This window comes from Streptomyces sp. AC550_RSS872 (assembly GCF_019049285.1).
In the GTDB taxonomy this organism is placed as follows: Bacteria; Actinomycetota; Actinomycetes; order Streptomycetales; family Streptomycetaceae; genus Streptomyces.
Genome location: NZ_JAGMUL010000008.1, coordinates 1 through 56817 on the forward strand (window position 1 = coordinate 1; position 56817 = coordinate 56817).

General features: G+C 70.6%; 51 protein-coding genes and 1 tRNA gene (1 of these 52 only partly in view). 26 read left to right on the forward strand and 26 right to left on the reverse strand.

The window, feature by feature from the left end:
- Nucleotides 1–316: peptidoglycan-binding protein (locus tag KUM44_RS03155; protein WP_254388977.1), on the forward strand; the 316-nt coding region annotated here is incomplete at its 5' end.
- A gap of 198 nt (nt 317–514) precedes the next feature.
- Here the strand turns inward: KUM44_RS03155 and KUM44_RS03160 are convergent.
- Together KUM44_RS03160 and KUM44_RS03165 are read right to left on the reverse strand one after the other, a co-directional pair.
- Nucleotides 515–1177, reverse strand: a complete 663-nt coding sequence (locus tag KUM44_RS03160) for an HAD family hydrolase (RefSeq protein WP_217206078.1) — start codon at nt 1175–1177, stop codon at nt 515–517.
- Nucleotides 1178–1369: 192 nt separating this feature from the next.
- Entirely contained in the window at nt 1370–1951 is a 582-nt protein-coding gene (locus tag KUM44_RS03165; RefSeq protein ID WP_217206080.1) for a TMEM165/GDT1 family protein, read from the reverse strand.
- A gap of 408 nt (nt 1952–2359) precedes the next feature.
- On the opposite strand from KUM44_RS03165, the gene KUM44_RS03170 reads away from it, so the two are divergent.
- The 5 genes from KUM44_RS03170 (at nt 2360) to KUM44_RS03190 (ending at nt 8475) form a co-directional block, all read left to right on the forward strand.
- A complete protein-coding gene (locus KUM44_RS03170; protein WP_217206083.1) occupies nt 2360–3004 on the forward strand; it encodes an HNH endonuclease family protein in 645 nt (214 codons plus the stop codon).
- 106 nt (nt 3005–3110) lie between these two features.
- On the forward strand, nt 3111–4751 hold the full coding sequence (locus KUM44_RS03175; RefSeq protein ID WP_217206084.1) for an alkaline phosphatase D family protein: 1641 nt from the start codon (nt 3111–3113) through the stop codon (nt 4749–4751).
- Between the two features lie 340 nt (nt 4752–5091).
- The gene (locus tag KUM44_RS03180) at nt 5092–7050 is read left to right on the forward strand and encodes an FAD/NAD(P)-binding protein (RefSeq protein WP_217206086.1); all 1959 of its coding nucleotides are present in this window, start codon (nt 5092–5094) and stop codon (nt 7048–7050) included.
- A gap of 92 nt (nt 7051–7142) precedes the next feature.
- Nucleotides 7143–7580 carry a DoxX family protein gene (locus tag KUM44_RS03185; protein ID WP_217206088.1) on the forward strand — a complete coding sequence of 146 codons (438 nt, stop codon included), beginning with the start codon at nt 7143–7145 and terminating at the stop codon, nt 7578–7580.
- Between the two features lie 295 nt (nt 7581–7875).
- Nucleotides 7876–8475 carry a VTT domain-containing protein gene (locus tag KUM44_RS03190; protein WP_217206213.1) on the forward strand — a complete coding sequence of 200 codons (600 nt, stop codon included), beginning with the start codon at nt 7876–7878 and terminating at the stop codon, nt 8473–8475.
- A gap of 563 nt (nt 8476–9038) precedes the next feature.
- On the opposite strand, the gene KUM44_RS03195 is transcribed toward KUM44_RS03190, so the two are convergent.
- Entirely contained in the window at nt 9039–9275 is a 237-nt protein-coding gene (locus KUM44_RS03195; RefSeq protein ID WP_217206089.1) for a DUF2277 domain-containing protein, read from the reverse strand.
- A 91-nt stretch (nt 9276–9366) separates the two neighbouring features.
- On the opposite strand from KUM44_RS03195, the gene KUM44_RS03200 reads away from it, so the two are divergent.
- Both KUM44_RS03200 and KUM44_RS03205 read left to right on the forward strand, forming a co-directional pair.
- A complete protein-coding gene (locus tag KUM44_RS03200) occupies nt 9367–10305 on the forward strand; it encodes a ketopantoate reductase family protein (protein WP_254388978.1) in 939 nt (312 codons plus the stop codon).
- Nucleotides 10306–10420: 115 nt separating this feature from the next.
- Nucleotides 10421–10765 (forward strand): hypothetical protein, encoded by a 345-nt coding sequence (locus tag KUM44_RS03205; RefSeq protein ID WP_217206091.1) that lies wholly within the window; start codon nt 10421–10423, stop codon nt 10763–10765.
- A gap of 46 nt (nt 10766–10811) precedes the next feature.
- On the opposite strand, the gene KUM44_RS03210 is transcribed toward KUM44_RS03205, so the two are convergent.
- A tRNA-Val gene (locus tag KUM44_RS03210) sits at nt 10812–10883 on the reverse strand.
- Nucleotides 10884–11079: 196 nt separating this feature from the next.
- On the opposite strand from KUM44_RS03210, the gene KUM44_RS03215 reads away from it, so the two are divergent.
- Nucleotides 11080–11853 (forward strand): DUF4097 family beta strand repeat-containing protein, encoded by a 774-nt coding sequence (locus KUM44_RS03215; protein WP_217206093.1) that lies wholly within the window; start codon nt 11080–11082, stop codon nt 11851–11853.
- A 73-nt stretch (nt 11854–11926) separates the two neighbouring features.
- Nucleotides 11927–13354, forward strand: coding sequence for a hypothetical protein (locus KUM44_RS03220; RefSeq protein ID WP_217206094.1), 1428 nt, complete (start codon nt 11927–11929; stop codon nt 13352–13354).
- A gap of 34 nt (nt 13355–13388) precedes the next feature.
- Here the strand turns inward: KUM44_RS03220 and KUM44_RS03225 are convergent, their stop codons facing one another.
- From KUM44_RS03225 to KUM44_RS45000, 4 genes are all read right to left on the reverse strand, one after another.
- Nucleotides 13389–14564 (reverse strand): amidase domain-containing protein, encoded by a 1176-nt coding sequence (locus KUM44_RS03225; protein ID WP_217206095.1) that lies wholly within the window; start codon nt 14562–14564, stop codon nt 13389–13391.
- Nucleotides 14565–14671: 107 nt separating this feature from the next.
- Nucleotides 14672–15898, reverse strand: a complete 1227-nt coding sequence (locus tag KUM44_RS03230) for a hypothetical protein (RefSeq protein WP_374202004.1) — start codon at nt 15896–15898, stop codon at nt 14672–14674.
- A gap of 140 nt (nt 15899–16038) precedes the next feature.
- On the reverse strand, nt 16039–17988 hold the full coding sequence (locus tag KUM44_RS03235) for a transglycosylase domain-containing protein (protein ID WP_308402473.1): 1950 nt from the start codon (nt 17986–17988) through the stop codon (nt 16039–16041).
- Between the two features lie 2 nt (nt 17989–17990).
- Nucleotides 17991–18143: a hypothetical protein gene (locus KUM44_RS45000; RefSeq protein ID WP_254389005.1), complete on the reverse strand. Its 153-nt coding sequence runs from the start codon at nt 18141–18143 to the stop codon at nt 17991–17993.
- 345 nt (nt 18144–18488) lie between these two features.
- On the opposite strand from KUM44_RS45000, the gene KUM44_RS03240 reads away from it, so the two are divergent.
- Nucleotides 18489–18710, forward strand: a complete 222-nt coding sequence (locus KUM44_RS03240; protein WP_217206097.1) for a zinc ribbon domain-containing protein — start codon at nt 18489–18491, stop codon at nt 18708–18710.
- Nucleotides 18711–18772: 62 nt separating this feature from the next.
- Here the strand turns inward: KUM44_RS03240 and KUM44_RS03245 are convergent, their stop codons facing one another.
- From KUM44_RS03245 to KUM44_RS03255, 3 genes are read right to left on the reverse strand one after another with little or no spacing between them, the layout of a single operon-like run.
- On the reverse strand, nt 18773–19591 hold the full coding sequence (locus tag KUM44_RS03245; RefSeq protein WP_217206098.1) for an HAD family hydrolase: 819 nt from the start codon (nt 19589–19591) through the stop codon (nt 18773–18775).
- Nucleotides 19591–22206 carry a phosphoribosyltransferase gene (locus KUM44_RS03250; RefSeq protein WP_217206100.1) on the reverse strand — a complete coding sequence of 872 codons (2616 nt, stop codon included), beginning with the start codon at nt 22204–22206 and terminating at the stop codon, nt 19591–19593. The genes KUM44_RS03245 and KUM44_RS03250 overlap by 1 nt, the downstream gene beginning before the upstream one ends.
- A gap of 33 nt (nt 22207–22239) precedes the next feature.
- The gene (locus KUM44_RS03255; protein ID WP_217206102.1) at nt 22240–23427 is read right to left on the reverse strand and encodes an HpcH/HpaI aldolase/citrate lyase family protein; all 1188 of its coding nucleotides are present in this window, start codon (nt 23425–23427) and stop codon (nt 22240–22242) included.
- Between the two features lie 188 nt (nt 23428–23615).
- On the opposite strand from KUM44_RS03255, the gene KUM44_RS03260 reads away from it, so the two are divergent.
- The gene (locus KUM44_RS03260) at nt 23616–24425 is read left to right on the forward strand and encodes a TerD family protein (RefSeq protein WP_217206103.1); all 810 of its coding nucleotides are present in this window, start codon (nt 23616–23618) and stop codon (nt 24423–24425) included.
- Between the two features lie 117 nt (nt 24426–24542).
- Here KUM44_RS03260 and KUM44_RS03265 read toward each other — a convergent pair whose 3' ends face one another.
- The 6 genes from KUM44_RS03265 to KUM44_RS03290 form a co-directional block, all read right to left on the reverse strand.
- Nucleotides 24543–25280 (reverse strand): Tellurium resistance, encoded by a 738-nt coding sequence (locus KUM44_RS03265; RefSeq protein ID WP_217206104.1) that lies wholly within the window; start codon nt 25278–25280, stop codon nt 24543–24545.
- 105 nt (nt 25281–25385) lie between these two features.
- Nucleotides 25386–26534, reverse strand: a complete 1149-nt coding sequence (locus KUM44_RS03270) for a DUF475 domain-containing protein (protein ID WP_217206105.1) — start codon at nt 26532–26534, stop codon at nt 25386–25388.
- A 126-nt stretch (nt 26535–26660) separates the two neighbouring features.
- On the reverse strand, nt 26661–27236 hold the full coding sequence (locus KUM44_RS03275) for a TerD family protein (protein ID WP_217206106.1): 576 nt from the start codon (nt 27234–27236) through the stop codon (nt 26661–26663).
- 120 nt (nt 27237–27356) lie between these two features.
- Entirely contained in the window at nt 27357–27932 is a 576-nt protein-coding gene (locus KUM44_RS03280; protein ID WP_030054588.1) for a TerD family protein, read from the reverse strand.
- A 113-nt stretch (nt 27933–28045) separates the two neighbouring features.
- The gene (locus KUM44_RS03285) at nt 28046–28504 is read right to left on the reverse strand and encodes a peroxiredoxin (protein WP_048582333.1); all 459 of its coding nucleotides are present in this window, start codon (nt 28502–28504) and stop codon (nt 28046–28048) included.
- Between the two features lie 130 nt (nt 28505–28634).
- Nucleotides 28635–29069, reverse strand: coding sequence for a DUF3052 domain-containing protein (locus KUM44_RS03290; RefSeq protein ID WP_030054586.1), 435 nt, complete (start codon nt 29067–29069; stop codon nt 28635–28637).
- Nucleotides 29070–29433: 364 nt separating this feature from the next.
- Between KUM44_RS03290 and aceE the strand changes: the two genes are divergently transcribed.
- Both aceE and KUM44_RS03300 read left to right on the forward strand, forming a co-directional pair.
- Nucleotides 29434–32181, forward strand: a complete 2748-nt coding sequence (gene aceE / locus KUM44_RS03295; RefSeq protein ID WP_217206107.1) for a pyruvate dehydrogenase (acetyl-transferring), homodimeric type — start codon at nt 29434–29436, stop codon at nt 32179–32181.
- Nucleotides 32182–32274: 93 nt separating this feature from the next.
- The gene (locus KUM44_RS03300; RefSeq protein WP_217206108.1) at nt 32275–33036 is read left to right on the forward strand and encodes a potassium channel family protein; all 762 of its coding nucleotides are present in this window, start codon (nt 32275–32277) and stop codon (nt 33034–33036) included.
- A 386-nt stretch (nt 33037–33422) separates the two neighbouring features.
- On the opposite strand, the gene KUM44_RS03305 is transcribed toward KUM44_RS03300, so the two are convergent.
- On the reverse strand, nt 33423–33728 hold the full coding sequence (locus tag KUM44_RS03305; RefSeq protein ID WP_217206110.1) for a small hydrophobic protein: 306 nt from the start codon (nt 33726–33728) through the stop codon (nt 33423–33425).
- A gap of 213 nt (nt 33729–33941) precedes the next feature.
- Nucleotides 33942–35561, reverse strand: coding sequence for an MFS transporter (locus tag KUM44_RS03310; RefSeq protein WP_217206112.1), 1620 nt, complete (start codon nt 35559–35561; stop codon nt 33942–33944).
- A 66-nt stretch (nt 35562–35627) separates the two neighbouring features.
- On the opposite strand from KUM44_RS03310, the gene KUM44_RS03315 reads away from it, so the two are divergent.
- The 3 genes from KUM44_RS03315 to KUM44_RS03325 all read left to right on the forward strand — a co-directional run bounded on the left by KUM44_RS03315 (nt 35628) and on the right by KUM44_RS03325 (nt 38496).
- On the forward strand, nt 35628–36254 hold the full coding sequence (locus tag KUM44_RS03315) for a TetR family transcriptional regulator (RefSeq protein WP_217206114.1): 627 nt from the start codon (nt 35628–35630) through the stop codon (nt 36252–36254).
- 94 nt (nt 36255–36348) lie between these two features.
- A complete protein-coding gene (locus tag KUM44_RS03320; protein WP_217206116.1) occupies nt 36349–37566 on the forward strand; it encodes an alpha/beta hydrolase in 1218 nt (405 codons plus the stop codon).
- A 57-nt stretch (nt 37567–37623) separates the two neighbouring features.
- Nucleotides 37624–38496 (forward strand): DUF4429 domain-containing protein, encoded by an 873-nt coding sequence (locus KUM44_RS03325; protein ID WP_217206220.1) that lies wholly within the window; start codon nt 37624–37626, stop codon nt 38494–38496.
- 134 nt (nt 38497–38630) lie between these two features.
- On the opposite strand, the gene KUM44_RS03330 is transcribed toward KUM44_RS03325, so the two are convergent.
- Complete coding sequence (locus KUM44_RS03330; protein WP_217206118.1) at nt 38631–39644, reverse strand: aldo/keto reductase; 1014 nt, start codon at nt 39642–39644, stop codon at nt 38631–38633.
- Nucleotides 39641–40138 carry a MerR family transcriptional regulator gene (locus KUM44_RS03335; RefSeq protein ID WP_217206120.1) on the reverse strand — a complete coding sequence of 166 codons (498 nt, stop codon included), beginning with the start codon at nt 40136–40138 and terminating at the stop codon, nt 39641–39643. The genes KUM44_RS03330 and KUM44_RS03335 overlap by 4 nt, the downstream gene beginning before the upstream one ends.
- Nucleotides 40139–40213: 75 nt before the next feature.
- On the opposite strand from KUM44_RS03335, the gene KUM44_RS03340 reads away from it, so the two are divergent.
- Entirely contained in the window at nt 40214–41029 is an 816-nt protein-coding gene (locus KUM44_RS03340) for a serine hydrolase (RefSeq protein WP_217206122.1), read from the forward strand.
- On the opposite strand, the gene KUM44_RS03345 is transcribed toward KUM44_RS03340, so the two are convergent.
- A complete protein-coding gene (locus KUM44_RS03345; protein WP_217206124.1) occupies nt 41001–43277 on the reverse strand; it encodes an MMPL family transporter in 2277 nt (758 codons plus the stop codon). The two genes, KUM44_RS03340 and KUM44_RS03345, sit on opposite strands and share 29 nt — an antisense overlap.
- 102 nt (nt 43278–43379) lie before the next feature.
- Complete coding sequence (locus tag KUM44_RS03350) at nt 43380–44033, reverse strand: pirin family protein (protein WP_217206222.1); 654 nt, start codon at nt 44031–44033, stop codon at nt 43380–43382.
- Between the two features lie 164 nt (nt 44034–44197).
- On the opposite strand from KUM44_RS03350, the gene KUM44_RS03355 reads away from it, so the two are divergent.
- From KUM44_RS03355 to fabF, 5 genes are all read left to right on the forward strand, one after another.
- Nucleotides 44198–45403 carry a CdaR family transcriptional regulator gene (locus KUM44_RS03355; RefSeq protein ID WP_217206126.1) on the forward strand — a complete coding sequence of 402 codons (1206 nt, stop codon included), beginning with the start codon at nt 44198–44200 and terminating at the stop codon, nt 45401–45403.
- A gap of 89 nt (nt 45404–45492) precedes the next feature.
- Nucleotides 45493–46428 (forward strand): ACP S-malonyltransferase, encoded by a 936-nt coding sequence (locus KUM44_RS03360; RefSeq protein WP_217206128.1) that lies wholly within the window; start codon nt 45493–45495, stop codon nt 46426–46428.
- 14 nt (nt 46429–46442) lie between these two features.
- Nucleotides 46443–47474, forward strand: coding sequence for a ketoacyl-ACP synthase III (locus KUM44_RS03365; protein WP_217206129.1), 1032 nt, complete (start codon nt 46443–46445; stop codon nt 47472–47474).
- A gap of 111 nt (nt 47475–47585) precedes the next feature.
- Complete coding sequence (locus KUM44_RS03370; protein ID WP_004001566.1) at nt 47586–47834, forward strand: acyl carrier protein; 249 nt, start codon at nt 47586–47588, stop codon at nt 47832–47834.
- Between the two features lie 84 nt (nt 47835–47918).
- Entirely contained in the window at nt 47919–49190 is a 1272-nt protein-coding gene (fabF, locus tag KUM44_RS03375) for a beta-ketoacyl-ACP synthase II (protein ID WP_217206130.1), read from the forward strand.
- Nucleotides 49191–49366: 176 nt separating this feature from the next.
- Here the strand turns inward: fabF and KUM44_RS03380 are convergent, their stop codons facing one another.
- Complete coding sequence (locus KUM44_RS03380) at nt 49367–49861, reverse strand: DUF3145 domain-containing protein (RefSeq protein ID WP_217206131.1); 495 nt, start codon at nt 49859–49861, stop codon at nt 49367–49369.
- A 255-nt stretch (nt 49862–50116) separates the two neighbouring features.
- Here KUM44_RS03380 and KUM44_RS03385 point away from each other — a divergent pair, with 255 nt between their 5' ends.
- Both KUM44_RS03385 and KUM44_RS03390 read left to right on the forward strand, forming a co-directional pair.
- The gene (locus tag KUM44_RS03385; protein WP_217206132.1) at nt 50117–50998 is read left to right on the forward strand and encodes an SGNH/GDSL hydrolase family protein; all 882 of its coding nucleotides are present in this window, start codon (nt 50117–50119) and stop codon (nt 50996–50998) included.
- Nucleotides 50999–51008: 10 nt separating this feature from the next.
- Nucleotides 51009–51986 (forward strand): aldose epimerase family protein, encoded by a 978-nt coding sequence (locus KUM44_RS03390; RefSeq protein WP_217206133.1) that lies wholly within the window; start codon nt 51009–51011, stop codon nt 51984–51986.
- Between the two features lie 80 nt (nt 51987–52066).
- Here KUM44_RS03390 and KUM44_RS03395 read toward each other — a convergent pair whose 3' ends face one another.
- A complete protein-coding gene (locus tag KUM44_RS03395; RefSeq protein ID WP_217206134.1) occupies nt 52067–54514 on the reverse strand; it encodes a glycoside hydrolase family 3 protein in 2448 nt (815 codons plus the stop codon).
- Between the two features lie 201 nt (nt 54515–54715).
- On the opposite strand from KUM44_RS03395, the gene KUM44_RS03400 reads away from it, so the two are divergent.
- On the forward strand, nt 54716–56020 hold the full coding sequence (locus KUM44_RS03400) for a pyroglutamyl peptidase (RefSeq protein WP_217206135.1): 1305 nt from the start codon (nt 54716–54718) through the stop codon (nt 56018–56020).
- A gap of 147 nt (nt 56021–56167) precedes the next feature.
- Here KUM44_RS03400 and KUM44_RS03405 read toward each other — a convergent pair whose 3' ends face one another.
- On the reverse strand, nt 56168–56817 hold the 3' portion of the coding sequence (locus KUM44_RS03405; RefSeq protein ID WP_217206136.1) for an EI24 domain-containing protein. It continues 166 nt past the right edge of the window; 650 of the gene's 816 nt are visible here — the last part of the coding sequence; its start codon lies beyond the right edge, outside the window; it ends in the stop codon at nt 56168–56170.

A 56817-nucleotide genomic window follows, 5' to 3' on the forward strand; every position in this document is an offset into this window, starting at 1 on the left:
CTCCCCCTCCACGCAGCCGACGACCGCCGCCCCCTTACCCACGGAGGCCGCCGGCGCCCAGGAGGAGTCCGCCGCGGCCCGAGACCCCGCCCCGCCGACACTGCGCCGCGGCGACCGGGGCTCCGAGGTGGTCGAGCTGGAACTGCGCCTGACCCAACTCGGCGTCTACACGAGGGAGGCCGGGGGCAGCTACGACGAGGGCGTCGAGGACGCGGTGAACAGGTACCAGTGGGCGCGGGGAGTGCAGCCGGAGGAGTACGGGGTGTACGACCTGGTGACGCGGGAGAGGCTGGAGTCGGAGACGACCGAACCGTGACGCCGCGCTGGGCTGAACCCGCTCGCCCAAGAGCTCGGGGCTTTGGGTTCGATGGCGGCTGCGGGTCGCCTGTGGCTGGTCGCGCAGTTCCCCGCGCCCCTGAGGTCGGCCTCGCGGCCGCCAACCCAGGGGCGCGGGGAACTGCGCGAGCAACCCGATACGACCCGCAGCCGCCATCGAACCCGCACCCCCGAGCTCTCAGGCGATGACCAACCGAACCCCGCCATCCCCCGCCGCCTCGACCCGAACCTGCCGCAAGTCCCTCACCAGCACATCCGGCCCATGCGTCCCGGCCCTCGCCCCGACCCCCACGACCCGCATCCCCGCGGAGCGCCCCGCCTGAATCCCCGCCGCCGAGTCCTCGAACACCACACAGTCCTCCGGCGCGACCCCCAACTCGGCCGCCCCCTTCAGAAAGCCCTCCGGGTCCGGCTTGCTCGCGCCCACCGACTCCGCGGTGACCCGCACATCCGGCAGCTCCAGCCCGGCGGCAGCCATCCGCGCCGTGGACAGCGGAACATCGGCCGACGTCACCAGCGCATGCGCCAGCCCCCGCTCCCGCAGCGAGGCCAGGAACTCCGGCGCCCCCGGAATCGGCACCACGCCCGCCACGTCCGCCGTCTCCTCGGCGAGCATGCGGGCGTTGTCCGCGTGGTTCTGCTCCATCGGCCGGTCGGGCAGCAGCAGGGCCATCGAGGCGTACCCCTGCCGTCCGTGTACGACCTTCATCACCTCGTCGCCGTCCAGCCCGTGCCGTTCGGACCAGCGTCGCCAGATCCGTTCCACGGCGGCGTCCGAGTTGACGAGGGTGCCGTCCATGTCGAGCAGCAGGGCACGAGCGGTGAGGACGGTGGCCGGCATCAGCAGCTCCAGGGCGAGGGGCGCGGGGGTACAGGGGTGCCCCCGGGAGGAACAAGGTGGTCCCGCCCGCCGGTCAGGGAAAACGGGCGGGAGCCACTTTGTTCCTCCACGGTACAAAACCGATCCCGATCGCGCCACCACCTCCAGAAACCGTTCACCGACAGTTCAGCTCGCAGCCGGTCCGCCCCGCCCTCACCCGGCGACCGCCTCCCACAGGCTCCACACCCCGAGCCCGAGCATCAGCAACGCCGCCACCTTGGTGATCAGCCGCAACGGCACCCGCCGCATCAGCGCCTTCCCGCCGACGATCCCGAGCCCCGCCACGGCCCACAGCGCCAGCACCGCGCCGATGCCGACCGACAGCGGATCGTCGTAGCGGGCCGCGAGGTTCGCCGTCATGATCTGCGTCAGATCCCCGAACTCGGCGACGAGGATGAGCATGAACCCGGCCCCGGACACCTTCCAGAAGGACTGGTTCTCCGGCTTGCGGATCTCCTCCTCGCCCTCGCCCTTCTTCATGAGGAGCACCGCCGCGCCCCCCAGGAAGAGCACGCCGGTCACGGCGTGCACGATCTGCTGCGGCAGCAGCGTGAGCACGCTGCCGGCGGCCACGGCGAGGGCGACATGCAGCGCGAACGCGGCGGCGACGCCGGCGAAGACGTAGGAGGCGCGATAGCGCGTGCCGAGGACGAGCCCGGCGAGTGCGGTCTTGTCGGGCAGTTCGGCGAGGAAGACGACGCCGAAGACGACGGCCGTCACGGTGAAGCTGATCAAGGTTCCTCAATCGGTCGGGGCTGCCCCACCGAGAGCGATGCTGCACTGCGACTGCGCTGCGACACCTCGGCACGGCAGCACACGTGGGCACCCGCGCCATGCGGCACGGGCGTGCACTGCTTGCCGAAGGTCTCGCTGGCCGACCTCGTGAACGAGGTCCGCCTCCGGGCGCCGGCTCAGACGAGCTGAGCAGTATGTCGACGGTCCGGCGAAGAGCTACTCCCCTTCTGCACGGCCCATCGTACGGGACGCCCTCGGCCGACTCACAGGAAGAAAGTCCCGCACTCAACCTTGTCGTGTCATGCACGCGTCATTAGTTTCTTACCCGACGCACACCTCCCCGCAACGCGGCGCGGCGAGCATTCCATCGCTCGCACGCCAACACCCCCACCTCCCAAGGGAGTTCGCATGTCGAAGTTCTACGCGCGTCGACGGGTCAGCATACTCGCGGCCCTCAGCGGCCTCATAGCCTCCGTCGCCCTTTTCAACGCCCCGACCGCCTCCGCCGCGCTCCCCACCCCCGTCAGCGGCGCCACCGCCCGCGGCTATCTGGCCGAGCTCACCGTGGCCACCGAGGACCGCACCGGCTACGACCGCGACCTCTTCCCGCACTGGATCACCCAGTCCGGCGCCTGCAACACCCGCGAGACGGTCCTCAAGCGCGACGGCTCGGGCGTCGTGACCGACTCGTCCTGCGCCGCCACCAGCGGCAGCTGGTACTCCCCGTACGACGGCGCCACCTGGACCGCCGCCTCCGACGTCGACATCGACCACCTGGTCCCGCTGGCCGAGGCCTGGGACTCCGGTGCCGACAGCTGGACCACCTCCCGGCGCCAGTCGTTCGCCAACGACCTGACCCGCCCGCAGCTGATCGCGGTCACCGACAACGTCAACCAGGCCAAGGGCGACCAGGACCCGGCCACCTGGATGCCGTCGCGCTCGGACTACCGCTGCACGTACGTCCGCGCCTGGGTCCAGGTGAAGTACTACTACGACCTCTCGGTCGACTCGGCGGAGAAGTCCGCCCTCACGAACTACCTCGCGAGCTGCTGACCGCACCGGCCGGGACCGCCGGAGTTCGGCAAACCGTGACCTGCGGAACCTCCCCGCCCACCTCCGTCGTTCCGTACCGTACGGGGCGACGGAGGAGGGCGATCACGTGGCCGAACTGCGCCTTGGACCACTGCTGAGGTATGCCGACGGCTCGTCCGCGACCGTGTGGGTCGAGGCGAGCCGTCCGTGCACCGCCGAGGTGCGAGGCGCGGACGGCGCCCGCGGTACCTCCCGCACCTTCCAGATCGCGGGCCACCACTACGCCCTGATCCCGGTGAGCGGCCTGGCTCCGGGATCCTCGGAGGCCTACGAGGTCCTCCTCGACGGCACACGCGTGTGGCCGCTGCCCGACAGCCCGTTCCCGCCCTCCGTCATCCGCACCCCCGCCGAGGGCGACACGGTCCGGCTCGCCTTCGGCTCCTGCCGCTGGGCCGCGCCGCCGGCCGACGAGGAGGATCCGGTCGGCCCGGACGCCCTGGACACCCTGGCCGCCCGGATCGCGGCCGACCCGGCTGGCGAGCGGCCGGACGTGCTGGTCCTGCTGGGCGACCAGGTGTACGCCGACGAGACCTCCAAGGCGACCAGACGCTGGCTGGCCGCCCGGCGCGACCTGCGCGAGCCGCCGGGCGACGAGGTCGCGGACTACGAGGAGTACACCCGGCTCTACTACGAGTCCTGGCTCGACCCGGAGGTGCGCTGGCTGCTCTCCACCGTGCCCAGCTGCATGATCTTCGATGATCATGATGTCGCCGACGACTGGAACACCTCCGCCGCCTGGCTCGCCGACATGCGGGCCACGCCGTGGTGGCGGGAGCGGCTGCTGAGCGGGCTGATGTCGTACTGGGTGCACCAGCACCTGGGCAACCTCCCCCCGGGCGAGCTGGCCGCGGACCCGCTCTACGCCGCCGTACGCGAAACGCCCGACGGCACCGACCTGTTGCGCTCCTTCGCCTGCGCGGCGGACGCCGACCCCGCCTCCGTCCGCTGGAGCTACCGGCGCGACTTCGGCCGCGTACGGCTGCTGATGGTGGACACGAGGGCGGCCCGGGTCCTGGACGAGGGCGCGCGCTCGATGCTCAACCCGGGCGAGGCCCGCTGGCTGCGCGAGCAGGCCCTGGACGCCCCCGGCTCCTACGACCACCTCCTCATCGGTACGTCCCTCCCCTGGCTGCTGCCGCACCTGGTGCACGACGCCGAGGCGTGGAACGCGGCCCTGTGCCGGGGCGAGCGCGGGGAGCGGTGGGCGCGGTTCGGGGAGAACCTGCGGCGGCGGGCTGACCTGGAGCACTGGGCGGCGTTCCCGTCGTCGTTCGACGCCCTGGCAGCGCTGATCGCCGAGGCCGGGTCGGGCGCGCAGGCTCCGGCGACGGTGTGTGTGCTGTCGGGCGACGTCCACCACGCCTACGTGGCCGAACCGACCTGGCCGACCGGCACGGGCCCAGCCGCCCGCGTCTTCCAACTGACCTGCTCCCCCGTCCACAACGCCATCCCCCTGGCCATCCGGCTCGGCTTCCGCTTCGGCTGGAGCGGGCTCGCCCGGGGGCTGGGGCGCCGGTTTGCCGGGCACGGGGGCTGTCCACGTCCGCCGATCGACTGGCGCCGCACGGGCGGGCCCTGGTTCGGCAACCAGCTGATGACCCTGACGCTGAGGGGCCGTTCGGCGCGGCTGCGGCTGGAGCAGGCGCGGGGCGCTGCGCGGGGCGCTGCGCGGCTTCGGGCGGTGGCGGAGGTGGAGCTTTCGTCGTGAGGGTGCGGTGCGGGCCGGTCGCCTGAGAGCTCGGGGGTGGCGGTGCGTTGGCGGGTGCGGGCTGTGTGTGGCTGGTCGCGCAGTTCCCCGCGCCCCTGGGTGGGCGCCCGCGAGGCCGACCTTTTAGGGGCGCGGGGCTGTATCAATGTGCGGCTCCGCCGCGTGGGCGCGACCAGCCACACACGACCCGCAGCCGCCGAACCCAAATCCCCCCGAACCCACCGAGGAGTCTGTGATGCTCGTGATGCATCCCACACTCACACACCCCAGGGCTCGGCCAGCCCCACTCCCGACGGCATGATGAGCCGGACCGTCCGCTTCCGTCCGACGGTTCGCTCCGATGCGCCCCATACGCCCGGGAGTCACCCTCTTGACCGCACCGACCTCCGTACCGACCCCGGAGCCCCCCACGGTCTCCCTCGCCGTGGTCGGCGCCGGCCCCCGGGGCACCAGCGCCCTGGAACGTCTCTGCGCCTCGGCTCCCGAACTCCTCCCGCCCGGGACGCGTCTCACGGTTCACGTCGTCGACCCGGCCCCACCCGGGCCCGGGCGCGTGTGGCGGACGGCGCAGTCGCCCGAGTTGCTGATGAACACGGTGGCGTCGCAGGTCACGCTGTTCACCGACGACAGCGTGGACTGCTCGGGCCCGATCCGGCCCGGCCCCAGCCTGTACGACTGGGCGGCGGGCGACCTGGGTCCGGACGAGTATCCGACGCGCGCCCACTACGGCCGGTACCTGGAGTGGGTGTTCGCGCGGGTCGTGCGCGAGGCGCCCCCCGCGCTCCGCGTGGAGACGTACGCCGCACGCGCGGTACGGCTCGACGACGCACCCGACGGCAGCCAGGTCCTCACCCTCGACGACGGCCGTGTCCTGCCCGGCCTGGCGGCCGTGGTGCTGGCCCAGGGGCATCTGCCGACGGCCGCCGACGCGACACAGCGCCGCCTCGCGTCCTACGCCGAACGCCACGGTCTGTGCTACGTGGCCCCCGCGAACCCGGCCGACGTCGACCTGTCCTGCGTGCCCCCCGGCGAACCGGTGCTGTTGCGCGGCCTCGGCCTCAACTTCTTCGACCACATGGCCCTGTTGACGACGGGCCGCGGCGGACGCTTCGTACCGGACGCCCGGGGGCTGCGCTATCTCCCCTCCGGCAACGAGCCGCTCCTGTACGCCGGTTCGCGGCGCGGCATCCCGTACCAGGCGCGCGGCGACAACGCGAAGGGGCCCTACGGTCGCCATCTCCCGCTCGTCCTGACGCCCGAGGTGATCGCCGGTTTCCGCAAGCGGACGGACTCGGGTGAGGCGCCGGACTTCCTGGCGGAGATATGGCCGTTGGTGGCGAAGGAGGTGGAGGCGGTGTACTACGCGGCGCTGATACCGCTGCCCGCGCGTCCACCGGGGACCCGGCGCCCCGGGTTCATCGAGCGCTTTCTCGCCGTCCCGCACGGCGCCCCCCAAGAGGCCGACCTGCTCGCGGAGTTCGGTGTAGCGGAGCACGAGCGCTTCTGCTGGGACCGGATCTCCCGGCCGTACGCGGGACGCGACTTCGCTGATCCCGGGCAGTGGCGCGACTGGCTGCTGGCGTATCTGCGCGAGGACGCCGCGCAGGCCGCCCGGGGCAATGTGCACGGTCCGCTGAAGGCGGCCCTCGACGTGCTGCGCGACCTGCGCAACGAACTCCGTCTGATCGTCGACCACGGCGGCCTCACCGGCGCCTCCCGCCGCGACCACCTGGACCGCTGGTACACCCCGCTCAACGCCTTCCTGTCCATCGGGCCGCCCCGGCGCCGGGTGGAGGAGCTGGTGGCCCTGGTGGAGGCGGGGGTCGTGGAGGTGCTCGGACCTCGGCTGGAGGTGCGGGAGGAGGACGGGGCGTGGGTGGCGTGCTCGCCGGAGGTGCCGGGTTCGGCGGTGCGGGCGACGACTCTCGTCGAGGCTCGGCTGCCGGAACCCGACGTACGCCGGAGCGCCGACGACCTGCTGGCCCGGCTGCTGAAGAGAGGGCAGTGCCGCCCGCACACCGTCGACGGTCATGAAACGGGCGGGGTGGACGTGACACAGCGCCCGTACCGTCTGATCGACCGCCAGGGGCGGGCGCACGCAAGGCGGTTCGCGTTCGGTGTGCCTACGGAGGGTGTGCACTGGGTGACGGCGGCGGGGGCGCGGCCGGGTGTGGATTCGGTCACGCTTTCGGACGCCGACGCGGTGGCGAGAGCGGCGCTACGTGCGGTTGCTTCCGGGGCGGACGGGAATGCCGATGCCGAAACCTGGCCAAATGTTGAACTTGCAAGTGTTGATTAGCGCTACCTAACGTGGGGCTTACCGATCAGTACACGTCCCCACACCGTTCCTCACAGGGACCGGTAAACCTCAGACCGAGGGAGTCCCCCCAAATGACCGGACGCCTCAACAGCGCCCAGCCGTATGCCATCGGCCTGTTCCGCATAGTCGTCGGCCTGCTCTTCGCCTGCCACGGCGCCAGCAAGCTCTTCGGCACCTTCGGAGGCGAGACCGTCGAGGCCGGCACCTGGCCCGGTTGGTACGCCGCCGTGATCGAGCTCGTCGGCGGCAGTCTGGTCCTGCTCGGCCTCGGCACCCGCGCCGCGGCGTTCATCTCCTCCGGCGCCATGGCGTACGCGTACTTCAAGGTCCACCAGCCGCAGGCCCTGTGGCCCATCGAGAACAGCGGCGAAGGTGCCGCCATGTACTGCTGGGCCATGTTCCTGCTGATCTTCACGGGCTCCGGCGCGTTCGGGCTGGACCGCCTGTTCGCCAAGCGCTCCGAGGCGCAGAGCCGGACGGCGGCCGACAAGACGCCGGTGGCGGCCTGACGCCCGGTGCTGCCTGACGGCGGTGTCGCCCTGACGGGGCTCCGCCCTTGAACGACGGCGCCCGCACCCGCGCGGCTCACGCGGGTGCGGGCGCCGCTCTTCGCCCGGCCCACGGGCAGCCGGGTGAAGATGCTGTGCCGAACACACGAGCCCCCGATGAATCTCCTGTCCCACCCCCCGCGTACGCTGTATGGCTGTCATAGGCCGCACCCTGCCGCTCCCCCGCGACGTCGCGGCACGGCACGGACTGGCCACGGGGGAACGGGGAGTTGCGGTGCTCGAGGGTCTCGAGGACATGGGTTCGCTGACGGCGGCCCCGTGGATCTACGTGGTCGTAGGACTGTCGGTCCTGCTGGACGTGTTCGTCCCCGTCCTGCCCAGCGGTGTCCTGGTGATCACGGCCGCGACGGCGGCGGCCGCGGGGACGGGTGCCGCGACCGGTCAGGTCCCCGGCGAGGTCCCCGACATCCTGGCCCTGACCCTCTGCGCGGCGACCGCCTCCGTCCTGGGTGACCTGGTCGCCTACCGCCTCGCCTGGCGCGGCGGCGCCCGCCTGGACCGCGCGATTGCCCGCTCCCGCCGCCTCACATCAGCGCAGGAACGTCTCGGCACGGCCCTCGCCCGAGGCGGCGGCGCCCTGGTCGTCCTGGCCCGCTTCGCCCCCGCGGGCCGCTCGGTGGTCTCCCTCAGCGCCGGTGCCAGCCGCCGCAGCCCCCGCGACTTCCTCCCCTGGTCGGCCCTGGCCGGCCTGACCTGGGCCACCTACAGCGTGGCCCTCGGCTACTTCGGCGCCCAATGGCTGGGCGCGACCTGGCTGGCCACGGCCGTCTCGGTCGCGGCACTGTTCGCGGCGGGGGCGGGGGCCACGTACCTGATGCGCCGGACACCGGCGTAGCCGCTCCGCTCAGGGCGCGGGCCTGGGCGGGCGTCCGCTTCGGCGGCGGGAACGGCCGGCGCGGTGGCGCCGCTTGCCCGGGCCGGCCTACGTGACCGCCCTGCTGTAGTGACCGGGGCCGGCGCGGGTCTCCTGCTCGTGCTCCCTGCTCCTGCTTCTGCTTCTGCTTCTGCTTCTGCTTCTGCTGCGATGACGGCCGGAAGCCTGAGCGCGCGGTCGTACCCTGTGGTGCCCATACGCCGGTCCAGCCGCCCAATGCGGTGGTCCAGGCGGGCCGGGCCGTCGACCGAGAACGCGGGAAGCCGACGCGGACGCCCGTCGTGACTACGGGCCGCAAGCCCGCGGTTGCCCGGAGCGGGTGCCCTGGTCCGCTTCGACCGTGGTGGTCGCGCATCGGACCCGACGCACCCGTCCTGCGCGGCCGGGCAGGGCGGCCCAGCGGGGCGGCCGTACACGCCGGTCCTCCCGGTGGGCGGCCTCCCTCGCCGGTAAAGCCGCACGGCAGGACCACGCACCCCGGCGACGCGCCCGCCGACGTACGGCCCCGCATCCCTCCCGTTGCCCTACCCGGCCTTGCGCGCCACCGCGGCGGACCCCCGCACCTCCAGCCCATCGAGCAGGTCGGCCGTGGCGGCCGCGATCACGTCGACGGCGCGGTCGAAGACCTCCCGGTTGTGTGCGGCCGGGGCGCGGAAGCCGGAGACCTTGCGGACGTACTGGAGGGCGGCGGCTCGGATCTCTTCCTCTGTCGCCTCTTCGGGCAGTACGGGCGGACGAAGTGTCTTGATACTGCGGCACATGGTGAACAGTCTCCCTCGGGGAGGGCCTCGTCTGCCATGATCACGCCGAGGCGGCCACCGCAGACGGGGCCGACCGACGAGAGGAATCGCAATGACGGCGCAACGCATGACGGCGCGAGAGACCACCGCGAACGACCGGCTCACCGTGGCGGTGCTGGGCCCGGGCGGCATCGGCGGCCTGCTCGCCGCGCTGCTGTCCAGGTCCGGCCACCGCGTCGTGTGCCTGGGCGGTGACGAGACGGCCGAGGCCCTGCGGACGAACGGAATCCAGGTCCGCAGCGCCCACTTCGGGGACTTCACCGCCCAGGTCGAGGCGGACACCGAGCTCCGTGAACCGGTCGACGCCTGCCTGATCGCGGTGAAGGCCACCGCCCTGGACGCGGCCCTGACCCGTGTCCCGCCCACCGCACTCGGCGACGACGCCCTGATCGTCCCGTTCCTGAACGGCGTGGAACACCCGGCGGCCCTCCGCACCCGCTACCGCCCGGACCGTGTCGCCCCCGCCGTCATCCGCGCCGAGTCGACCCGGGTCGCCCCGGGGCATATCGAACACGCCAGCCCCTTCGCCGAGATCGACCTCACCGGCGACACGGTCCCCCGCGACCGCCTCGACGCCCTGGCGCAAGCCCTCGACACGGCCGGCCCCACCACCCGCGTCCTCCCCGACGAGACGGCGGCTCTCTGGGCGAAGATGTCCTTCCTGGCCCCCTTCGCCCTGCTGACCACCCGCCATGCCCTCCCCCTCGGCGACGTACGCACCCACCACCGCGAGCAGTTGACGTCCCTGGTCGAGGAGACGGCCGCCGTCAGCCGCGCCTGCGGCGGCCCCGCGGACCCGGCCCAGGCCCTCGCCCGCTACGACGCCTTCCCCCCGGGCACGAAGTCGTCGATGCAGCGCGACGCCGAGGCAGGCCGACCCCTCGAACTGGACGCCATCGGCGGCGCGTTGCTGCGCGCGGCGGAGCACCATGGGATTCCCACGCCCGTGACGACCGGCCTGGTGCGTGAGTTGAGGGAAGCCGGCCACTAGGCCCTGTCGTCGGCTGGGCTCGGGTGAGCCTCCCGTTCACCCGCCCACACACCCGTTCGCATGAACCACCCCAACAAGCTCGCCACCCAAAATCGAACAGGCGTAGCATTGGCTCGTGGCTACGCCCTATGACTTTCCGAGTGACCTGCTCGCCGGTCAGGAGGAGCTGCATCAGGTCCGGGCCGAGCTGTCGGCCCTGCTGAAGCGGCTCCCCTGGTCGGTCGTACCCCTGGACGCCTTCAGCGACGACAACGGCTGGCGCAAGGTCGAGCGCCCCGCCTCCCCCGGCTGGACGGAGGACGAACAGGCCCAGGTGGAGAAGCTCCGCCGCCGCGAACACGAACTCGCGATCTTCATCAGCGGCCACCGCTACTGGTCGGAACTGGCCGGAGCCGAACGCGTGGACGCCCGCTCACAGCTGAAGCACGCCCATGGGGCGTCGGCGCCGCGGGAGAGCTGAGAACGCGAAGGACCCCGGCCGCGAGCGGCGGGGTCCTCTACCGCGGTGGGCGCGGACGGTTTCGAACCGCCGACATCCTGCTTGTAAGGCAGGCGCTCTACCCCTGAGCTACGCACCCGAGAACGAGTCGACAGCCTACCTTGCCAGGGGCCATGTCCCGCAAACCCGTATCGATGCCGTCCTGGGGTTATCCCCACCTCGGATCCGGGAGCGGCCCGGATCCCCACCGGTCTCCCGGATCCGTACGGTCGAACCACCATCCGAATCCTGGGCCCTGAAGGGCAGGTCTCAGGGAGTCTCAGGGGGAGATCGTCATGGCCCGTACCGTTGCCGTCCGCGCTGTCGCCGCCGTCGGAGCCGTCGTGGCGCTCGTCGGGGGGCTTGCCGCGTGTGGGGCCTCTGCCGGGGACGACAAGGAACCCGAGCACCGGTCCTTCGCGCTGGAGGGGCGGACGCTGACCGTGGACTCCGACGACTCGGCGTTGGAGATCGTCGCCGCCGACGGGAACAAGGCGGGCACGGTCGAGGTGACGCGGTGGTTCCAGGGGTCGGTCGCGATCGGCTCGGCCCCCAAGGTGACGTGGTCGATGGAGGACGACCGGCTGGTGCTGCGGGAGAAGTGCTCGGGCATGATCGCGAACTGCTCGACGAAGCACCGCATCAAGGTGCCGCACGGCATCACCGTGAAGGTGCAGGACGGGGACGGGAGTGTGCGGGCACGGGGGTTCCGGGACGCGTTGAGCGTGCGGACGGGGGACGGGTCGGTGCGGGTCACCGACTCCAGCGGGCCGCTGGATCTGCGGACGGGCGACGGTTCCGTACGGGTCTTGGACGTGTCCTCGCGCACGGTGAAGGCGCGGACCGGTGACGGCTCGATCCGGCTCGAACTCGGCACCGTGCCGGATCTGGTGGAGACCCGCAGCGGCGACGGCTCGGTGACGGTCGAGCTGCCCCGGTCGACGTACGACGTGACGACCGAGACCGGCGACGGGGCGGTCGACGTGTCCGTGCCCCGGGACAACACCAGCCCGCACGAGGTCTCCGCGCGTACCGGCGACGGAAAAGTCACGGTGCGAACCGCGAACTAACCGGCCCGTGTGTTCGTCCTAAACCGGTGGGAGAATGAACCGGGCAGGGTGAATGACAGCACGGGAGAGGGATGTGACGGCGACACCTCCGCAGCCGAACTCGCCGTCAGCGCCGGGCGCGCAGGCCGACCCGGAGTGCATGCGGGGCGCCACCGTCCGCCGTGCCCCGCACGGCACCCGCCGCGCCCTCCGGGACACCCTCGCCCTCGCCGCCCTCCCCCTCCTCGCCGCCCTCGCCCTGCCCGCCGCGTTCGCCGGCGGCGGCACCCGGCGCTGGTTCGGTGGGCGGGCCGAGAGCCAGCGGGCCGAGGCGCAGGCAGCGAAGGATGCCGCGGCGGCCGCGTTCTACGAGCTGGACACCGCCCAGCGCGATCTGCGGATCTCGATCGAGACGATCACGGCCGTCGACGACTCCCCGGCCGCCCGCCGGGCGATCACCGACTTCGAGGCGCTCGGCCGGCGTATCGACGAGGTCAGCCACCAGTACATCCAGGCCGTCGACGCCCACGACCTCGACCGCGACGACCTCGAGGCCTCGGTCGCCGCCCGGGCCCGTGGCGAGCTGACCAAGGCCAAGGACGACCTCGACAACGTCAAGCGGGAGCTGGAGCGGTTCACCGACGGGCTGGGGCCGCTGCTCGGCAAGGCCGAGACCCAGCTGGCCCGCCTCGCCCCGGCCGTCGAGCGTGCCCGGCAGGGCCTGCTGGCCGCCTCGAACGCGCTGGACGCCGTACGGGCATCCGGGCTGCGGGCGGACGACCTCGCGGCGCGGCTCGCGGCGCTCGCTCCGGAGCTGACCAAGCTGAACCAGGGTGCCGGGCAGCATGGCGTCCCGCAGACCCTGGAGCGTGCCGAGCGGGTCGCGCGGGAGGCGGGAGCGGTCCGGGCGGAGGCCGAGCGGCTGCCGGAGAGGGCCGCCGAGATCGATCACCGGCTGGTGTCGCTGCGTACGCGCGCGCAGGCGCTGACCACGCGTGCCGGGCAGGTGGAGCCGGTGCTGAGCGAGCTGCGGCGGCGGTTCACGGTGGCCTGCTGGCAGGACCTTCAGGGGGTGCCGGACGGGGCCGCGGAGAACGTACGCCAGGCCGAGCTGAAGCTGAAGGAGGCGCAGGCCGCGCGGGACGAGCAGCGCTGGCCGGACGCCACCGCGCTGCTGTCGACGGTGCGGGCGCTGCTGAACAGCACCGACGAGTCGGTGTCGGCGGCCGGTGACCGGCTGCGGCGGCTGAACGCCGTACAGAAGGATCCGCAGCAGGAGATCGACCGGACGCGGTTCGCGATCCGGGACGCCCAGCGGCTGGCGATGGCCGGGCGGAACACCCCCGATCCGCGGCACGCGCGCCCGCTGGACGACTCGGTCGCCCGGCTGGAGCGGGCGACCGGCACGCTGGAGGGGCGTCACCCGGACTACTGGCACTTCCTGACCGAGGCGGAGGCGGTACGGCGGACGGTGGCCCGGGTCGTCGCCCAGATCCGCGAGGAGCGCGGGGCCGGGCACTGAGCCGTGCGGCCGTACCGCCTCCGTCCCGGGATGGTCAGGTGCGGTAGGCGTAGTAGGCGGCGTTCGGGTCCGACGCGATGACGCTCGCCAGCGAACGCCGGTAGGTGTTCGTGGAGTGGTACGTCAGATACGGCATGCCCTGCGGGCTGCGGTAGGTGACGATCATCGTGTGGTCCTTGGAGCCGTTCTTGTCGAAGTCCATCTGGAGCACGTCGCCGAGGTCCATCTGGTAGACGTTGGCGAGGCCGGTCGTCCGCTTGGAGTTCTGGGCGAACCAGGACCATTCGTTGACGCCGACGAACGAGTGCGACTGGATCTCGGCGTTGCCGAACCACTTCGTGTAGTCGTAGACGTAGCCGGGCGCGTGCTTCCAGCCGCCGGCCTTCAGGGCCTGGCTGACGAAGTTGGTGCAGTCGCCGCCCGCGCCCTCGCCGTTGAAGTCGGGGTAGTCCTTGTTGTAGTTCCTCCAGTACCTCTCCGCGTACGACGCCATGCCCTTGTAGTCCAGGGCCGTACCGGTGAGGGTCTTGGGCCTGGCCGGGGCGGGGTAGGTGGTCGCGGCGCGCGGGGCGGACGGCATGGTGTCGTCCACGGTGGGTGCCTTCGGCGCCTTCACGGACGGCTTGGCGGGGGTGTTCACCGCGATGCCCCGGCCGGTGTCGCGGATGCCGGTCAGCTGCCAGTCGCCGTGGCGGTCGGCGGTGAAGGTGAGCTCGTGGCGGGCCTGGAAGCCGGTGGTCGTCGGCTCGTCGCCGCGGACCTCGGCGTAGGTCAGGGTCGTGGTCTCGGTGACGGTGGCCCGGGCCGTACGGCCCGTCACGCGGGTGGCGTCCAGGGTGACGGCGGTGTCGGCCTCGCGGTACCTCTCGCCGAGCCGCGCGAGCAGGTCCTTGCGCCGGTCCAGCGCGGACAGGGCGGTGTCCTCGCCGCGGGCCACCCGGGAGGACAGGCGGACGTCACCGGAGAAGCCGTCGGTCAGCGGCTTCCGGCTCCGCTCGCCGTCGACCAGGGCCTGGGTGCGGTCGGTGAAGACCGCGTCCGCCAGCCGCTGGAAGGTGGCCCTGGTCGTGGCGTCCACCGTCGGGTCGTCGGCGACCGCGGCGCCGGCGCTGAAGGTGGGCAGCAGTGCCGCCGAGGCGGCGATCGAGACGACGGAGGCCGCGACTACGGTGGCGCGGCGGCGCGTACGGCTCGGTGTTCTTGATCTCACGGGGATTCTCCTCGCCCGGGGTGGTCGAACCCGGGCAAGGAATCTTTACATCATCTCCTCAACTTCCCCACACCCGGGGGTGGTTGAACACGCGAGCTCTCGTCCGGCTACTTCACCACCGTCGACCAGTCCGGCGACTGCGCCGGATCCAGACCGCGCAGCCGCCGCAGGGTCTCCGGTTCCTGTACGTCCATCCAGTCGGCGAGCTCCCTGAAGGACACGCACTTGACGTCCTTCCTGGTGCAGACGTTCTTGATGACCTCGTCGACGGCCTTCATGTAGATGCCGCCGTTCCACTCCTCGAAGTGGTTGCCGATGAACAGCGGGGCCCGGCTGCCGTAGTAGACCCGGTTGAAGCCGGCCATGTAGGTGTCGAGCGTCTCCTGCATCCACTCGGCGTGCCGGGCGGGGTCGCCGTCGGTCTCGCCGTCGGACTGGTTGTAGAGGAAGTTGAAGTCCATGGACAGGCCCTGGAAGTCGCCGCCCTCGTACGGGAGCATCTGGAGCGGGAAGTCCCAGATGCCGTTCTTCTTCGTGGGCCATATCTGGAAGTCGCCGGTGGAACTGGCGTCGTAGCGCCAGCCGTAGCTCTTGACGGCCTTCAGCAAGTTCCCCTGGCCTTCCAGACAGGGGGCGCGGCCGCCGGTGACCTCCTTGCGGAAGTCGAAGGGCAGCGGGGCGAGGTCGGTGTAGCCGGTGTTGGTCTTCCACTTCTCCCCGAAGGCGTAGAACTGGTCGATCTCGCTCTTCCACTCGTCGACGCTCCAGTAGCGGCCGCCGCGGGTGCCGCAGAAGTGGCCGTTGAAGTGCGAGCCGATCTCGTGTCCCTCCTTCCACGCCTTGCCGAGCTGTTCCAGCGTGGTGCGGATGTGCTCGTCGGTGGGGTAGCTGATGGCCGCTGCCCCCTTGTCGTGCCGCGGCGGGGCGTAGAGCTTCGCCTTGTCCTTGGGCAGCAGGTAGATGCCGGTGAGGAAGAACGTCATGTGGGCCTCGTACTTCTCGGCCAGTTCCCGGTAGTGCGCGAAGAGCTGGTCGTCGCCCGCCAGGGCGCCGTCCCAGGAGAAGACGACGAACTGGGGCGGCTTCTCACCCGGTTTGAGCCGCTTCGGCCTCAACGTTCCATTCTGCGGCCCGGTGTACGAGGTCGAGCCGTCGCCGAGCACCTTCGTCCTCCCGTCCCACTCGGGCTCCTCGGGGGGCCTGGAGGGCGGTTCCTCCGTGGCCGAGCCGCCCCGGTCGCCGGCGGACGCGATCGGTGTGGTGCTGTCCGGGCCGGTCAGGCTCGTGTAGGCCACGGGGAGCACCAGGGCGAAGAGGAGGACAGCCACCGCCATCGCTCCCATACGGACGGAATGCTCGGACACACGGGCCCGGCGGCGGCTTGCATGGGCTCGGCGGCGGTGGCCGGATTTCGACGACATGGGCGGGCCGTTCTGCGAGGGGGGTGGGGGGCGTGCGGTGGCGGGTCGCCGGGTCAGTCGAGACCCAGGGCGCCGGCCCAGATGTCGTACGGGACGCTGTTGGCGGGGGTGCCGGCGACGCCCTTCAACGGCAGGGGTTCGAGGCTCTCGGCGAGATCGACTCGGTAGGCCACGACGGCCGTCGACACCGAGGCGGCGGTGCCGACGTACCAGGCCGCGGTGTCGCCCTGGGTGGTACCGGTCTTGCCGGTGACGCGCGGGGCGGAGGCCGCGGTGGCCGGGTGGGCGAGGACGAAGGCGTCCCGCAGGGCGGACTGGACCTGCTCGGCCACCTTCGCCGGCACCGCACGCCGCGAGGCGGGCTTCGCCAGCCGCACCTCGGAGCCGTTGCGGGTGATCCGGGCCACCGAGTACGGCTCGACATGCGTACCCGCGGCGGCGAACGTGGCGTACCCGCTGGCCATCCGGATCGCGCTGGGCGTGGCGCTGCCCAGGGACAGCGCCGGCACCTGCGGGCCGAAGCTGGAGCCGAGCAGACCGGCCGCCTCCGCGGTCCGGCGCACCTTGTCCAAACCGGTGTCCATGCCGAGCTGCATGAACGGCGTGTTCACCGACAGGGCGAGCGCCCTGTGCAGGCTGATCTGCCCGTGGTCCTCCCCGCCGTCGTTGCGGGCCTTGACCTGTTTGCCGCCGCGGTCCCAGTAGGGCCCTTCGGGCGTCATCACCGGGATGCCGTCGTCCCCGTCGTACAGCGTCTCCGGTGTCACCTCGGTCGCGGCGCCGTCGCGGGTCTTGTGGACGCCGTTGTGGAGCGCTGAGGCGTAGACGAAGGGCAGAAAGGCCGAACCGGCGGGCACGGTGGTCGCGTTGGACTCGTTGTAACCCTGCGTACGGTGGTCCGGGCCGCCGTAGACCGCGAGGATCCGTCCGTCGGCGGCGACCGAGGCGGCACCGTAGTGCGCGGTCTTCGCCTGACCCGGATGGTCCTTGCGCGCCTGCTCGCGGGCCTTGGTCACGGCGTCGGTGAGCGCCGTCTCCCGTTTGCGGTCGAAGGTCGTGTAGATCTGGTAGCCGCCGAGGTCGAACTGCTGGTCCGTCAGATGTGCGGCCTTCTTGGCGTACTGCGCGGCCAGTTCCACCAGGTAGTCGCTCTGCCTGCCGGTGTCGTAGCCCTGCGTCTGCCGCAACGGCTCGGGGAACGTCCGGTACTTCGCCCGCTCGGCCGGTGACAGCCTGCCGATGTCGACCATGCGGTCGAGGATCCAGGACCAGCGCTCCACCGCCCGCGCGTGGTTGGCCTTGCTCAGCGCGGGGTCGTAGAGGGCGGCGCCCTTGAGGAGGGAGGCGAGGAACGCGGCCTCGCTGACGTTCAGCTCCCCGACGTCCTTGCCGTAGTAGGCCTGGGCGGCGCGCTGCATGCCGTAGGTGCCGCGGCCGAACCAGCTGGTGTTGAGGTAGCCCTCCAGGATGTCGTCCTTGCTCATCCGGTTGTCGAGCTTGAGGGCGAGCATGGCCTCGGTGACCTTACGGCCCAGCGAGCGGTCCTGGTTGAGGTAGACGTTCTTGACGTACTGCTGGGTGATCGTGGAGCCGCCCTGGGTATCGCCCTCGCCGAAGGTGCGCCACACGGCGCGGGTGACACCGCTGAGCGAGATGCCGGGGTCGGAGTAGAAGCCGGCGTTCTCCGCGGCGAGCACCGCCCAGCGGACGTCCTCGGGTATGTCCTTCAGCGGCATGTCCTGCCGCCGCACCCAGCCGGTACGGGCCATGGGCGTCCCGTCGGACCAGAAGTAGACGTTGTCCTGCTGGGTGGCGTACGAGTTGAGGTTCTCCGGGATGTCGGTGGCGGCGTAGGCCATGGTCAGGGCCGCGGTGGTCAGGCCGAGGAAGGTCAGCGCGGCGCCGAGCCACTGCCGCCAGGAGGGCATCCAGCGGCGCCAGCCGGTGCGGCCTGGCCGTGGGTACTGCGGTCGGAGGCGGGACGCCCAGCGCGCGGCGACCACTCTCAGGGCGGCGCCCAGGCGGGCCGGTGCGGCAGGGCGGCGGGGCCTGCGGCGATGGCCGGGCGCAGGGGGTTCGTCAGCGCGATCGGTGCGACCGGTGCGAGTGCGATCGGTGCGAGTGCGACCGGTGCGAGTGCGACCGGTGCGATCAGCACGGTTGACGCCGGTTAAGTCCTCCTGGACCGTTCGCAATGGCACGGTCTCGTCCGGCGGGAGCGCGGGGACCTTTAACTGCATGGTCTCGTCCGGCTCCTGCCCAGCCCTGGTCACGGCTGCGCCCCTCCCCCCAGTTCGGTCGTGCCCGCGAGGAAGGGCATGGCCGCCGCGGTCAACGGCAGCGCGCCCCCTGTTCCCCCGGCCTTACGGCTCCTCGCGGCGATCGAAAAATATCAGTGACCTTTTCAAGTTCTCCACACCGGTATCGGACAGGGTCGATCGCAACTTGATCGCAAACGGTCGCAGAGAGGGGTGTATCCGGTCAGGCCGATTAGTCTTTGACCATGCCTCGCTATGAGTACCGGTGCCGCAGCTGCGGTGACACGTTTGAACTGAGCCGTCCGATGGCGGAGTCCTCCGCGCCCGCCGCGTGCCCTGCGGGGCATGACGACACGGTGAAGCTCTTGTCGACGGTGGCTGTGGGCGGGACGGCGTCCGCCCCCGCGGCTGCGCCCAGGGCGAGCGGCGGGGGCGGTGGGTGTTGTGGTGGAGGGTGTTGTGGCTAGGTAGAGCGGGTGCGTTTCTGACTGCGGGCGCGTGGGGGCTTGTCGCGCAGTTCCCCGCGCCCCTAAAGGGGCGCCGCCGTGCGGGTCGCCTTCAAGAACTCCCTCAGGATGCGCTCGCCCGCCAGGACTCCCCGCTCCGGCAGTGCGCTGATCGCCGGAGCTGTCCAGTCGGCGTCGGCCAGTTCGCCGTGGCCCGGGCGCCAGCCCTTGTCGGCGGCCAGGAGCAGGTCGGCGTCCAGCAAGGAGTCGCCGGCCGCCAGAGTCAGGTCCGCGCCCGTCCTGCGGGCCACCTCGTGCACGGCGGCGCTCTTGGTGAGGGGCTTGGGGACGGCGTAGATCTTGCGGCCTTGCAGGGAGACGGTCCAGCCTCGGTTCTCCGCCCACACCGCGAGTTCCTTCACCCACTCCTCGGGCAGCAGCTCGCGCTCGACGACGAGGTAGGCGAAGAGGTCCTCGGCGATGCGGTGCTTGCGCACCCATGCCGGGGACGCCGTGGCCATCAGGTGGTCCTGGATCTCCGCGAGGGGCGCGCACTGTTCGGCGAGCCGGGCCTGGACCTGTGCGTGCCAGTCAGGGTCGGTGACGCCGTCGACGAGCAGATGGCCGCCGTTCGCGCAGATCGCGTACTTCGGGGCGGGGCCCGGCAGGTTGATGCGCTGGTACTGCTTGCGGGTCCGGGTCGTCGTCGGCACGAAGACCGCCGCGTCGCCGAGGTCGGTCAGCAGCTGGGCCGCCGTCTCCGTCAGGTACGACAGCGGCTTGCTCTCGTGCACCTCCACGCAGAGCAGCCGGGGCGCCCGCGCGTCCGGCATGGTCAGCGCGAGGGCCGCGGCGGAGTAGATGAGCGTACGGTCGAGATCGCTGGCCACCAGCACCGGCATCAGAGGTTCACCGCCTTGCCGTCGGCGCCCGTCGCGCCCCGCGTGTACTTGGGGTGGATCAACCCCACGCAGGTGTACGGCAGTTCGGCCACCTCTTCCACCGGTACCCCTCTCTGTTCGGCCAGCAGTCGGACATGGTCCAGGTCGGCGCCGGCACCGGCTCGCGCCAGGATCTTCCAGGGCACGCGGCGCAGCAGCACCCGCGTGGTCTCGCCGACGCCCGGCTTGACGAGGTTCACGTCGTGGATGCCGTACTCCTCGCTGATGCGCTCGACGGCCGCCCAGCCCTCCCAGGTCGGCGCGCGGTCGGCGGACAGCAGTTCCTTGGCGGCCGCCTCGACGGCGTCCACGACCTCCGGGAAGCGGGCGGAGACGGCGTCCAGGAAGGCCACGGAGACGTCGGCGCCGGCGAGTTCGCGGTAGAACTTCGCGCCGTGGTAGTCGTGCGGGCCGACCAGGTCGGCGCGCAGGACGGTGCGCGAAATCAGGCCGGAGACGGTCGAGTTGAGGCACGCGGACGGGATGAGGTAGTCGTCGCGGGTGCCGTACGTCCGCACGCACGAGCCCGGGTCGGCCAGTACGGCGATCTCCGGGTCGAATCCGGTGATGCCGTCGGATGCCTCGAACTCCCGTATCGCGTCGGCCAGTTCGCGGGTGATGGCGCCCTTGCCGGTCCAGCCGTCGACGAAGACGACGTCACGCGGGTCGTGGTGGGCGGCGAGCCAGCGCAGGGCGTTGGCGTCGATGCCGCGGCCGCGCACGATCGACACGGCGTAGTGGGGCAGTTCGAGGCCGTGCCGGAACTGGGCCCAGCGGCGCATGAGGATGCCCACGGGGGTGCCGGCGCGGGCGAGGGAGACGAGCACCGGGCGCGGTGAGCGCTCGGCGAGGACGAGCTCGGTCACGGCACCGGCCGCCTGCGCAAGCCGCGCCGCGGTCTCCTCCAACGCCGTGTGGAACAGCGCCTGGTACTGCTCGCTCGGCTGGTACTCCACCGGCAGCGACTCCGCGTAGTGCGCGCCGCCGCTCTGGATGGCCTCCTCGCGCTCCTCGGTCGGCGCCTCCAGCGTAACGTCCGAGAGGTCCTGGAGCAGCCAGCCGACCTCTTCGGGGGCGTACGAGGAGAAGGCGGGGCCGCGGAGGGGCTCGGACAGCATCGGGGGCCTTTCGGGACTGGCAGGGGGTGCTCCGGGGACGTACGACGGTACGACCGCGAGCAGGACGTGCGGGGTGTGGGCGGTGAGCTGCGCCAACAGGCCCTCGGGGGCGTGCAGCTCGGGGGTGTCGGCGGCCGAGTCGACGACCACTGTGACGGCGTCGAACCCGGCGCCCGCGACGTTGTAGGCGTAGCGCTCGCCGGGGCCGTCGGCCGGGTCGTCGTGGGCCGGGAAGACGAGACGGGTACGTATCGCGTAGCCCGGGTCGTCGACCGCGAGGACGGGTGAGCGGGTGGTGGTCGAGTAGCGGACCTCGATCCCTTCCGCGACCTGCTCCAGCTCACGGGCGAGCCTGAGCGGGGCGTACATCAGCTCCTCGAAGCCGAGGATGTGCACACGCCGGGCGCTCTTGGGCAGCGCCTCCGCCAGACGGGCGGCCATGGCGGGGAGGGCGCTTTCGAGCCGGGTGCGGTGCTGCGGGGTGAAGCCGTGACGGCCGCCGTCGGGGAGGCCGGGGGGCCAGTGCAGGTCTATGCGGGTGGGGTGGGGGTGGGTGAGGTTGTCTGCCGGGTGCGGGCCGGTGGGGGTTGATCGCGCAGTTCCCCGCGCCCCTAGGGGGGTGGTCCGTCCGTCGCCTGCAAAGCTCGCGGCGCCTGCCTCGCCCTTCAGGGGCGCGGGGAACTGCGCGACCAGCCCCGACGCACCCGCAGACGACGAACGACCCTCCGCGGCACTCTCGGCCTCGTACCGCGCCACCAACGCCTGCCCCTTCTCCAGCACCCCCTCCGGCAGCAGTACGGTCCCCGAAGCCGCAGCCACCAGATCGACCCGGGCGCCGATCTCCCCGGCGAAGTCCGCGAGGCGCCCCGCGTCGGCCGCCGACCGCATGTCCACCAGGGCGACCACGACGTACCGCCGCCGCGGATACCGCTCGTGCAGATCCCGGATGGTGTTCAGCACCGTGTTCCCGGTGGAGAACTCGTCGTCGACCAGCACCAGCGGCCCGTCCCCGGCCAGCAGTGCAGGATCCTCCGGCAGCAGCAGATGGGACGTGGCGTGCGAGTGGGCCTCCTCGAAGCCGCCCGCCGGAGCGACCCCGGCGACCGGGCGGCGGGTGGAGTGCAGATACGGGGCGTCACCGACCCCGTCGGCGACGGCATGCCCGAGCCCGGTAGCCGTCTCCGCGTAACCGAGGACGACCGCGGCCCCCGCTTCCTCGGCGCCCAGGAGATCCCGTACCCGGCGGCCGAGGGCGAACCCGGCGCCGTACACGACGGACGGCGACTGCGGCACGTGCTTGCCGAGCACGTTGGAGACCAGCAGATGCGCCCGCTTGGGGTTGCGGCGCAGGGCGAGCCCCAGCATCTGCTTGAGCTCGTCGTCGCCCACGAGCTGGACTCCGAGCCGCTCGGCGACCCAGCTCCCGGACCAGACCCCGTTGTTCACTGCGTTGTTCATACGTCCCTTGGGTAGAGAAGCCGGTCGGCCCGGTCAGGCCGGGATACCGGCGGCGAGCAGCTCCACGAAGCCGATGTCCTCGTTGGCCACACCGAACACCTCGGCCCGCAGCAGGGTCCGCTCGGCCCAGGCGCGGTGCGGCTTCACCTCATTCATCTTGTTCGTGTACTGCGACCTCAGTACACCCCCGCCGCCGCGCTCCGGCCGCAGGATGTCCTGGGCGTCACTGAACTCCTCGTGACTGACCACGGACAGGGCGTGCACGGGCAGCACGTGGGAGGGGTGGATGCAGGTCTTGCCGAGGAGGCCGTTGGCGTGGTCCATGGTGATCTCGCGGAGCAGGCCGTCCATGGAGTGCTCGATGAGGGCCTCGCGCAGTTCCTCGGCCTGGCCCTCCAGGAAGGGGCTGCGGCGCAGCTGGGGCTTGAACATACGTTCCTGCACCCGGAAGTACTCCCACACCGGACCGGTCACCGTGAACCCGGTGCCGTCGGCTCTGCCCAGCATGTTCACCACGTCGGCGATCACGGAGGCGACGATCTGGACGTCGTACGCCGTCATGTCCGGTGCGCGCCGCAGTCCGTACGACGAGCAGAAGTCGGTGACCCCGAGGCGCAGCGCCAGCACCCGCTCGCGGTACTTGTCGACCGCGCGGAAGATGCCCTCCAGGGTCTCCACGCGGGACTCGCGATAGAGCAGCTCGGGCGACTCCAGCACGGGCATGGCGAACAGCCGCCGCCCGCTCTGCGCCTCGGCGCTCGCGAGGGCCTCCAGGAAGGGCATGCCGTGCTCTTCGGTGAACTTCGGCAGCACGAATCCGGACAGCAGCCGTACGGCGGGTCCGAGCCTCCGTACGAGGTCGGGGATCTGCTCGGGGGTACGGACCCGGATGAAGAGCAGCGGCAGCTCCGCCGCGCCCTCCGTGCCGTCCGCGCTCTCCCTGCCGGCGAGGTCGGTGAACTGCCGGACGAGGTTCTCCTCGCCCTCCGCCACGTCCTCGTCGCCGATGGAGTCCTCCAGGCACAGCACCATCGAGACCACGCCGAGTCCGGTCTGTTTGACGATGTCGTCGGCGAGCCGCGGCCGGGTGGCCGGACTGTAGAGCGTGGCGCCCAGGGCCGCGGAGAGCAGCCGGGCCGGGGAGCCGGCGGAGAACTCGCACGGCTCCTGGTGGAAGAGGCGCTGACGCACCTCCGGGGCGATGTGCCCGAAATGACGCATAGAGCTCCCCCGTGGTGTCTCAGTGGCCCCTGTGACCGATTCACAGGTGGCCGGTAATAGTACGTAGATACCCATGTCAGGGGTTCCCGCAGGGCATGAACTTCTGGTAACGCGGACGAACACAGGCGCGCACGGTCCGTCGCACCCCCGCGTTGTCGTGACCAGGACGGAGAGGGCAGGATGACCGTATGACGCACGCGATGTTGAAGGGGTCGAACGTCCCGCTCGAAGCCACGACGGTACGCGCCGTGCTGCGCTGGACGCCCGGGCAGGGGGTCCCGGATGTCGACGCCTCGGCACTCCTCCTCGGCCCCGACGGTCGTGTGCGCTCCGACGAGGACTTCGTCTTCTACAACCAGCCCCGGCACCCCTCCGGGAAGGTCTGGCGACTCGGCAAGAAACGGGGCGCCGAGGGCCTCACCGACACGATCCAGACAGATCTGGCCGGTGTCGAGTCCGCCGTCGGTCAGATTCTGCTGGTCGCTTCGGCGGACGGCGTCGCCTTCGACTGCGTACGGGACCTGCGCATCGTGCTGTACGACGCGGCAGCCGCCGACGGCGACCCGCTGGCGTACTTCGACATCAAGCCGGAGACAGGCCAGGAGACGGCCCTGATCTGCGGTGAGCTGTACCGCCGCGGCGAGGGCTGGAAGTTCCGCGCCCTCGGCGAGGGCTACTCGAACGGCCTCAAGGGCCTGGCCACGGACTACGGCATCTCGGTGGACGAGTCCGAGGCGATGGAGGAGCCCCCGCCGGCCGCCACGCCGGAGGTCTCCCAGCCCCTCCCGCCGGAGCAGCCCACGACCGTGGTCCCGCCCCAGCCGTCCTACGGCTACCCCCAGCAGCCCCCACCGACCCAGCCGGCCTACGGCTACCCCCAGCCCACCAGCCAGCCGGCTCTGTCGGCCTCGGGCTACGGCTACCCGCCCCCGGTGACAGCACCCCAGCAGGAGGGCTTCCGCCTGCCACCACAGGGCCCTCAATTCATCGGACGGTGACGGCGACGCCCCCGTTTTTCAGGGGCGCGGGGAACTGCGCGACAAGCCACAACGAGCCCGCAGCCGCCACACAACACCGGGCCCCGAGCTCTCAGGCGCCCCGGCCCAGACCCAGCGTCAGCGCTCCGCCTTGGACTTGTACCCCCGCCCCCACTGCAACCCCCACCCGAACAACCGATCAAGCTCGGCCTGAAACCCGTACACGAACTTCACCTCACGCCGAACCCATATCTCGCCCTTCACGTTCTCGATCATCACCACCGCACAGGACCGAGCCTGCGGATGCCGCTCGTCGAGACCGATCTCGATCCGGGGCCCGTTGCTCGGATACAGCGTGACGATCGCGTGCGTACGGTCGAACGCCGGCGTCTGGTCATAGATGTACACAAAGACCAGCAGCCGCTTGATCTCCTCCCGGTGATCAAGGTTGACGTACATGGTCTCCCCGGACGCCGACCCGAACCGGTCGTCCCCGCTGAGCTTCACATACGGCGGCGAGTTGACGTCCCCGAGGAACCCGCCGAGCGGCTGGACGACCCCCTTCGTCCCGTCGGCCAGCTCGTACAGGCACCCGAGGTCGAGGTCGACGTTGACCATGCTCTGGCTGTGCCCCAGCACCTCTGGCGGCCTGAGCGCCTTGAAGGGATGCCGCAGCAGGCTCTCCCGCTGCGAGCCCCCGATGTCCGACGTCCGCATACGCCAGGCCAGGTTGACCCGGAGATGACCGGTCGCCGCCCCCTGCTTGGTGAGCGAGACCCGGTCGTGCCGCTTCGTCAGCTCTATCGAGTTCGATGACGCGCTGCCCGAGTCGAACTCGGCCGCCCGTCCGCGCCAGAGTCCGTCCAAGAAGCCCATTCCGCCCCCACGTCCCACACGAAAGACCTGCGTTCACTGGAAAAACCGGCGGGGCGGCCGGAGGCCCGGCCGCCCCGCTGAGAGCGTTCCTCAACCGCAGGGGTGTCACACCCCGGACGAGACCTCAGTCTTCTCGTCCGAGCCCGCCGCTTTTCCCTCCGCGGCCGCCAGCGCGCGGTTGCGGCGCACCGAGGACCAGAAGGACCAGCCGATCAGGATCACACCGATCGAGCCGGTGATGAACTCGTTGATCTCGTACTGGATCGTGACCAGGAGGATCCCGGCGAGGGCGCCGATGGCGTAGTGCGCGCCGTGCTCCAGGTAGACGTAGTCGTCCAGGGTGCCCTCGCGGACCAGGTACACGGTCAGCGAACGGACGTACATCGCGCCGACACCGAGACCCAGGGCCATCAGGACGATGTCGTTGGTGATGGCGAAGGCGCCGATCACACCGTCGAACGAGAAGGACGCGTCCAGGACCTCAAGGTAGAGGAACATGAAGAAGGCGGCCTTGCCGGCCATGGCGACCGCGGTGCGGGGCTTGCCGGTGCGCGCGGCCTCTTCCTCCTCCTCGTGCTCGCGTTCCTCCTCTTCTTCGAGCTTGTCCTCGAAGTAGCCGGAGAGACCGCCGACGATCATGTAGGTGATCAGGCCCCCGATACCGGACAGCAGGACCGTCTCCGCCTTGTCGACATGTGCCCCGCCGTGCTGGTGGGCGTTGGTCGCGAAGGTCATCGCGCTGATGAGCAGCACGATCAGGGCGATACAGACGGACAGCATGTCGATCTTGCCGAGCTTGGCGAGCGGGCGCTCCAGCCAGCCCAGCCACTTGATGTCCCGGTCCTCGAAGATGAAGTCCAGGAAGATCATCAGCAGGAACATGCCACCGAACGCGGCGATGGCCGGGTGGGCGTCGGTGACGAGCTGCTGGTACTGGTCCTTGTCGCTGAGGGCGAGGTCGACGGCCTCGATCGGCCCGAGCTGGGCGCTGAGGGCGACGATGACGACCGGGAAGACCAGGCGCATGCCGAAGACGGCGATCAGGATGCCGATGGTGAGGAAGATCTTCTGCCAGAAGGCATTCATCTTCTTCAGGATCCCGGCGTTGACCACCGCGTTGTCGAAGGACAGCGAGATCTCGAGGACGGAGAGGATCGCCACGACGCCGAGGGCGGTCCACCCCCCGTAGAGGACCGCTGCAACCAGGCCGAGCGCGGTGACCGCGAACGACCAACCGAAGGTTTTCAGAACCACTGGCTACCCAATCCTGTGTGTACGGGGCTCCCCCGCGCCGCACTCGGCTTTACGAACTTTTGAAGCTGAAGTCTAGTTCGGCCCCTCTTCGCCCCCCACCCGGGCCTGGCTTTTGCTCATATAGCGTTATGAGACGTTGACTCCGAAGTCGAGTGCGATGCCCCGCAGGCCCGACGCGTATCCCTGCCCCACCGCCCGGAACTTCCATTCCCCCTGGTAGCGGTAGACCTCGCCGAAGATCATGGCGGTCTCGGTGGAGGCGTCCTCGCTGAGGTCGTAGCGGGCGAGTTCCTGGCCGTCGGCCTGGTTGACCACCCGGATGAAGGCGTTGCTCACCTGGCCGAACGTCTGGCCGCGCTCGTCGGCCATATGGATCGAGACAGGAAAGACGATCTTGTCACAGTGGGCGGGCACCTTGGAGAGGTCGATCAGCAGCGACTCGTCGTCGCCGTCGCCCTCGCCGGTGAGGTTGTCCCCGGTGTGCTCCACCGAGCCGTCCGGGCTCTTGAGCTGGTTGTAGAAGACGAACCACTCATCGCCCAGGACGCGGCCGCCGTTGCACATCAGGGCGCTGGCGTCGAGGTCGAAGGGGGCTCCGGTGGTGGAGCGCGCGTCCCAGCCGAGCCCGATCATCACCTGGGTGAGGTTCGGTGCGGCCTTGGACAGGGAGACATTTCCTCCCTTGGCGAGCGTGACGCCCATGTGCTGGTCCTCCCCGCGTGTTGCTTCTTTGGTTGTCCTGCGCATCCGGCGCCGCACCCAAACGAATGCGGCGCCGGACTCAGCCGGTGGTGTCCTGGACGGTCACCCCTCGGGTCGAACTCAGACGTTCACGCCGAAGTCCTGCGCGATGCCGCGCAGACCCGACGCGTAGCCCTGGCCGATGGCGCGGAACTTCCACTCCGCACCGTGCCGGTACAGCTCGCCGAAGACCATCGCGGTCTCGGTGGACGCGTCCTCCGAGAGGTCGTAGCGCGCGATCTCGGCGCCACCGGCCTGGTTGACGACACGGATGAACGCGTTGCGCACCTGGCCGAAGGACTGCTGGCGGTTCTCGGCGTCGTAGATCGAGACCGGGAAGACGATCTTCTCCACGTCGGCCGGGACGCCCGCGAGGTTGACCTTGATCTGCTCGTCGTCGCCCTCGCCCTCACCGGTGAGGTTGTCGCCGGTGTGCTCGACGGAGCCGTCGGAGCTCTTGAGGTTGTTGAAGAAGACGAAGTTCGCGTCGCTGCCGACCTTGCCTTCCGGGTTCAGCAGCAGCGCGCTGGCGTCCAGGTCGAAGTCGGTGCCGGTCGTGGTGCGGACGTCCCACCCCAGACCGACGATGACCGCAGTGAGGCCCGGGGCCTCCTTGCTCAGTGATACGTTGCCGCCCTTGCTGAGGCTGACTCCCACGAGTCCTCCATTGGTTTCCAGGGGCGGGGAGCCCCGCCATGCGTTTGATATCGGATCAACGACTCGATCCTAGTGACGGGTTCCCGTGGCTCGCATGCCTTGGTACCGAAGAATCAGAGGGTGTCGAGCGCCTTGACGTACTCGTTCAGGTCGCGCGCGTCCGGCAGGGCGTTGACGACCGTCCAGCGGACGACGCCCTCCTTGTCGATGACGAAGGTGCCGCGCACCGCGCAGCCCTTGTCCTCGGCGAAGACGCCGTAGGCGCGGCTGACCTCGCCGTGCGGCCAGAAGTCGCTGAGCAGCGGGTACTCCAGGCCCTCCTGCTCGGCGAAGACACGCAGGGTGTGGATGGAGTCGTTGGAGACGGCGAGCACCTGCGTGTCGCGGTCGGAGAACTGCGGCAGGTTGTCGCGCACCTCGCACAGCTCGCCGGTGCACACGCCGGTGAAGGCGAAGGGGTAGAAGAGCAGGACGACGTTCTTGGAACCGCGGAAGTCGGAGAGCTTCACGGTCGCGCCGTGGTTGTCCTTGAGCTCGAAGTCGGGGGCCTTGTCGCCGACCTGGATCGCCATCGTCGTGGATGTCCCTTCGGTGGGGCTGTTCGGGTGGAACCCCCACCCTATGCAGCCACCACCGAGGCCCGTGCAGGAGGCCGGGCCGGGCGTTTCAGCCCGGCCCGGCACCGCCACCGGCTACTACCGATTACTTCTTGGTCTTCGCGGCCTTGGGCGTCACCAGCCGGCTGCCGCTCCAGTCCTTGCCGACGCTGACACTCTTGGACGCCGACAGACCCGCAGTGGTCGCGGCTTCAGAGATGTCGCTCGGCTCCACGTAGCCGTCACGGCCGGTCTTCGGCGTCAGCAACAGGATCGCGCCGCCCTCTTCGATGTACGTGGTGGCGTCCACCAGCGCATCCGTCAGGTCGCCGTCCTCGTCGCGGAACCACAGCACCGCGGCATCGGCAACGTCGTCGTAGTCCTCGTCCACGAGTTCTGTGCCGGTGACTGACTCAATGGCCTCGCGGAGTTCCTGGTCTACGTCGTCGTCGTAGCCGATCTCCTGGACCACCTGCTCGGGCTGGAACCCCAGCCTCTCGGCAAGGGTCCGCTCCTCCGCGTGGTCCGCGGTCGCGCTCACGGGTTGCCTCCTGATCATGTCTTGGGAAATAACTCAGCCACGCGCGTGCGCGAAGCATTGGCCGTAGTCCACACGGGCGGGGCGGATCGCGCAAGTACCCGGCCGTTCAGACCGCCGAAACGGTGACGATCGTGAACGTGTCACCCCAACTCCAGGCACGCCCTCATCGTCTCAGGGTGACGCGCACCACACCAATCTGCCCCCTTTGTGCGTTTGGGAACCATCCGTCGCGGCTCCGCCGTTGACCGGGGAAACGGTTACCTCGCAGTAGAGATGACGTTTGGCCCCCCGAGGTACACGATGGGGAGCGGTGCAGACGCCCAGAAACCCCCGAAACACAGCCCTCTGACAGGTAAGGAACAGCGTGGCTTCCGGATCCGATCGCAACCCGATCATCATTGGCGGCCTTCCGAGTCAGGTTCCTGACTTCGATCCCGAGGAAACCCAGGAGTGGCTCGACTCCCTCGACGCCGCCGTGGACGAGCGCGGCCGGGAGCGGGCCCGCTATCTGATGCTGCGGCTGATCGAACGGGCCCGCGAGAAGCGTGTCGCCGTGCCCGAGATGCGCAGCACGGACTACGTCAACACGATCGCCACCAAGGACGAGCCGTTCTTCCCGGGCAACGAGGAGATCGAGCGCAAGATCCTCAACGCCACCCGGTGGAACGCCGCCGTGATGGTGTCCAGGGCCCAGCGTCCCGGCATCGGTGTCGGCGGTCACATCGCCACCTTCGCGTCCTCCGCCTCGCTCTACGACGTGGGCTTCAACCACTTCTTCCGGGGCAAGGACGAGGGCGACGGCGGCGACCAGGTCTTCTTCCAGGGCCACGCCTCGCCGGGCATCTACGCCCGCGCGTTCCTGCTGGACCGCCTCAGCGAGCAGAACCTGGACGCGTTCCGCCAGGAGAAGTCGAAGGCGCGGTACGGCCTGTCGAGTTACCCGCACCCGCGGTCCATGCCGGACTTCTGGGAGTTCCCGACCGTGTCGATGGGCCTCGGCCCGATCGGCGCGATCTACCAGGCCCGGATGAACCGGTACATGGAGGCGCGCGGCATCGCGGACACCTCCAAGTCACATGTGTGGGCGTTCCTCGGCGACGGCGAGATGGACGAGCCGGAGTCGCTCGGCCAGCTGTCCATCGCCGCCCGCGAGGGCCTGGACAACCTCACCTTCGTGGTCAACTGCAACCTTCAGCGCCTCGACGGCCCGGTACGGGGCAACGGCAAGGTCATCCAGGAGCTGGAGTCGATCTTCCGCGGCGCCGGCTGGAACGTGATCAAGCTGATCTGGGACCGCACCTGGGACCCGCTGCTCGCGCAGGACCGCGACGGCATCCTGGTCAACCGGATGAACACCACGCCGGACGGCCAGTTCCAGACGTACGCCACCGAGACCGGCGCCTACATCCGCGACCACTTCTTCGGGGACGACCAGCGGCTGCGCGCGATGGTCGAGGGCATGACCGACGACCAGATCCTGCACCTGGGCCGCGGCGGCCACGACCACAAGAAGATCTTCGCGGCGTTCTCGGCGGCCAAGGCGCACAAGGGCCAGCCGACGGTGATCCTCGCCAAGACGATCAAGGGCTGGACGCTCGGTCCCAACTTCGAGGGCCGCAACGCCACGCACCAGATGAAGAAGCTGACGGTCGACGACCTCAAGCGCTTCCGTGACCGGCTGCACCTGCCGATCGCCGACAAGGACCTGGACAGCGGGGTGCCGCCGTACTACCACCCGGGGCGGGACTCCGAGGAGATCCAGTACATGCACGACCGCCGCAAGGGGCTCGGCGGTTACGTCCCGACCCGTGTCGTGCGCTCGAAGCCGCTGGCGCTGCCGGAGGACAAGACGTACGCGACCGTGAAGAAGGGCTCCGGTCACCAGTCCATCGCGACGACCATGGCCTTTGTGCGGCTCCTCAAGGACCTCATGCGGGACAAGGAGATCGGCAAGCGGTTCGTACTGATCGCGCCGGACGAGTACCGCACGTTCGGCATGGACTCGTTCTTCCCGAGCGCGAAGATCTACAACCCGCTCGGCCAGCAGTACGAGTCGGTCGACCGCGAGCTGCTGCTGGCGTACAAGGAGTCTCCGCAGGGCCAGATGCTGCATGACGGCATCTCGGAGGCAGGCTGCACCGCCTCCCTCATCGCGGCGGGCTCGGCCTACGCCACGCACGGCGAGCCGCTCATCCCCGTCTACGTCTTCTACTCGATGTTCGGTTTCCAGCGCACCGGCGACCAGTTCTGGCAGATGGCCGACCAGCTGGCGCGCGGTTTCGTGCTGGGCGCGACCGCCGGCCGTACGACGCTGACCGGCGAAGGCCTCCAGCACGCGGACGGCCATTCGCAGCTGCTCGCCTCGACGAACCCGGGCTGTGTCGCCTACGACCCGGCGTACTCGTACGAGATCGCGCACATCGTGCAGGACGGCCTGCGGCGGATGTACGGGGGTTCCGAGGAGCACCCGCACGGCGAGGACGTCTTCTACTACCTCACCGTCTACAACGAGCCGATCCAGCACCCGGCCGAGCCTGCGAGCGTCGACGTCGAGGGCATCCTCAAGGGCGTCTACCGGCTCAGCGAGGGTTCCTCCGGCTCCATCCCGGCGCAGATCATGGCGTCCGGCGTGGCGGTCCCCTGGGCGGTCGAGGCGCAGCGGATCCTCGCCGAGGAGTGGAACGTGAAGGCCGACGTGTGGTCGGCGACCTCGTGGAACGAGCTGCGGCGTGAGGCCGTGGAGTGCGAGGAGCACAACCTGCTGCACCCGGAGGAGGAGCAGCGGGTGCCGTGGGTGACGCGGAAGCTGAGCGGGGCCGAGGGACCGTTCGTGGCCGTCTCCGACTGGATGCGGTCGGTGCCGGACCAGATCGCGCGGTGGGTGCCGGGCACGTATCAGTCGCTGGGCGCCGACGGCTTCGGCTTCGCCGACACCCGCGGTGCGGCGCGGCGCTTCTTCCACATCGACGCGCAGTCGATCGTGGTGGCGGTGCTGACCGAGCTGGCGAAGGAGGGGAAGGTGGACCGGTCCGTGCTGAAGCAGGCGATCGACCGGTACCAGCTGCTCGACGCGTCGGCGGCGGACCCGGGGGCGGCCGGAGGCGACGCGTAGGGTCGTCCGGCCTCCGTCAACCGCTCGATGGGGTGGTGTGCCCGTGGGTGACCCGCGGGCACACCACCCCTTCACATTTCCTACGATGCGGCCATGAAGCGAGCGGTGGCACAAGAGCGTTGGGAACGGCATACCCAGCGACCCCTTTTCGGTCTGGCCCTGGTGTTCGCCGTGGCCTATGCGGTGCCGATCGTCGACCCCGACGCGAGCGCCTCCGTGGTGGAGCTGTGCCTCGCGGTGGAGTGGGTGGTGTGGGGCGCGTTCGCGCTGGACTACGTCGTCCGGCTCGTTCTCACGGAACGGCGCGGGGAGTTCGTACGCTCGCACTGGCTGGACCTGTGCGCGGTGCTGCTGCCGTTGCTCCAGCCGCTTCGGCTGCTGCGGCTCGTCTCGACGCTGCTGCTGGTGGGGCAGCGGGCGCGGATGGCCTCGCAGATACGGCTGACCACGTATGTCGCCGGGGCGGTGGTGGGGCTGCTGATGTTCGGGTCGCTGGCCGTGCTGTCCGTGGAGCGGGACTCGCCGGACGGGAACATCAAGACGCTGGGTGACGCGGTGTGGTGGTCGTTCACCACGATGACGACCGTGGGGTACGGGGATCACGCGCCGACCACGGGCGTGGGGCGGATGCTCGCGGTGGGGCTGATGCTGTCCGGGATCGCCCTGCTGGGTGTGGTGACCGCGAACATCGCCGCGTGGTTCATAGCGCGGTTCGAGATGGACGACGTGGAGGAGCGGCGGCAGACGGAGGCGATACGGCTGCTGACGGAGGAAGTGCATGCGCTGCGCGCGGAGGTTGCTTCGCTGACCGCGGCGAGGGTGCCCGGGCAGGCCCGCGAGGAACAGGTGCGCTAGCTGGTACCCGGCGTTGGGCCGGCCGGGGGCGGGTCGCGCCCGTGCCGCCCGGGGCGGCACGACTGCCCGCAGCCTGGGCGGACCTGTCCGAATGGACTGGCAGCGCCGCAGCGCACCCAAGGGGCGCGGGGCTGTGTCGATATGCGGCTCCGCCGCGGGGCGCGATCAGCCACACACGCCCCGCAGCCGCCCTCGAAGCCGAGGCCCCGAGCTCCCCCGCGCTAGGGGGTGTTTCGAAAGTCCCGCACAGCACCCACGGCGCCCGGCACGCACTCTCGCCACACCGGCCGAAACCCCAAGTACGTCCAGTACGAGGGCTTTCGTCCGGCGCGCCGAGAGCACGCACCGGACACCGCGGGCGCCGCACAGGACTTTCGAAACACCCCCTAGAACAAACCGTTACCCGGCGTCGTCGTCCCCGCCAGCCAGATGATCGCCAGCAGAGTATCGATCGCGCCCAGGACCACGGCGATCAACGCCGGGACGGGGCGGGCTCCTGACCAGGTTCGGTTCATGGCCAGCCAGCCGCAGACGATCGCCACCGGGCCGAGGATGATGCCCAGTACGAAGAATCCGGCGACCGCGCAGACGGCTCCGATGATCCCCAGGGTCGCGCGATCCGGCCCGGTCCGTGACCACGTCCGGCCACGTGAGCGGGGGTGCCTGCGCGTGCCGTGTCCGAAGCCCGCCATCGTCAACTCCCTGATTCGGCGTTCGACTTGGCGAGTACCCACGGTGCGCTTCTCATGCCTGCGCGTCCGGGCCGCGGCGCGCTGACCCCCTCCGGCAGCGCGCCGCAGGCCCTGGCTTGACCCACTGTGACCTGCGGCGTATGCCAGATGGGAGGGATCTTCGGGGTTGTCACCCTGATAGGGGAACTCCCCTCTCGGATCCCCCCGTTCGTCTCAGATGTGCGCCGCCCCCGCGCCCGCCTCCGCGTTCTCCCCTCGCTTGGTGAGGAAGGCCACGAAGACCGCGACGACCGCCACGCCCGCGGCGACCAGGGACGCGAGGCTCATGCCCGAGACGAAGGTGTCGCGCGCCACGTCCGTGATCTTCGCGGCGATGGCGTCCGGCGTGCCCGGGGCCAGCGGTGCCACGCCGACCTGGACGGCCTCGGAGGCCTGGGCCTCCTGGGCGGCGGTCAGCGGCGGCAGACCCGCGGACGTCCAGTTGCCGGCGAGGTCGCTGTCGACCTTGGAGGCCATGACGGCGCCCAGGACGGCCGTACCCAGGCTGCCGCCGATCTGCATCGCGGCCTGCTGGAGACCGCCGGCCACACCGGACAGCTCCATGGGCGCGTTACCGACGATGACCTCCGTGGCGCCGACCATGACCGGCGCGAGGCCGAGGCCGAGCAGGGCGAACCAGAGCGACATGACGGCGCTGCCGGTGTCCGTGTCCAGCGTGGACATGCCGTACATGGCGATGGCCGTGGCCGCCATGCCGCCCGCCAGCGGGATGCGCGGGCCCAGCTTGGTGATCATCGCGCCCGCGAGCGGGGAGCCGACGATCATCATGCCGGTGAGCGGGAGGAGGTGCAGGCCGGCGTCGATGGGGCTCATGTCGTGGACGTTCTGGAGGTAGAACGTCACGAAGAACAGGCCGCCCATGAACGCGATGGCCATCAGGACCATCAGCATGACACCCGCGGAGAGCGGGACCGAGCGGAAGAGGGCCAGCGGGATGAGGGGCTCCTTGACCTTCGTCTCCCAGAAGGCGAAGAGCGCGAAGCCCACCACCGACCCGGCTATGAACAGCCACGTCCGGCCGTCGCCCCAGCCCCACTCGGGGGCCTTGATGAGCGCCCAGACCAGGCAGAACATCGCGGCCGACAGCAGGACGATGCCCAGGATGTCGAAGGAGCGCGGGGCGTTCTCGGCACGGTGGTCGAGCAGGATCAGCACGCCGAGGACGACGGCGAGGATGCCGACGGGCACGTTGATGAAGAACACCGACTGCCAGTTGACGTGCTCGACGAGGACGCCGCCGAGGATCGGCCCGCCGGCGGTGGAGGCACCGACGACCATGCCCCAGATGCCGATGGCCATGTTGAGCTTCTCGGCCGGGAAGGTCGCCCGCAGCAGACCGAGCGCGGCCGGCATCAGCAGCGCGCCGAACAGGCCCTGTAGGACACGGAAGACGACGACCGCGGCGATGCTGCTGGACAGGCCGATCACACCCGAGGCGGCGGCGAAGCCGACGACGCCGATCAGGAAGGTCTGGCGGTGGCCGAACCGGTCACCGAGCTTGCCCGCGGTGATCAGGGAGACCGCGAGGGCGAGGAAGTAGCCGTTGGTGATCCACTGCACCTCGGCGAAGGACGCGCTCAGGTCCTTCTGGATGGCCGGGTTGGCGATGGCCACGATCGTGCCGTCGAGGGCCACCATCATGACCCCGACCGCGACGGTGAAGAGGGTGAACCAAGGGTGGCCGCGCAGCCCCTTGGCCGGCCTCGCATCCGACGGGGCTCCTGGCGGCCGGTCCCCCGGCCCCGTCGTCTTGATGGTGGTCTGACTAGTCATGCGTTCGAGGCTAATGACAGCCACTGACATTTGACAAACCAATTCACAAGTCGGTAACTGACACCTATGGAAACACTGCGCGAACGCAAGAAGCAGCGCACCCGGGAAGCACTGCTGCGTACCGCGCTGGAGCTCTTCACCACCCAGGGGTACGAGCGCACCACCGTCGACGACATCGCGGAGGCCGTCGATGTGTCGCAGCGCACTTTCTTCCGCTACTTCGCCGGCAAGGAGGAGGCGGCCCTCGCCCTGATGGAGATGACGGTGGCGCACTTCCTTCAGACGGTGCGCGAACGCCCGCCGCACGAGGCCCCCGTGGAGGCACTGCGGCAGGCCGTCCTGGAGGGCTGGGACACGCTGAACGACGTGGTCGAGGCCATCGCGCCGGTCGAGCTGTATCTGCGCATGTGCCGGGTGATCGAGTCGACGCCCGCCCTGCTCGCCGCCCATCTGCGCCGCTCCGTCGAGGTCGAGGAGGCGATGGCGGCCATCCTCGCCGAGCGCGAGGGCGTCGACATGGACACGGATCCGCGACCGCGGCTGGCGGTGGCCGTCTTCAGTGGTGTGATGCGGCTGGCGGAGCGTCAGTGGAGCGCCGGCGAGGACTTCAGCCTCGACGCCATGCGGGCACTGACCGTCTCATATCTCGAACAAGTCGGCCCGGCACTCAGCGAGAGCTGGCGAACACACTGAGGTCATCGGCGTGTTGAACACCACCTTGACCGAAACGTGATACCCGTCACTTGGTTAACGCGAGACCCTCTCGTTCTCCTAGTGTGTCCTTCCAGTGACTTCCTTCGACACGTCCCCGCAACTGAACGTCTGGCGCGCTCTGCTCGCACTGGCCGTGGTGTTCGTGATGCTGGCGACCACCGGCTGGACCGCCCTGCGCCACCAGCGGACGGCCTCACCGCTCCAGGCCTCGCTCAGCGCCTGGGAGCACGGCAGCGTCGCCGGACGCCAGCTGCCGACCGCGACGTCGTCCCCCACGCGGCTCGCCCGGTTCTTCGCCTCGCTCACCGCCCCACAGCGCACCGACCTCGTGCGCCGCTATCCGCTCGCGGTCGGCAACATGAACGGCGCGCCCGTCGAGCTGCGCTACCGCGCCAACCGGGTCGCCCTCGGCGAGGCGCGCGAGGTCGAGCGCAAACGCATGTACGACAAGAAGCTCACGCCCGACGGGCAGCGCGAGGCGGGCCGCCGGATGCACCGCTTCGAGTCGATGATGCGGACGGACCGGAACATCCTCGCCTTCGACCCCGAGGGCTCCGGGCGGGCCGCCGAGGTGTTCGGCGACCTGACCAGGGCCGAGCGGATCTCGGTCGTCGTCCCCGGCGTCGACACCGACCTGCTCACCTTCCAGCGCACCAGCCGCAAGTACTCCGCGCCGGTCGGCATGGCCCAGTCCCTGTACGCCGCCGAACGCGAGGCCAGCCCGTCGACGCGTACGGCCGTGATCGCCTGGGCCGACTACACGGCGCCGAGCGGACTCGGCATCGACTCGGCGACGGCGATGCGGGCCGCGGGCGGGGCCGTACGCCTGGAGGCACTGGTGCGGGCCCTGCCCGGCGCCTCGCCGGTCTCCCTCTTCTGCCACAGCTACGGCTCGGTGCTGTGCGGGATCGCCGCGCCCACGCTGCCGGGGCGGGTGGCCGACATAGCGGTGGCCGGCAGCCCCGGCATGCGGGTCCCGAAGGCCTCCCACCTGGGTACGTCCGCCCATGTGTGGGCGATGCGGGACGCCGACGACTGGGTGCAGGACGTGCCGTATCTGGAGGTCGGCGGGCTGGGACACGGGGAGGACCCGGTGTCGTCGGTGTTCGGCGCGCGGGTGTTGTCGGCGCGGGAGGCCAAGGGGCACGGCGGCTACTTCGAGCCGGGCACGGACAGCGTGGCGAACTTCGCCGAGATCGGGGTTGGCGCGTACCGCTCGGTGCGGTGCGCGGACGATGCCGGGGCCTGTCGGGCGGGTTTGTCCGACACGGCGTCGGCCGGACGCGCGTAGAGGCGCAGGAATTGCGGTGTGCGCAGGGTGGCGACGGAGGAGCACGTGCCGCATACGATGAGCCGCATGGGTGACGTACTGGCCGGATTTCATGCCACCTGGGAGTTCGAGTCCGACTCCGTGCTCATCCGCTACGAACGGGGCATTCGAACACCCAAACTCTTCCAGGCGCTCGGGGAACGCCGGGTGCCTCTTGAGGCGATCGGCGGGGTGACGCTGACGCCGGGGAAGCGCGGGACGGTGGTGCTGCGCCTGGAGCTGCGGCCCGGCGCGGATCCGTTGATGGAGGCGGCGGCGGGCCAGCTGAAGGAAGGCGGCGATCCGTATCGGCTGGTGCTGCCGGCCGAGCGCGAGACGCTGGCCGAGTACTACGCCGACGAGCTGCGGGCGGAGCTGAAGGTGTCGGGGCCGGCGGAGGAGTTCCTCGTGGGGGCGCCCGCGGCGCCGTTGCAGTTCAAGGCGTACGACGGGAAGGCGTCCTTCGACGGGCAGACCGTGCGGTTCCGGTGGTTCTGGACCGGTGCGTCCTCGGCGAAGTGGAAAGCGGGGGACCAGAGCTTCTCCGTCGCCGAGTTGAGCGGCGTCGAGTGGCGGTCGCCCGAAGTCTTCGAGGGCTACCTGCGGTTGCTCCGGCGGGACGGCGTCGACGGGCGGCCCGTACCCGAGCAGGTCGATCACGATCCGGCGGCGGTGGTGTTCGGGCTGGGGTACGGGCCGGTGCACGAGTCGTTGCCGTTCGCTGCGGCGGTGTTGGCCGCGGTGCGGGACCGCTCCGCGGGGGGCGCGGCTGTCCCGGCTGCGGCTGTGCCTCGCCGGGACCCTGCGGATATCGCCGAGCGGATCCGGCACCTCGGGGAGCTGCATCAGGCGGGGTTGGTGACGGATGAGGAGTTCTCCGTCAAGAAGGCCGAGTTGTTGGCGGAACTGTAGGGCGGAGCGTCTGCCGGGTTCGGTTGTCGGGCGGGTGCGGGTCGTGTGCGGCTGGTCGCGCAGTTCCCCGCGCCCCTAAAAGCCTCGACTCCTCGCCCGCCAGAAAACCTCGGCCCCCCCCGCCCCCGAAACCTCTACTCCCTGCCCGCCGAGGCGAACCGCATGTCCGCGTACCTGTCGCCCGCCACCTGTGCCGCGATCGGCTCCAGGAGCTTCATGTCCTCCTCGCCCAGGACGATCCGCGTCGCGCCCGCGTTTTCCTCCACTCGGGTCGGCTTGCGGGTGCCCGGGATGGGGATGACCGGGAGGTCGTGCACCGCGGCCTGTTGCTGTACCCAGGCCAGGGCTATCTGGCCCGGGGTGGAGCCGTGGGCCTCGGCGACCGTGCGGATCGGCTCCAGCAGGGCGGCGTTGGCGGCGGCGTTCTCACCCGTGTACCGGGGCTGTTGGCGGCGGAAGTCGTCTGCGGTGAGGTCCTCGGCCTTGGCGAAGGAGCCGGTGAGGAAGCCTCGGCCCAGCGGGGAGTACGGGACGAGGGCGACGCCCAGGTCGCGGGCGGCCGGGACCACGTTCGCCTCGATGTCGCGGCTGAACAGGGACCACTCCGACTGCACGGCCGCGATGGGGTGGACGGCCTGCGCGGCCCGCAGTTCCCCGCCCGTCACCTCGCTCAGGCCCAGGTGCTTGACCTTGCCCTCGCGGACCAGCTCGGCCATCACGCCGACGGTCTCCTCGATGGGGACGTTCACATCCCGGCGGTGCATGTAGTAGAGGTCGATCGCATCGACGTCCAGGCGCTTCAGGCTCGCCTCGACGGCCTGGCGAATGTACGGCGCGTCGTTGCGGATGACCCGGCGCGTCGGGTCGTCCGGCGGGATCGCCAGAGCGAACTTCGTGGCGATGACGACCTCGTCCCGGTGCGCCCTGAAGAACGGCGACAGGAACTTCTCGTTCTCGCCCGCCCCGTACGCGTCCGCCGTGTCGTACAGCGTGACGCCCAGTTCCAGGGCCCGTTCCAGGGTCGCCCTGGACTCGTTCGCGTCCGAGGGGCCGTACGCGAAGCTCATGCCCATGCAGCCGAGGCCCTGGACGCCGGCCTCGGGGCCCGTCGCGCCGAGTCGTGCCGTCGCGATCCTGCTGTCCGTCATCCGGCCTTCTCCACCTTTTCCGTCTTGTCCTGCTCGTACTTGTCCTGCTCGTACAGACGCCCCGCGTCCGCGTAGAAACTGATCTTCCGGTCGAGTACGGCGAGCGTGTCCTGGAGCTCGGCGATCCGGACGAGGACGTCGCGGCGGGTCGTCTCCAGCAGTTCGAAGCGCTCGCCGAACGTGTGGTCGCCCTCGCGCACCAGCTCGGCGTACCGGACCATGTCGGCGACCGGCATACCGGTGAGGCGCAACTTGCCGACGAGGTCGAGCCAGTCCAGGTCACGGTTGCTGTAGCGGCGCTGGCCGGTGTGCGAGCGGTCGATGTGCGGCATGAGGCCGATCCGCTCGTACCAGCGCAGGGTGTGGGCCGTCAGACCCGTGAAGGCGACGACCTCGCTGATCGTGTAACTGTCCTGGCCTTCCGGCCGCCGGTGCGGATGCGGCGGGGCGGCACAACTGTCGGTCCTGGTACTCGTGGTCTCCATCACCGTCATGCGCTCAACGCTAGGACCTTGGAGTGCACTCCAAGCAAGCGGAATCGGTGAGAAGACGGGTTATAAGCTCAGCGCATGTCGTTGAGCAGCCTCGTAATGATCGAGAACTGGCCGGTTCCCACCGCCGCCGTGGGTGTTGTACGGGCCGACGGTACGGTCCTCGGGACCCACGGGCCCGTCGGGCACCGGTTCGCGCTCGCCTCGGTCACCAAGCCGTTGGCCGCCTACGCGGTGCTCGTCGCGTACGAGGAGGGGGCCGTCGAGTTGGATGAGGCGGCCGGGCCCGCGGGGGCGACCGTGCGGCATCTGCTGGCGCACACCTCGGGGCTGGCGTTCGACGAGCATCGGGTGACGGCGCCGCCCGGAGAGCGGCGGCTGTACTCCAACGCCGGGTTCGAGCAGCTCGGGGACCATGTCGCCAAGGCGACGGACATTCCGTTCGCGGAGTATCTGCGGCAGGCGGTGCTGGAGCCGCTGGGCATGACGGCCACGTCGTTGGAGGGCTCCCCGGCGAAGGACGGGGTGTCGACGGTCGAGGACCTGCTGCGGTTCGCGGCAGAGGTGCAGGCGCCACGGCTGCTGGACCCGCGCACGGTCGCCGAGGCGATGACCGTGCAGTACCCGGGGACGAAGGGCGTGCTGCCGGGGTACGGGCACCAGAACCCCAACGACTGGGGCCTCGGCTTCGAGATCCGCGACGGCAAGTCCCCCCACTGGACGGGCGCCTCGTCCTCGCCGCGCGCCTTCGGGCACTTCGGGCAGTCGGGTACGTTCCTGTGGATCGACCCTGACGCGGGAGCCGCCTGCGTCGCGCTGACGGACCGGGCGTTCGGGCCCTGGGCCGTCGAGGTGTGGCCGGGGTTCACGGACGCGGTGCGCGCCCAGCTGTAGCCCCGCCCGTCCCGAGCGCCTCGCCCGCTCCCTCGGTGTCGATGTGCGGCAGGATCCGGTCCAGCCACCGGGGTGTCCACCAGGCGTGCCTGCCCAGCAGCGTCATCACGGCGGGCACCATCAGCAGCCGGACCACGGTGGCGTCGATGAGCACGCTGACCGCGAGCCCCAGGCCCAGCATCTTGACCACGATGTTGTCGCTGATGATGAAGGCCGCGAAGACGCTCACCATGATCAGTGCCGCGCAGGTGATCACCCGCGCGGTGATCTCCAGCGCGTGGGCGACCGAGTCCTTGGCGTCCCCGGTGCGCAGCCACGCCTCGTGCACCCGGGAGAGCAGGAAGATCTCGTAGTCCATGCTGAGCCCGAAGATGATGGCGAACATCATCATCGGCACATAGCTCTCGATGGGCACCCTGCCGTGCACTCCCAGCGCGGGCCCGCCCCAGCCCCACTGGAACACGGCGACCACGACGCCGTACGAGGCCGCGATCGACAGGACGTTGAGGACGGCCGCCTTCACGGCGACCAGCAGACCGCGGAAGACCGCCAGGACGATCAGGAAGGCGAGGCCCACCACGACGGCGATGATCAGCGGCAGCCGCTGCGCGACGATGTCGCGGAAGTCGACCTGGGCGGCCGTGGTCCCGGTGACGTAGCCCTTGGCGCCGGTGCCGGAGGCGGCGTCGGGGAGGGTGTGGTCGTAGAGCCGGTTCGTCAGGTCGGTGGTGGCCTTGTTCTGCGGGGACACCGACGAGTACACGGTGCCGACCAGGACGTCGCCGTCCTGCGTCGGTGTCAGCGGACTGACGAACGAGGTCCCGGACTCGTCGTTGAGGGCCTGCTGGGTTTTCGAGGCCAGGTCGGAGCGTTGCGCATCCGGCACGTTCGTCTGGTCCACGACAATCGTCAGCGGCCCGTTGGAGCCGGCGCCGAACGCGTCCGTCATCAGGTCGAAGGCGCGCCGGTCGGTGAAGGACGTGGGGTCGGCGCCGTCGCCTATGTGACCGAGCTGGATCGAGAAGACCGGGATGGCCAGCACCGCGACGGTGACGATGCCGGCGGACAGGTACCGCAGCGGATGGCGCTCCACGCGCTTGGCATAGCGGTGCCAGGTGCCCTGGGAGGTGTCACCCCCGGCTCCGGTCTCGGTCTCGGTCTCGGTCTCGGCGATGGGCTCACGCACATGCCAGCGGTCGACGTTGCGGCCGATCAGCCCCAGCAGAGCCGGGACCAGGGTCAGTGCGCCCAGGACGGCCGAGACGACCGTGACGGCCGCGGCGACGCCGAGTTTGCCGATGAAGCTCACGCCGGACACCCACAGGCCCATCAGGGCGACGATCACCGTGGTGCCGGAGACCAGGACGGCGCGTCCGCTGGTGGCGGTGGCGTGACCGGCGGCGTGCACCGGGTCGGCGCCGTCCATGAGGTTCTGCCGGTGCCGGGTGAGCATGAAGAGGGCGTAGTCGATGCCGACGCCGAGGCCGATCATCGTGGCCAGGGTGGGCGAGACCGTGGCGAAGGTGAACGCGATGGCGAGCAGCCCGAGGCAGGCCAGCCCGCCGACCACCCCGATCAGCGCCGTGACCAGCGGCAGCCCCGCGGCGATGACACTGCCGAAGCCGATCAGCAGCACGACGATCGCGACGCCGAACCCGATCGCCTCGCTGATCCGGTCGTTGCCGGCGGGCCGCTCCAGCTCGCCGAGCGATCCGCCGTACTCGACGTCGACGCCGGCCTGTGCGAGCGACTCCACGGCCTTGTCGACGCCGTTCAGGTAGCTGTCGCCCAGCAGCGAGGGCTGCTCGTCGAAGCGGATGGTGATGTAGCCGGTCTTCCCGTCCGAGGACAGCGGCCCGACCTTCGAGGAGGTGGCCTCCAGCGGGTTCTGCACGCTCAGCACGTGGGGCAGCTTCTTCAGGTCGGCGACGGCGGTCGACATCTGCGAGCCGACCGAGGTCAGGGACGTGTCCGCGTCGTGCATGACGATCTGGCTGCTGTAGCCGCCGGCCTGCGGATCGTGTTCCCTGAGGACGTCCAGGCCCTTCTCGGACTGCACGTCGGACAGGGCGAAGTCGTCCGAGTACTCCCCGCCGTGGAGATGGTTGAGGGCTTGCAGCACACCGAGCGCCACGACCCAGGCGACGATCACGATCACGAAGTGGTGGGCACACCACTCACCGAGCCGTCGCAGCCCTCGCTTTTCCGGGGCGTCCCCTCGCCCCCCTTCGGCCTTGAGTCTCGCCATTGGCTCGGCTCTTCTCTGCCGGGCGGGTTCCAGACACCTCCATTGGACGCTGCCCCGACCACCTGGGCATCTCGAGCCCCACCGCTACCCGGCGCCCCACCGCTACCCGGCCATCTCCCACATCAGCAGCTCCGCCGCGCTCACCCCCACGGCCTCCACACCCTCGGCGCCGGTGATGCGCACCGCGTCCCCGGCCCCCAGCTCCTCCCCTCCCAGCCGCACCGCACCGCGCACGACATGCAGGTACAGGTACGCCCCGTCCGGCACCGCCGTCCGCTCCCCCGCCCCCAGCCGCCGCACATGGAGCATCGCGCCCGCCTCCGGGACGGCGTACGGCGTCGAGTCCGCGATGCCGTGGACGATCTCGTACGCCGGTTCACCGCCCGGCGTCAGCGGGGCCAGCCAGGTCTGCACGAAGACCAGGGGGAGCTCGGCGTCGTTGCGCTCGACGTGCCGCACGCCGCCCGCCGAGCTCAGCCGCTGGACGTCCCCGGGGCCGACCCGCGTCTCGTGCCCCGTCGAGTCCCGGTGCGTCAGCTCGCCCTCCACCACCCAGGTGACGATCTCGGTGTGGCTGTGCGGATGCTCGTCGAAGCCGGCGCCGGGCTCGAGCCGCTCCTCGTTGCAGGCGATCATCGCGCCGAAGCGGAGGTTGTCGGGGTCGTAGTGCGGTCCGAAGGAGAAGGCGTGGCGCGACGAGATGCCCGCTGCCGGATCCCCTCCGGGGTAGCGCTCCGCGGCGCGCCGTACGTCCATCACGGCCCCACGGTATCCCTGCCGGATGCCGTGGGGCCGGACCCCTGCACCGACACCCTCCGGTCCGGGGCTCCGCTTCCCGGGCCCGCTCCTCAAACGCCGGAGGGGCTGGCCACGACCCCCTCCGGCACGCACCCCCGTCCCGATAAGGCAGTCTTGTCCCCGTGCCCGAACCCGTAGCCCGTAAGTCCGAACCCGCCGCGCACGACGTCCATCCGCACTCCGCGACCTTGAGGCGGCTCGAGAAGTCCTCCGGTTCTCTCGCCGCGCAGGCCATCGCGCGGATGGACGAGACGCTGCCGTGGTACCGGGCCATGCCCCCGGAGAACCGTTCCTGGATCGGTCTGGTCGCCCAGGCCGGTATCGCAGCCTTCACCGAGTGGTTCCGGCATCCCGACGCCCCCCAGGCGATCTCGACCGACGTCTTCGGGACCGCGCCGCGCGAGCTGACCCGCGCCATCACCTTGCGCCAGACCGTCGAGATGGTGCGCACCACCATCGAGGTCATGGAGTCGGCCATCGACGAGGTGGCCGCCCCCGGTGACGAGAACGTCCTGCGCGAGGCACTCCTCGTCTACGCCCGTGAGATCGCCTTCGCCACGGCCCAGGTATACGCCCAGGCCGCGGAGGCACGCGGTGCCTGGGACGCCCGCCTGGAGTCGCTCGTGGTCAACGCCGTGCTCAGCGGCGAGGCCGACGAGGGTGCCGTGTCGCGCGCCGCCGCACTCGGCTGGAACTCCCCGGAGCACGTCTGTGTCCTCCTCGGTACGGCGCCCGACGGGGACAGCGAGCTGACCGTCGAGGCGATCCGGCGGGCCGCCCGGCACGCCAAGCTCCAGGTGCTGACCGGGGTGCTCGGGGACCGGCTCGTGGTGATCGCGGGCGGCAGCGACAACCCGATCGCCGTCGCCAAGTCGCTGATCGGGCCGTATGCCGCGGGTCCCGTCGTCGCGGGGCCCGTCGTACCCGATCTCCAGGCCGCCACCCGGTCCGCGCAGGCCGCCGCCGCCGGCCTGAAGGCGTGTTCGGCCTGGCAGGACGCGCCGCGGCCGGTGCTGGCGGACGATCTCCTGCCGGAGCGTGCCATCGCGGGGGATCCCAGTGCACGTGAGCAGTTGGTGGAGGAGATCTACAGACCGCTGGAGGAGGCCGGCTCGGCTCTGCTGGAGACGCTCTCGGTCTATCTGGAGCAGGCGAGCAGCCTGGAGGGGGCCGCACGGATGCTCTTCGTGCATCCCAACACCGTGCGCTACCGGCTTCGACGTGTGACTGACGTCACCGGCTGGTCGCCTTCCGATGTACGCTCCGCGTTCACCCTGCGCATCGCGCTGATCCTGGGGCGTCTGGTCGACGGCGATCTTCAGCTCTAGCGTTTTGTCGGAGGCCCACAAAACCCCCTCGTGTTCTTCGTCCTTGTCCCCACGGGCGGCGGTGCCCGTCCCCAAGAGAGAGTGTGAGAGTGCTCGTACTCGTCGCTCCCGGCCAGGGCGCCCAGTCGCCCGGCTTCCTGACCCCCTGGCTCGAACTCCCCGGTGCCGCGGACCGCGTCGCCGCATGGTCCGACGCCATCGGACTGGACCTTGTCCACTACGGCACGCAGGCCGACGCGGACGCCATCCGGGATACGTCCGTGGCGCAGCCGCTGCTCGTCGCCGCCGGCATCCTGTCCGCCGCGGCACTCGGCGCTGAGAGGTCCGCCGCCGACGCGGTGGGCGCTCCCGGCGCCGTCGCGGGACACAGCGTCGGTGAGATCACCGCGGCCGCCTTCGCGGGCGTCCTCGACGACACCGCCGCGCTGACCCTCGTACGCAAGCGGGGTCTGGCCATGGCCGAGACCGCCGCGATCACCGAGACGGGTATGTCGGCGCTGCTCGGCGGCGACCCGGAGACCTCGCTCGCGCACCTGGAGAAGCTGGGTCTGACCCCGGCGAACATGAACGGCGCCGGTCAGATCGTGGCCGCGGGCACCATGGAGCAGCTCGCCGCGCTGAACGAGGACAAGCCCGAGGGTGTGCGCAAGGTCGTCCCGCTGAAGGTCGCGGGCGCGTTCCACACGCACCACATGGGTCCGGCGGTCGACAAGCTGGCCGAGGCCGCCAAGGAGCTCGTGCCCGCCGACCCGCAGGTCACCTACGTCTCCAACAAGGACGGCAGGACGGTCACCACCGGTGCCGAGGTCCTGGAGCGTCTGGTCGGGCAGGTCGCCAACCCGGTCCGCTGGGACCTGTGCATGGAGACCTTCAAGGAGCTCGGCGTCACCGCCCTGATCGAGGTGTGCCCGGGTGGCACGCTGACCGGTCTGGCCAAGCGCGCACTGCCGGGTGTGAAGACCCTGGCGCTGAAGACCCCCGACGACCTGGACGCTGCTCGCGAGCTCATCGCAGAGCACGCCTGACAAGGAGCCCGAGCATGGCGAAGCTGAAGCCCAGCAAGGGCGCCCCGTACGCGCGCATCCTCGGTGTCGGCGGCTACCGGCCGGTCCGGGTGGTGCCCAACGAGGTGATCCTGGAGAAGATCGACTCGTCCGACGAGTGGATCCGCTCGCGCTCCGGTATCGAGACGCGGCACTGGGCGAACGACGAGGAGACCGTCGCCGCGATGTCGATCGAGGCGTCCGGCAAGGCCATCGCCGACGCCGGGATCTCCGCCGCGCAGATCGGCGGCGTGATCGTCTCGACCGTCTCGAACTTCCGGCAGACGCCGGCCGTCGCGACCGAGATCGCCGACAAGCTCGGCACGAACAAGGCCGCGGCCTTCGACATCTCGGCCGGCTGCGCGGGCTTCGGCTACGGCCTGACCCTCGCCAAGGGCATGATCGTCGAGGGCAGCGCCGAGTACGTCCTCGTCATCGGTGTGGAGCGGCTGTCCGACCTCACCGACCTGGAGGACCGGGCGACGGCGTTCCTGTTCGGCGACGGTGCGGGCGCGGTCGTGGTCGGCCCCTCCCAGGAGCCGCACATCGGTCCGACGGTGTGGGGTTCCGAGGGCGACAAGTCCGAGACGATCAAGCAGACGGTGCCGTGGGACCAGTTCCGGATCGGCGATGTCTCCCAGCTCCCGCTCGACAGCGAGGGAAACGTCAAGTTCCCCGCCATCACGCAGGAGGGCCAGGCGGTGTTCCGCTGGGCCGTGTTCGAGATGGCGAAGGTCGCCCAGCAGGCGCTGGACGCGGCCGGGATCACCCCGGACGACCTGGACGTCTTCATTCCGCACCAGGCCAACGAGCGGATCATCGACTCGATGGTGAAGACACTCAAGCTGCCGGAGCATGTCACGGTCGCCCGCGATGTGCGCACCACCGGCAACACCTCGGCCGCCTCGATCCCGCTCGCGATGGAGCGGCTTCTGGCGACCGGCGAGGCGAAGAGCGGCGACACCGCGCTAGTCATCGGATTCGGGGCGGGTCTCGTATACGCCGCGACGGTCGTTACTCTCCCCTAGGCACTCCGTGCCGGATCTTGCGAGCCGGCGCGGGAACCGCACCACCCGCCGCTGCCGCGGCGGAAGCGAAAACTCGCTGAACAACCTGAACAACAACGAAGGAGCGCCAAGATGGCCGCCACTCAGGAAGAGATCGTCGCCGGTCTCGCCGACATCGTGAACGAGATCGCCGGCATCCCGGTTGAGGACGTCCAGCTGGACAAGTCCTTCACCGACGACCTGGACGTCGACTCGCTGTCCATGGTCGAGGTCGTCGTCGCCGCCGAAGAGCGCTTCGACGTGAAGATCCCGGACGAGGACGTCAAGAACCTCAAGACCGTGGGCGACGCGACCGACTACATCCTCAAGCACCAGGGCTGATCCTCCGATCACGCCTCTGGGCTGACTGCCCCGCCACCCGGCGGTGGCGCCGCTGAATCCCCATTCCTTGGAGAAAGAATTCCCGTGAGCCCGACCAATCGCACCGTGGTCGTCACCGGTATCGGCGCAACCACACCGCTGGGTGGCGACGCAGCCTCTACCTGGGAGGGCCTGATCGCCGGCAAGTCCGGCGTCAAGCCCCTGGAGCAGGAGTGGGCCGCCGACCAGGCGGTCCGTATCGCCGCGCCGGTCGCCGTGGAGCCGACCGAGGTCATCCCGCGGCCGCAGGCCCGCCGACTGGACCGTTCGGCGCAGTTCGCGCTGATCGCCGCCCAGGAGGCGTGGAAGGACGCCGGGTTCGAGGCCAAGGCCGGTGAGGACCCGAACGTCGACCCCGACCGCCTGGGCGCGGTAGTCGCCTCCGGCATCGGCGGCGTGACGACCCTGCTCGACCAGTACGACGTGCTCAAGGAGAAGGGCGTCCGCCGCGTCTCCCCGCACACCGTCCCCATGCTGATGCCGAACGGCCCCTCCGCCAACGTGGGCCTGCTCGTGGGTGCCCGTGCGGGCGTGCACACGCCGGTGTCCGCCTGCGCGTCGGGCGCCGAGGCCATCGGCTACGCCATCGAGATGATCCGCACCGGCCGCGCCGACGTCGTCGTCGCGGGTGGCACGGAGGCGGCGATCCACCCGCTGCCCATCGCCGCGTTCGGCAACATGATGGCGATGTCCAAGAACAACGACGACCCGCAGGGCGCGTCGCGTCCCTACGACGTCGCCCGCGACGGCTTCGTCCTCGGTGAGGGCGCCGGCGTGATCGTCCTGGAGTCCGCCGAGCACGCCGCGGGGCGCGGGGCGCGCGTGTACGCGGAGGCGGTCGGGCAGGGCATCTCCGCCGACGCGCACGACATCGTGCAGCCCGAGCCCGAGGGGCGCGGTATCTCGCAGGCCCTCCAGAACCTGCTGGACAGCAACGACCTGGACCCGGCGGAGATCGTGCACGTCAACGCGCACGCGACGTCGACGCCGGCCGGTGACATCGCCGAGCTGAAGGCTTTGCGGAAGGTGTTCGGTGACGACGCCGACCACATGGCGGTGTCCGCGACGAAGTCGATGACCGGGCATCTGCTGGGTGGTGCCGGTGGTGTCGAGACGGTCGCGACCGTGCTCGCGCTGTACCACCGGGTGGCTCCGCCGACCATCAATGTCGAGAACCTGGACCCCGAGGCCGAGGCGAATGCCGACGTCATTCGGGGGGAGGCGCGGAAGTTGCCTGTCGAGGGGCGGATTGCTGCGCTGAACGACTCGTTCGGGTTCGGTGGGCACAATGTGGTGCTGGCGTTCCGGACGGTCTGATCGCGGCGTTGGTTGAGGGTGGCCCGGACTCTGGGAAGAGTTCGGGCCATCGCCGTTGGTGGTTCTGTTGTGTGCCGAGTGCCGGTCGGTGGGGGCTTGTCGCGCCCGCGCGGCGGAGCCGCACATCGATACAGCCCCGCGCCCCTGAAACTACCGGCGTTGCCGGCCGCCTCTCTCTAGACGACCTGGTGCAGCCAGCGCACCGGCGCGCCCTCACCCGCGTACCTGAACGGCTCCAGCTCGTCGTCCCACGGCTTGCCGAGCAGCTTGGCGATCTCTGCTTCCAGCTCGGTCTCGCCGCGCTGTGCACGCGCCAGGGCCGCCCTCAGCCGGTCCTCCGGGATCAGGATGTCGCCGTGGATGCCGGTGACGGCGTGGAAGATGCCCAGGTCGGGGGTGCAGCTGTAGCGTTCGCCCTCGGCGGTGGGGCAGGGCTCGGCCGTGACCTCGAAGCGCAGCAGATGCCAACCGCGCAGGGCGGAGGCCAGCTTGGAGGCGGTGCCCGCCTCGGCCTGCCAGGAGAACTCCGAGCGCCAGGTGCCGGGCGCGGCGGGCTGCCGGATCCAGTCGAGGTTGACGCGCGTACCGAGCACCCCGGCGATGGCCCACTCGACATGCGGGCACAGCGCGCGCGGCGCGGAGTGCACGTACAGAACTCCACGTGTCGTCACCGGGACCTCCGGGCAGAGCGGACATCTTGCGAACTGGCGGACGATAGTGGCCGGGAAGCCACGTTGATGGCGAGGCTACCGTGCGGCGGCGCAAGGAGTGTGACGTACCGTCGGTCCCGGTGCCGCCAAACGCCCGCCATTCACCCGGCAGGACGCTTGTGCGGGTGTGAGCCGTTGCATGAGCCGGGTGGGAACCCTCGTGCGTTGTCATGGGTTGGAGACCATGACGGGGTTGAGCGAGGGGATGGACCACGGATGCCGAAGCGACGGCACCTTTCGCGCGCGGTGTTCGCCGCCGTGACCGCGACCGTTCTGGGCGTGGCCGGCTGTGACGCCGTCGGCGGCAACTCCCCGGCGCCGTCCGGCACCGAGGCGCGCCCGTCGCCGAAGCCGACGCCGGCCTGGGACCGCAGTCCGGCGTCGATCGCGGCTGTCGGCGACTCCATCACGACCGGTTTCGACGCCTGTACGGTCCTGTCGGACTGCCCCGAGGTGTCGTGGGTGACCGGCAGCAGTCCCCAGGTCGACAGTCTCGCCGTACGGCTGCTGGGGAAGGCGAACGCGGCCGAGCGCAGCTGGAACCACGCGGTGACCGGGGCGCGAATGGCGGACCTGCCGGGGCAGATGGCGCGGGCGGTGGCGCACAGACCGGAGCTGGTCGCGGTGATGGCGGGGGCGAACGACGCCTGCCGGGACACGACGGACGCGATGACGTCGGTGGCCGATTTCCGCACGCAGTTCGAGGACGCCATGGGCACGTTGCGCAAGGCGCTGCCGAAGACGCAGGTGTATGTGGCGAGCGTGCCGAATCTGATGCGGCTGTGGGAGCAGGGCCGTACCAGTCAGGTGGGCCGGCAGGTGTGGAAGCTCGGTATCTGCCCGTCGATGCTGGGCGACGCCGAGTCGCTGACCGCGGCGGCGAACCAGCGGCGCGAGACGGTGCAGGGGCGGGTCGAGGCGTACAACGAGGTGCTGGAGGAGGTCTGTGAGAAGGACCGCCATTGCCGGTTCGACGACGGCGCGGTGTACGACTTCCGGTTCGGTGCCGAGCAGCTGAGCCAGTGGGACTGGTTCCATCCGAGCGTGAACGGTCAGGCGCGGCTGGCCGACATCGCCTACCGGAGGATCACGAACTAGTGTTCCGCTCATGAGCGAACACTTCGGCACACTTTCCGACGGTACGCGGATCCATCGCTGGACGCTGGAGCGCGCGGGCGTCCGGGTCCGGGTGCTGTCGTACGGCGGGATCGTGCAGTCGCTCCAGGTGCCGGACCGGGACGGGCACCCGGCGGACGTGGTGCTGGGCTTCGCCGACCTGGACGGGTACCTCACCCACCCCGGGCCGTATCTCGGCGCGCTCATCGGGCGGTACGCCAACCGGATCGCGGGTGGCCGCTTCCCGCTGGACGGCCTGACGTACGCGCTCGATCGCAACAACGCGCCCAACTCCCTGCACGGCGGCGAGCGCGGCTTCGACAAGCGGGTGTGGGAGGTGACGCCGGTCGAGCACGGTGTGCGGCTCAGCCGGGTCAGCCCGCACGGCGAGGAGGGTTTCCCGGGGCGTCTCGACGTCTCGGCGACCTACACCCTGGACGCGGACGGGGCGCTTCGGATCGCGTACGAGGCGGTGACGGACGCGCCGACCGTGGTGAACATGACCAACCACAGCTACTTCAACCTCGCCGGGGCGCAGGCGGGGAGCGCGGGCGGTCATGAACTGCGACTGGCCGCCTCCCGGTTCACCCCGGTCGACGCGGACCTCATTCCGGCCGGCGCGCCGGCCGAGGTCGCGGGCACACGCTTCGACTTCCGTGAGGCGCGGAAGGTCGGCGCGGGGTACGACCACAACTTCGTGCTCGACAAGGGGGTGACGGGGAGCGCGCAGGAGGTCGCCGAGCTGTACGACCCGTCGACGGGGCGGGCGCTGACGGTGGCGACCACCGAGCCCGGGCTCCAGCTGTACACGGCCGACCATCTCACCGGGCCGTTCGCGCCGGGCGACGGCATCGCGCTGGAGACCCAGCACTTCCCGGACTCCCCGAACCGGCCGGAGTTCCCGAGTACGGTGCTGCGGCCGGGCGAGGTGTTCCGTTCGGAGACGGTGTACGGCTTCTCGGCCCGCTGAGCCCCCCGCCGGGAGGCCCGAAGCCCCGGCCCGGGCGTCAGGACCCGGGCCGGGGCTGTTCCTGGGGTACTTCTCCCGGCTCAGACGTTAATCGTCGCCGTCAGTCGGCGGTCGGCGATCGAGCGACTGACCTGGATCTCGTACGAACCCTTCACAAAGGTCCACGCATTGGTCGTCTCGTCCCACGTCTCGAAAGCACGGCGCGGAATCTCGATCACCGCTTCGGCGGTCTCCCCCGGCCCCGCCTCCACCCCCGCGAACCCGGCCAGCCACCGCGCCGGGCGGCCGGCGTCGGGCTCGCCCGCCGCCAGGTACACCTGCACGACCTCGCGTCCCGCGCGCTCGCCGGAGTTGCGGACGCGGACCGTGACCGTGCTCCCCTCGACCTTGGCGGACTCGTACGTCCACTCGGTGTAGCCGAGGCCGTGCCCGAAGGGGTACGACGGGACGCGGCCCTCCTTCTCCCAGGCGCGGTAGCCGATGAAGACGTCCTCGGTGTACGGGAGTTCACCGGCCGAGGGGACCACCCGGTTGACGGGGGCGTCGGCCAGCGAGCCCCAGGTGGTGGGCAGCCGGCCGCCGGGCTCGTGCGCTCCGGTGAGGACGTCGGCGAGGGCCGCTCCGCCCTCCTGGCCGGGGAACCAGCTGAGCAGCACGGCGGCGACGTCCTCCCGCCAGGGGAGTTCGACCGGGGAGCCGGAGTTGACGACCACGACGGTGTGGGGGTTGACGGCGGCGACGGCGCGGACCAGGTCGTCCTGGCGGCCGGGCAGGGTCAGGTCGGTGCGGTCGAAGCCCTCGGACTCGACGCGGTCGGTGGTGGCGACCACGACGACGGCCGTGTCGGCGTGCCGGGCGGCCTCGACGGCCTCGGCGATCAGCTCGTCGGCGTCGCGCTGGGGCTCCTGGTGGTGGAGCGTGAAGGCGACGACCTTCATGGGGATGTTCTCGGCGAACTCGACGACGTGGGTGAGGCGGACCTCGACCGGTTGGCCGGCGGTGAGTTCGGGCCGGGCGTGCGGGACGGGGGCACCGAAGAAGGTGACGAAGGGGTCGTTCTTGGCGGGACGCTGGTCGTCGTCGAAGTACGTGGTCCCGTCGACGGTGAGCTTGAAGGCGCCGATGCCCTTGATGCCGAAGGTGTGCGCGCCGGTGTCGCGCGGGGTGAAGGTGCCGGTCAGCTCGACGGTGTGCAGGGTGTCGTGGGTGACGCCGTCGGGGAGGTCGCCGCCCATCCACTGGATGTGGCCGTTGGGGGCGGATCCCGTGCCGATGACGTTCCCGTCGGCGTCCCGGCACACGGCGCGCAGCTCGAAGCCCTTGTCGGCGACGCCGAGTTCGGTGTTCGGGTCGGCGCCGACGGCGTAGGTGAGGGTGCCCTCGGGGAGGGCGGCGGTGAGGCCGTCGAGCGGGGAGACGATCCGGTCGGGGAAGACGGTGGCGGAGCCGCCGCCGAGGACACGGGCGTCGCGGGCGGCGGCACCGATCAGCGCGACCGTGCCGGCCGGCCGGAGCGGGAGAGCGCCCTGGTTGCGGACCAGGACGAAGGAGCGGCGAGCGATCTCGCGGGCCAGCGCGCTGCCGTCGACGGCCTCGGGGTACTCGGTGACGACGGGCTCGGCACCCTCCAGGATGCCGACGCGGGCGGCGAGCCGCAGGACGTTGCGCACGGCGCCGTCGACCTTGGCCTCGGCGACCCGCCCGTCCCGTACGGCCTGGGCGAGGGCCTCGCCGTAGACGGTCTGCGGGCCGGGCATGGCGGCGTCGAGGCCGCCCTTGATGGCGGCGACGGTCGACCGGGCGGCCATCCAGTCGGAGACGTTGTAGCCGTCGAAGCCCCATTCGCCGCGCAGGACCTCGTTCACCAGGTGGTGGTGCTCGGTCATGGTCGTGCCGTTGACCGTGTTGTAGGCGGTCATGATGCCCCAGGGGTGGGCGTTCTCGACGATGATCTCGAAGGGCGCCAGGTACAGCTCGCGCAGGGCGCGTTGGCTCACCTTGTTGTTCACGGTGAAGCGCTCGGTCTCGGCGTCGTTGGCGACGAAGTGCTTGACGGTGGTGCCGACGCCGCCGGACTGGACGCCGTTCACATAGCCCGCGCCGATCGTGCCCGTCAGGTACGGGTCCTCGCTGTAGGCCTCGAAGTGCCGCCCGCCGAGCGGGGAGCGATGCAGATTGACGGTGGGGGCGAGGAGCACGTGGACGCCCTTGCGGCGGGCCTCCTGGGCGAGCAGCACCCCGGCCCTGCGGGCGAGTCCGGGGTCCCAGGCGGCGGCGAGGGCGGTGGGCGAGGGCAGGGCGACGGACGGGTCGTCGGCGGTCCAGCGCACACCCCGGACGCCGATCGGACCGTCGGACATCACGAGGGACTTCAGGCCGATCTCGGGGAGCGCGGGCAGGGTCCAGGTGTCCTGCCCGGCGAGCAGCCGCGCCTTCGCGTCGAGGCCGAGCCGGGCGAGGGCTGCCTCGACGACCGCCTCGCGTGCTTCGTCGGATGCGGTGCGCTGGAGTGCGGGGGTTCCCGCCATCGGGTGCCTCCTCCTAGAAGTCCACGGATGTCCCCATCCTGCCTCGGCCGACTGCGAAGCAGTCGTGGCCGCACCCATCAATCGAGGAACCCCCACGGCGAGCAACATGGCGTGGACCACTCCCGTCACGGGATACTTCCGGCTACCCGCATGACTCAGGCTCCGCCTCACCCCCACCGTGACGGAAGGACCGGAACTCCCTTGAATTTCATACGCGTTCGGATCGGCGTCCTCGGACTGGCCCTGCTGACCGGCCTCTCGGCCCCGACCGTGGGGACCGCTGTCGCCGCCGGGAGGGCGGCCGCACCGACCGTCGAGGAACAGCGCCTCGACAAGGCGGCCCCGCAGGAGATCCTGCGCCGCTCCGGATTCGACGTCCCGGCCACGGAGTTCGCCGACGAACTCGCCGCCGCGCGCTCCTACGCGCAGGCCAGGCGTGTCGTCGAACGCGAGGGGTCGGCGCTGTGGCGGAGGGCCGTCGAGCGGGCGCAGGGGCGTGGTCCGGCCGAATCAAACAGGCGCGAAGCGCTTCCTTATGAGGGTGGTGGTGGGCGACGGGCGGGCCTGAGCCGGGACGATGACAGGCCGCTGTACTGGGCGCGGTTGTCGATGACGCGGGAGGTGCGGACCTGGGAGCCGGGGTTCGGGCTGAGCGAGGGACAGCGGGCCGCGCTGATCGACGTGTTGGAGCGGGTCTCGCGCGGCCAGACCGACATCCGCTACCCGCACGGGAAGGGCATCCGGCGCATCCTGGTCACCGGGTTCGACCCCTTCACCCTCGACCGTGACATCCGCATCTCCAACCCGTCCGGGGCCACCGCGCTCGCGCTCGACGGCACGGTGATCCAGACGGCACAGGGGCCGGCGCGGGTGGAGACCGCGGTGTTCCCGGTGCGCTGGCGGGACTTCACCGAGGGGACGGTGGAGCGGACGTTGCGGCCGTATCTGAGGCAGGTCGATCTGTTCACGACCGTGAGCCAGGGGCGCGTCGGGCGGTTCGACCTCGAGCGGACCAACGGGGCCTGGCGGGGCGGGTTCGGGGACAACGAGAACGTCGGCCGGACCGAGACCGTCCCCGTCGCCGACCCGGCCTCGCAGCCGCAGTGGACGACGACGACCCTGCCGTACCGGGAGATCGTGGCCGCGGAGACCGGCCGTTTCCCCGTGTACGACAACACGAGCGTCACCGAGATCCCGGCTGGCGGTACGCAGGCCGTCGTACGGCCGGACGGGCCGACGCCCGGGTCGACCGCGCGGGCCGGGGGCGGTGGGGACTATCTCTCCAACGAGATCGCCTACCGGGCGACGCTGCTGCGGGACCGGATGGGGCTGCACGGCGTGCTGCCGGGCGGGCATGTGCACACGCCGGTGCTTCAGTTCGGGGCGGGCAACACGGATCCGGCGACGGGGGCGGTGACGGATCCGGAGTTCGTGCGGAACCGGACGGACATCGTCGCGCAGGTGCGGGCGATGGTCGGGGTGGCTGTGGGTGCGGCGTGGCGTTGACGTCGGGAGGTTTCGCCCCCGCCGCCCCTACCCGTCCCATCCCTTGAAGGGGCTCCGCCCCTTCGACCCCGGCCAGGGGTCTGCCGCCCCCTGGACCCCCGCCTCGGCCCTTCGGACCTCGTCCTCAAACGCCGGACGGGCTGAGAATCAAACGCCGGACGGGTTGAAAGTGTCCGGATCCTCGCTGGGACGCAGCCCCTCGGGCCGCCCCTCCTCGGTCTCCTCCCCCATCAACTCACGTGCCATCAGCGTCGCTCCCGCGACCGCCCCCGGCATCAGGAACACCGCGACGAACGGCACCAGGAAGACGGCGGCGAGGGGGGCGCCGAAGCCCCAGACGAGGGTCTTGCGGGAGCGGAGGAGGGTGAGGCGGTCGCGGAGGTCGACGCGGCGGCGTTGGAGGGCGACCGCGGTGAGTTCCTCGGTGAGCAAGAAGCCGGTGACGAAGACGCCGATGACCGGTACGACGGTCTGGCCGACGACCGGGATGAAGCCGAGGGCGAAGAGCAGGGCGCCCCAGAGGGCGGCGCGCAGCACGACACGGAGGCTGTCGCGGCCCGAGATCCACAGCTCGCGCCAGAGCGGCAGGCCGGACTCGGGGGCGGTGCCGTCCGGGGAGACGTCCCGGTCGACCTTCTCGGAGAGGTTCTCGTAGAAGGGCTGGCCGATGAGGAGCGTGACCGCGGTGAAGGTGATCACGGAGAGGAGCAGGCCGAGGGCGAAGAGGACGGCGGTGAGGAAGCCGCGGAAGAGGCCCTGCCAGGGGCTCGACCAGTCGTCGGCGAACGGCGTCGACC

Bases quoted from the DNA above. Each gene is read 5' to 3' on its own strand.
- KUM44_RS03160 (WP_217206078.1), bottom strand. From the start codon at position 1,177: ATGCCGGCCACCGTCCTCACCGCTCGTGCCCTGCTGCTCGACATGGAC.
- KUM44_RS03170 (WP_217206083.1), top strand. From the start codon at position 2,360: ATGTCGAAGTTCTACGCGCGTCGACGGGTCAGCATACTCGCGGCCCTC.
- KUM44_RS03180 (WP_217206086.1), top strand. From the start codon at position 5,092: ATGCGCCCCATACGCCCGGGAGTCACCCTCTTGACCGCACCGACCTCC.
- KUM44_RS03185 (WP_217206088.1), top strand. From the start codon at position 7,143: ATGACCGGACGCCTCAACAGCGCCCAGCCGTATGCCATCGGCCTGTTC.
- KUM44_RS03190 (WP_217206213.1), top strand. From the start codon at position 7,876: ATGGGTTCGCTGACGGCGGCCCCGTGGATCTACGTGGTCGTAGGACTG.
- KUM44_RS03195 (WP_217206089.1), bottom strand. From the start codon at position 9,275: ATGTGCCGCAGTATCAAGACACTTCGTCCGCCCGTACTGCCCGAAGAG.
- KUM44_RS03200 (WP_254388978.1), top strand. From the start codon at position 9,367: ATGACGGCGCAACGCATGACGGCGCGAGAGACCACCGCGAACGACCGG.
- KUM44_RS03215 (WP_217206093.1), top strand. From the start codon at position 11,080: ATGGCCCGTACCGTTGCCGTCCGCGCTGTCGCCGCCGTCGGAGCCGTC.
- KUM44_RS03230 (WP_374202004.1), bottom strand. From the start codon at position 15,898: ATGGCGGTGGCTGTCCTCCTCTTCGCCCTGGTGCTCCCCGTGGCCTAC.
- KUM44_RS03240 (WP_217206097.1), top strand. From the start codon at position 18,489: ATGCCTCGCTATGAGTACCGGTGCCGCAGCTGCGGTGACACGTTTGAA.
- KUM44_RS03245 (WP_217206098.1), bottom strand. From the start codon at position 19,591: ATGCCGGTGCTGGTGGCCAGCGATCTCGACCGTACGCTCATCTACTCC.
- KUM44_RS03250 (WP_217206100.1), bottom strand. From the start codon at position 22,206: ATGAACAACGCAGTGAACAACGGGGTCTGGTCCGGGAGCTGGGTCGCC.
- KUM44_RS03255 (WP_217206102.1), bottom strand. From the start codon at position 23,427: ATGCGTCATTTCGGGCACATCGCCCCGGAGGTGCGTCAGCGCCTCTTC.
- KUM44_RS03260 (WP_217206103.1), top strand. From the start codon at position 23,616: ATGACGCACGCGATGTTGAAGGGGTCGAACGTCCCGCTCGAAGCCACG.
- KUM44_RS03265 (WP_217206104.1), bottom strand. From the start codon at position 25,280: ATGGGCTTCTTGGACGGACTCTGGCGCGGACGGGCGGCCGAGTTCGAC.
- KUM44_RS03275 (WP_217206106.1), bottom strand. From the start codon at position 27,236: ATGGGCGTCACGCTCGCCAAGGGAGGAAATGTCTCCCTGTCCAAGGCC.
- KUM44_RS03285 (WP_048582333.1), bottom strand. From the start codon at position 28,504: ATGGCGATCCAGGTCGGCGACAAGGCCCCCGACTTCGAGCTCAAGGAC.
- KUM44_RS03300 (WP_217206108.1), top strand. From the start codon at position 32,275: ATGAAGCGAGCGGTGGCACAAGAGCGTTGGGAACGGCATACCCAGCGA.
- KUM44_RS03305 (WP_217206110.1), bottom strand. From the start codon at position 33,728: ATGGCGGGCTTCGGACACGGCACGCGCAGGCACCCCCGCTCACGTGGC.
- KUM44_RS03310 (WP_217206112.1), bottom strand. From the start codon at position 35,561: ATGACTAGTCAGACCACCATCAAGACGACGGGGCCGGGGGACCGGCCG.
- KUM44_RS03315 (WP_217206114.1), top strand. From the start codon at position 35,628: ATGGAAACACTGCGCGAACGCAAGAAGCAGCGCACCCGGGAAGCACTG.
- KUM44_RS03325 (WP_217206220.1), top strand. From the start codon at position 37,624: ATGAGCCGCATGGGTGACGTACTGGCCGGATTTCATGCCACCTGGGAG.
- KUM44_RS03330 (WP_217206118.1), bottom strand. From the start codon at position 39,644: ATGACGGACAGCAGGATCGCGACGGCACGACTCGGCGCGACGGGCCCC.
- KUM44_RS03335 (WP_217206120.1), bottom strand. From the start codon at position 40,138: ATGACGGTGATGGAGACCACGAGTACCAGGACCGACAGTTGTGCCGCC.
- KUM44_RS03340 (WP_217206122.1), top strand. From the start codon at position 40,214: ATGTCGTTGAGCAGCCTCGTAATGATCGAGAACTGGCCGGTTCCCACC.
- KUM44_RS03345 (WP_217206124.1), bottom strand. From the start codon at position 43,277: ATGGCGAGACTCAAGGCCGAAGGGGGGCGAGGGGACGCCCCGGAAAAG.
- KUM44_RS03350 (WP_217206222.1), bottom strand. From the start codon at position 44,033: ATGGACGTACGGCGCGCCGCGGAGCGCTACCCCGGAGGGGATCCGGCA.
- KUM44_RS03365 (WP_217206129.1), top strand. From the start codon at position 46,443: ATGGCGAAGCTGAAGCCCAGCAAGGGCGCCCCGTACGCGCGCATCCTC.
- KUM44_RS03370 (WP_004001566.1), top strand. From the start codon at position 47,586: ATGGCCGCCACTCAGGAAGAGATCGTCGCCGGTCTCGCCGACATCGTG.
- KUM44_RS03385 (WP_217206132.1), top strand. From the start codon at position 50,117: ATGCCGAAGCGACGGCACCTTTCGCGCGCGGTGTTCGCCGCCGTGACC.
- KUM44_RS03390 (WP_217206133.1), top strand. From the start codon at position 51,009: ATGAGCGAACACTTCGGCACACTTTCCGACGGTACGCGGATCCATCGC.
- KUM44_RS03395 (WP_217206134.1), bottom strand. From the start codon at position 54,514: ATGGCGGGAACCCCCGCACTCCAGCGCACCGCATCCGACGAAGCACGC.